This window comes from Rhizobium sp. S163, assembly GCF_030380805.1.
GTDB lineage: Bacteria > Pseudomonadota > Alphaproteobacteria > Rhizobiales > Rhizobiaceae > Rhizobium.
The window spans coordinates 890,880-947,253 of record NZ_JAUDSA010000003.1 but is presented as its reverse complement, the minus strand read 5'-3'; the positions used below and the strand labels follow the sequence as shown (position 1 = coordinate 947,253).

Sequence of the window (56,374 nt, the reverse complement as noted above, 5' to 3'; positions counted from 1 at the left end):
ACAAGATCGACGACGCGGTGCGCTAGATCGCCCAGAAAGCAAGCTCGTTAAAACTCGCGTTGGAAACCGTACAAATACATTCGGCGTCAGCATACCAGCAGATGGCAAGCGGTGTCCCCGTCACAGATGAGAGGTATCGCCTCATTAGGCTGTCACACACGACGATTTATGGCATGTCATGTGCATGAACGAAGCACAGCTTGTTTCCCTCGGGATCACGACAATAGGCAGCGAAAAAGTCATCACGGTATTGCGGACGGACGGCGGGTTCGCCTTCATTCGATCCTCCATGATCAATCGCCGTTTGCCAAGCCGCGACGACGTGCTGCCGCGATGCTGCGGCAAAACTGACTTGTACGCCGTTACCCGCAGTTGCGGTTCGGCCGTCGAACGGACGCCTTAGAGCAAACTGGGGCCATCGTTTTCCGCACCGCTGCCAGATAAAACCGGCCTGGCTATCGGCCGCCTCAACGGGATCACGAGCTAATCCTAAGGTGCCAAGCACTGCATCGTAGAAGGCTACCATAGCTTCAACGTTATTTGCGCCAATCATTACGTGGCTGAACATCTTAAACCTCATCCTGCTGGGGCAGAATCATACACAGGCAAAGCTTTTCCAAGGCAGTAACTCTTCAATCCGGCTCTGCTTGTGGCCGTTCACAATGGCGGTGAGCGTCGCAGTCAAATAGGTCAGCGGATCGGCGGAATTGAGTCTGCAACTCTCAACGAGCGAGGCGATAGCTGCCCAGTTCTCCGCTCCTTCCGATTGAGAGCAATCGGCCTGATTGTCCACTCACTGCCACCCCATGGGCGATGATCACGCGCCAGCGCCCCGAAGTATCCGGTCTTTGTTTTGCGGGAACCGGGACACGGGTTTCGTCCATGAACAGCCTGGTTGAGCGTTTTAGGTCGGCAATCAGTGCATCGAAGACGGGACGCATTCGAACGCCCGACCGACCCAGTCAGCCAGCGTTGATCGGTCGTGATCGATGCCCTGGCGGCTCATGATGGTCGCCACCATGATCCTGACGCGGTTCGACGGAAGGATCATGTCGCCGCCGCGAGAGCGCGGGCGATGGCAGCGATCCGGGCAGCAGACGCACCTTCCTCAAGACGGATGGTGAATGGACCAACGACGATCTCGGCGCGCGGGCGGCCTCAACCGTCGGTTTCTTTGGCGCCGCCGTCTCTGTGAGGACCTCCAAGGTAGTATATCGCGGAGGCCGCTCAGGTCTTGGCCTACAAATTCTATCATCATACAACGCCCTATTGCAGATGGTGCGATTGCCCCAGAGAGTTTCGATTACACCTACATGCCACAGCACGAGACGCTGCCGTATCTATCGTATGAGGAATTTCGGCCCTATCTCCATCAGCATCTGAAAGCACACCTCGCTCACACGTTACCCGGTGAAATGCGTCGACCGCAAGAACGTCTGATCTAGGTGCGGGCTGATTTCGACCGGCTTCCGGCCTGTTTCGCTATCGTGAGATCGCTGTCGGGGATCACGTAGGGACCTCGTTGGCTCTCCGGACGCTCCAGGACATTCTGCGCGGCGTCGGTCATGATCGACCAAAGCTGCTGACCTCTGGTTCTACTAGAAACTGTATCGCTCTTGACAGTTTTCGTATCCATGATCTGTATCCTCCTGAGGGAAAAACCCGACTCGAACATACATTTATTAATGACCTCGCGAAATCCATAATCGCCTTAGGGTCGTTAAGTTCCGCTTAAGGTGTAACTTGAACGCAAGTGCTATCGTTGACAATCCAGAACTGGTGATAGGTCTAGTCGGCCCGATCGGGGTCGACATGGACGCAATCGTCGCTCATCTGAAGAGTGCGCTCGCCGATGTCGACTACCAATCGAGCGTTATCCACATAACTTCTGTGATGGGTGACCTTCTTCCCGATCTCAAGGTTCAGGACGGCAGCTACGGCGAGCGTTACAATTCGCTCATCGAAAACGCTGATCGCGTACGTCGGGAGGTTGGCAACCCCGCTGCGCTTGCATGCTTGGCGATCAGCGAAATCCGTCGCCTCCGCGAGGAACTCCGCGAAGAAGGCCTCGACGCGAAGGACGCGCGCGACCGGCCGCTTCTCAACCGAGCTTTCATACTTCGTCAGTTCAAGCGAGAGGAGGAAATTAGCCTCCTGCGGGCGGTATATGGGCGAAAGTTCATCCAGGTTTCCGTCTTCTCAGACGCGGATGAACGACGCCGCCTGCTGATCAAGAAAATTAAGCAATATCGCACGAGCCTTGTCGAAGATTCCGACGCCGAGAAGACCGCGATCGATCTGATCGAGCGTGACAATAATGAAGTCGGCGAGGACTACGGACAAAGGGTTTCTGACGTCTTCCACCTTGGCGACGTCTTCGTGCCTGGCGGACCGGGTGAGGAGACGAAAGAGGTCGTCGACAGGTTCATCAACGCCTTCTTCGGTCACAACGGATTGTCGCCTACCAAACGAGAATACGGAATGTATGCCGCCGCCGGCGCTTCGCTTCGTTCGCTCGACCTCTCGCGGCAGATCGGAGCCGCAATCTTCTCGCCGCAGGGCGAAGTGATCACCCTCGGATGCAACGAGGTGCCCAAGCCTTTCGGCGGCACGTACTGGTGTGACGATCCCGACATCGATCCACATCGAGACTTCGAGGAGGGCGAGGATGGCAATCATGCCCGGAAACTTCGACTGCTCTACGACCTGGTGGAACGTCTGGGCAAGCTCGACTTCCTCTCCGACAAGCTCAAGTCGGTGGGAAGCACATATGCGCAGGTGGAAACACTCCTGGCAGAGAAGCTCATTTCCGACTCGAGGGTGATGGACATCATCGAGTTCGGCAGGATCATCCACGCCGAGATGTCGGCAATCACGGATGCAGCCCGGAAAGGCAAGTCGTTGCAGGATTCGATCCTGTTCACGACGACTTTCCCGTGCCACATGTGCGCGAAGCACATCGTTTCGTCAGGCGTCAGGAAGGTCGTCTTTCTGGAGCCTTATCCGAAGAGTCATGCCAAGGACTTGCACGAGGATTCGATCACATTCTCCGGCGCCGAGGAGAATGAAAAGGTTTTGTTCGAGCCGTTCATCGGGATTTCGCCTCGGCGATACCGCGACATTTTCGAGAAGAAGAAGCGCAAGGATTCGGCCGGCAGGGCGCAGGATTGGGCGTCGGGAAAGCCCGCTCCGCGTATCGAAGATCGCAGCGCCTCATATATCGCAAATGAAGAGCCTGCGATTTCCCTCGTCGTTAAGGAGATCCTCGCCTTTGGAGAACGGCTGGCCGCTGAACATGCGGCTGCGTCCCCGACTGAAGTCGTCTCCGATACGAGCTCGCATCCTATCCAGACCTAATCGCACCATGCGATCCTCCCGCGTCTCACCCAGAAGTGAGACCGGCAGCCGGAGTTCCGCCACACCGAAGGATGAAGCGTGGGCCGGTCGGCCTGAGGTGAAATTAAAGAGAGTTATCAGGGACGATGAAGGTGCCATCGAGATTGTCAATATTCTGACAGTTGAGTACAGGGCACGTCTTGTCGTCTCGCGTCGGGATGTTTCGCCATTCGGCATACTCGTTGGCGTCGCACAGACGGCTGTTGCGGACGAAGCGATCGTAAAGCGGAAGTCCGCGGGGCGATGTCCAGCGAAAGATGACGGCGCCCTGACTATGGACAGCGGAGCGGGCCTGATCGCATGACATTGCGAGCGGGTTTAGCCGCGAAATTCCAAACGACGGGGTTGCCGCGAGGGTTACGGCGACGGTCAAGGCAAGCGTCTTCATGCGATATTCCTCATGTGCGATCCCACCTAACGTCAACTGGATATCGTGGTTCCGTCTAAATGGAACTCGCTGGCCGGGAGCGCTGTTTAGCGAGAATTAAAAATGTCCGGAGGATAATAACGTGGCCAAACGAGACGAAGACTTCGTATCATGTCGATGTTCGTTACGGCCTGTTACGGTTACGAAGAAGTCCGACAGGACGACCAGGCGTCGCTGCTGACTCTTCGCTCGGCCGCCATCGAGTTTTAACAACGGGCATCGATCCGAAAGATGGGTGGCGCGCGTGAACGCCCCGACGTCCGCTTCGCTTCATTAGCCCACGATCGGCCGAGGTCGGCTGCGACCGTCGGTACGTCCCCAGAGGAATAAGATGACGTTCCAAGAATTTGAACTTCGGACAATCCGTGTCGCTGGCGGCGACATTCGGCTACGCGTCGGAGGCGAGGGGCCGCCTGTTCTCTTACTCCACGGCCACCCCCGCACGCACATGACATGGGGAAAGGTGGCCGACCTGCTGGCGCCGTTCTTCACCGTTGTTTGCCCCGATCTTCCGGGCTTTGGAGAGTCATATGTACCGCCCGACGATCCCAATAGCGTTCACTCGTCCAAGGAAGCAAAGGCGTCAGCTCTGGTCGAAATGATGGGCTTACTGGGCCATGCTGAGTTCTTTCTCGTCGGACACGATCGAGGAAGCCTCACGGCGTTCAGGATGGCAATGAACTATCCCCAGGCGGTTCGCAGATTGATCCTCGTGGACTGTCTGCCGGTGTTGGAGCACCTCGAGCGAGCAGACTGGGAATTTGCCCGAGACTGGTATCACTGGTTTTTCTTTGCGCAGCCCGACAAGCCGGAGCGTGTCATTTCCGCCGACCCGGAAGGTTGGTACGATAAGCTTTCGCCCGATCTCATGGGAGAGGAGGCATATACGGACGTCCTCGCGGCCATTCATCGTCCTGCGACGGTCCACGGTATGATCGAGGACTACCGAGCGGGACTTCGAATCGACCACGTTCATGACAGGGCAGACCGCGACGCCGGCCGCCGGGTCAGTTGCCCGATGTTGTGCCTTTGGTCTCTCCGGGACGATCTGGAGCAGATTTATGGCGATCCGGTAGCCATCTGGAAGAATTGGGCAAGCGACGTCAGCGGCTTCGGCATCGATAGCGGACATCATGTCGCTGAGGAGAACCCTGATGCTCTTGCTAGCGCAATCCTCGACTTCTTAGCCAGGTGAACGACAGGGACCGCCGTATAACGCTCGCATTTTAACCGCAACTGGTCGGTCGCCCTTGCAGGACCCACGTGCGCCCTTATGATCGTCTCTTAAGCACCGCCTTACAACACTTCCGACTTGGAGCTAGCGGGCCGGGCGGATACTATGTGATAGAGTTCGAACACAGCGTTCGGTATCGAATCGCTCTCACCAAAATGGGAACGTGAATTGCTTCAGAGCGCATTTGAAATGAATCGAGACCCTGCCGTCCCTTCAACCGCCGACCCGTTGAACGTTCTCCGCGGCGTATGGGGATACCCGGATTTCCGAGGAATGCAGGGAGAGGTCGTGGCCAATGTGCTGTCGGGACGCGACACCCTTGTCTTGTTTCCTACTGGGAAAGGCAAATCTCTTTGCTTTCAGCTTCCTGCGCTCTGCATGCGCGGTACTGCGGTGGTCGTGTCGCCACTCGTTGCTCTCATGCGAGATCAGGTAGAGGAGCTGAAGGAACTGGGCGTCGCCGCGGGCGCACTGTGGTCGGAGCAGCCTCCCGCCGAAGCGACGGAAGTCAAACGTCGTCTTCGCGCCGGTGAGATGAAGCTGCTGTACGTGACGCCCGAACGTGTCGCGGCCGGTGGGCTACAGTCCATGCTCGGACCGGACGGGCTGTCCTTGATCGCCGTGGACGAAGCGCATTGCATCAGCTTTTGGGGAAATAATTTTCGAAAGGACTATCTCGCACTTGGGCGCCTCAAGGAGATGTACCCCGGTGTTCCGATCGTCGCGCTTACCGCCACGGCGGACCCGCATACGCAGAAGGACATCGTCAAGCTGCTGAACATTGCGGACGCCAAGGTGTATGTCGACAGCTTCGATAGAAAGAACATCAGCTACGAAATACTTCCTCGCAGCAATCCGCGGGCCCAACTGCTGGATTTCCTGAAGAGACACGAAGGCGAAAGCGGTATCGTTTACTGTCTCTCCCGCAAGAAGGTCGAGGAGACGGTCGAGTGGTTGAACGAGAACGGCGTCCGAGCGAAGCACTACCATGCGCGGCTCGATCCCGCGGTCAAGGCGGCCAATCAGGACGCCTTCCGTCTCGAGGAAGGACTTTGTCTGGTCGCCACGGTCGCGTTTGGAATGGGGATCAACAAGCCGAACGTTCGGTACGTCGCACATCTCGATCTGCCGTCATCCATTGAAAGCTACTACCAGGAAACGGGACGCGCCGGTCGTGACGGGCTTCCGTCGGAAGCGTTCATGCTCTTTGGCATGCAGGACATCGTTCAACGAGGGCGGATGATCGACGAAGGCGAGGCCTCGGATCAGGCTAAGAGAATTGAGCGGGCTAAATTGAACGCGCTGGTCGGCATCTGTGAGACGACGGCCTGCCGCCGGCAAGCCATCCTTGGGCACTTCGGCGAACGGCATCCAGGCAACTGCGGAAACTGCGACACATGCACGAAGCCGATCGAGACCTGGGACGGGAGCGACGCTGCGATTAAGGCCCTTGCCGCGATCTACAGGACCGGCGAACGGTTCGGCGTGGGCCATGTCATCGATGTCCTCATCGGGAAAGTGACCGACAAGACGAAAAGGTTCGGTCACGTCGACCTCGCGGTCTTCGGAGCAGGCAAGGAGTTGAACGCTGCAAGCTGGCAGTCGATATACCGTCAGCTTCTCGCTTTGAACCTAATCCGCGTCGAGCACGACCAGTTCGGAGCGATGAAGCTGCAGGAGTCCGCAGCCGGCGTATTCAAGAAGGAAACTTCCGTCACGCTCAGACGTGACCGATCCGTGACGCGGGGCGCAAGACGAACAGCCGACACATCGAACTACTCGTCCCGTTCCGGCCTTTCGGCAGACGATCGAGAAGTTTTCGAGGCACTCCGCCAAGAACGCCTGTCGATTTCGCGAGAGCTGGGCGTCGCGCCTTACGTGATCTTCCCGGACACGACGCTCGTGGCGTTCGCGACCAGGCGCCCTGCGTCGCTTGGCGAGATGCTCGATATATCCGGTGTCGGCCCCACTAAACTTGACCGATACGGCCAGCGCTTCCTCGACGCTCTGGAGGTTGCTCTTCGGTAGGAGGGAAGGTGCCTGATCTTGCTCAGGCTCTTCGTATCTGCTCGAGCGGGCTGCCCTCAAAGAGAACAAAAATTGTACCATACAGGTGCCCGCCTGTTTCGTCGAAAAAAGTGATGCCTGATACCCCAGTGGTGGGAGATAGCTGCCACTCCGCGGTCAGGTACAGGTCGCTATGCTTCAGCAGGTAATCGCACAGATGCATGACCTCGCCACAGGGCCAGAACACGTAATCCCGCATATCCAGCAAAGTCATAGGATCTGGACCTTCCCAGATGCACTGTCCATCTCTGTACGCGATATGATGGACGCGGCGATCGCCGACTTCGGAAATAAACTCGAGCATTTCAGGCACCCCGTTTTTATGCAAACTGCCTGGACGAAGTCCGGACTGTCAACGAACTCGGTCGGGAGCCCCTGATGTTTCCTGTGGACGGTTCCTCAGGCGTCGCTTGCGAGCGTCCAGCCCTTGTCACGAATATGATTGAAACTACGGTCCCTTCTCAAGGCAGAACGGATGAGATCGACAGGGTTCTTCGCGTGAATATAAATCCCCTTCGATTCCATTTTGCGCTTTAGTTCCATCTGCATCACCGGCTTGCCAGCCTCCGCCAAGATCATCTTGGCCGCTTCTCTTATCCGGTCGGACTCGTTCATTGAAGTTACCGCTGTAGACTTGGCGTGCTCGCTCGAAGGGAGTGGGTTGTCGACAAGGGGTTCCCTCATCAGTTCGCCCATTTCGGCTCGGATCACTTCCACCCGCGCCTTAGCCTTTTCAATTTCGGCTTCCTGGTCGGCGCAGTATTGTGCGGCACGGACGCGGAACTTGGACAAGTCCGCCTCCCGTTGAAGGATTTGTTTCTGCAGGGAGAGAAGAAGGGTTTCGAATTGCTCGCCGATTTCGACCAACGATAAAAATCCTTACAATGCTAGTCCGGGGGTGCAGTACCTATTGTTCATGGACGTGAGATCCGATAGGTTGCAGTAGCGAGTCGAGCGGGCCCGTCCTCAAGAAACCAGCCCGCCCGACAAAACGAGAACCTAAGAAAGGCTCACGCCCATGTGTTAGCACCATCCCCCTGAAACCGCTAGTGTTTTTCACCGGTCCGCCGATGCGTAATTGCGTCTTTCGGCTAAATAGCGGATTCGTCTCATCATTCTATCCTAAACGAGCGATCGTTCAATCGAATTGAACCGCGTCCATGCGCCCTGCGGCACACTTGGACACCCGTCGTTCGGCTAGATAAACGAATCAGTTGGACCTGAACCAATTCGAACGCGGCCTCGCCGCGTTTGCAAACCCGATCCCGCTTAAAAGTTTTCATGGTCATTCGGACGCCGTCGCCTCCGATAACGACAACCTGTGACTGTATAGGAAAGAAGATGAGCTCAAAACGAAGACTGCTGACTTTAATGAAACCGGTTTCTCTAGCAGATCCCATTGAGGCGAGGGTGGATCGGCCCCGTCTCGATGTGGCGCCGCCGCCTGGACAGGAGGAACTATCGGCGCCCTCCGCTCCAAGTCGAGGCCGCGAGGACGGCGCCCGTGGGCCGGAGGACGAGTCCCTGACTATGGCGAACGACACGCTAGGGCCCGCCAAGGTGTCGCCACGTGCAAGCGGCTCGACGGGCGCCCAGCCTGCAAAATATGCCCTGGATTCCGCGGACGGTTCATCAGGGACGCCGGCCCGTCTCGTTGTCGACTTCGGAAATTCCAGCATCGTCAAAGGCTTGGCGAAGAAGTTGAAGCGAGAAGTTCGAAGCTGGGGCGACCTCATCTCGCATCACGACGCGCTAACAATCGTCTCTCGTACTTTCGGGCACGACGGCTACGAGGAGCTATATTCCCGCATCGGCCTGGCAGACATGTCTCAGCCAGATGGTCTCGTTGAGCGGGACGTGGCGGAGAAACGTTACCGGCAGTATGCGACCGTACTCGCCGAAAATGACTTTTCCATCGACGAAGCCGAGCACTTGCTGAAGGTAGTGACGTTCGGATCTTGGTGGGATTTCTCGGGTGAACGAAGCCCGCTCAAGATACATGGGGCGCGCATCAGGGTTGCAAATACGAAAATAGAATTCCTTGATCTTGTGACGGTCGAGAGTCTCTTCGGCATCTTCAAAAGGGCGATACATGCGCAAGGACTCGTCATCGAGGAAGGCCGGCGGCACCTCTTCGCAAAAATGTTCGGACACGCCACCTTCAAAGAGCTCTGCGCGGCCGCAGGGCACGGGAATCCTTCAGTTCCGGACTTCTATCTTGCTCCCGAATCCTTGGACGAGCGTGTGCGTGGGTATCTCGAGGTCTTGTCGGACGCAGGCGTCGGTGAACGCGTAGGATTGGCAGTTATACGGGAAGGTTTCGGAGGGTGGCTCGGCATCGATGACAACGAATGGGAATCCTTGAGGTAGCCACGACATGCCGATCAGGTTCAGCTCGGACGCCGGCCGCGCTGGCGTCCGCGGCGCTACGACTCCAGCGGACAGTTTGGAAATTTCGATCAAGTCCAGCATGGACTGAAGCAGTGAGTCCTAGGACGCCGTTTCAGGGCGCCGACGACTTCAGGTAACCAACACACATAGGTGACACAAATGGAAGCTGCGAAAGAACGTTTCGCGGGCGCGAATTCGCTCGCACTTACTGTAGAGGAATTCGAACGAGGGTATCCGAATCTGGCCGAGGCAGTGACGGGATACACATCGTTCCTCAAATCAAAAAACAAACGGGCGAAGTATGCGTTAGCCCCCAGGTTGCTGCTCGGGATGATCGAAGATGACGGCCGCTACGACATGCTCCGTCTCTTTCTTAAGTCGCCGGACGCGTGGTCGGCGAAGAGGAAAGAATTCGAAGACGTCCTACAGCAGGCACTGAAGGCTAATTACGAGCGTTTGCTGGCGTCCGAGCTCTATTCCGAAGCTATCGCTCTGGAGCATGGCAGGAACGCGGTTGCCCTGTTCCGGTGGCTGGGTCTGAACACATCGATCTATCCGGAACTACCGAAGTTCCTACCTCTCAAACCAAAAAACCCAAAGGGGCCGCGGAAAGCCGTGGACGTCGAGCCACCGTTCCCACCGATGAGCGTCGACGAGATCGCATCGATACTTGGTGATCAGTTCCGCGATGATTTTCGCGCTTTCGAGGCAACGGAACTGAGGGGCACAACGAAAATCGTCGGATTTCGCTACCTGATGTCATACATCAGGTTGAATCCTACCAGCTATTCGGACGCCTTGCTTTGTGCGCTTTCCGGAGGCGGCAAGGAACGGTGCGATGCTCCAGCGATCAAGTCCGTTATCGACGAGTGCGAGACGGCTATGAAAAGTTCAGGAGCCTTCGCCGCAGTCACTGTTGCGGGATTGATGCGCAATTGCTCTCACCTCCTGGAACATTTGTCGGAACTCCCCAACCGGAGCTATCCGCATTTCTCGCGGCGCTATAAGAAGTTCACCCACGTTCCCGCAGCCAGCGCGTCTGTGACGGATCTCGGTTTCCCTGAAACCGCAAACCTCACTGGAGCGGCGAGACTCCGCGTCTCGATGAAGGTCATCAGCGACGCCGCAATGGACGTCCTTCAGAAGCATGTGTCGTTCTTCAAAGCTGCCGAACCGCTGCGCTTGGGGATCGCTACCGGCATTCCCGAAGATGTGCGGGCGGCTTGCAGGGCGATCTCGACCGTCGTGAGAGCGGAAATTCTCAGTTTCGAGCGAACCGGGAAGTCCCGGTTTTCGAGGTACGGTGACCACTCGAATTCCATAGCCGTAAACGCGTCTTTGGAGTTGATGGCAGAGCCGGAGACATGGCGAAGGGCCGGCCTCGGCGAACTCGTTCCTGACGTCGTGTCGCTCGAGTTCCAGCAAATCGTCACTCTCGTGCATTGCTGCATCGGCGCTACTAATCCCCCGCTCATGGCAGCTAAGATAGTGTTCTGCTGTGACACCGGTTGGAACCGCCAACCGATCGAGGACATTCTGCCTGAGGTGTATCAGTTTCGTCTGATGGACGAGGTTGGCATAGCGTGCGCTTCCTTCGTGGAAGTGTTCAAGAATCGCGCTGGACACTTGGTTCAAACCCTGTTGGAGCATTCCGAACTCAGCGGGATAAGAGCGGCTGATGCTGTCGCTGCTTGGGAGGAAGCTGAACGGGCAGAGAGCTGGGGGGATTGCGATCAGCGTTCGATGGTCGGGTACACGAGCCCCGCCTATGTAGCCCTGGAGCTGATACGTCCATTGGTGGAGCCTCTTGATGGCTATACCAAGAACCGCCGCGTTCATGAGCGGTTCTTCAAAAGCATTTCTTTGGCCGGCGGCGTCTCGCTCAACACGCGCGATATAGCGACGACATTTGCAAGCGGGCCGCTCGCAACCCCAGGCCTGACGTTCAAACTGATCCGTAAGTCCTACCTTCAGATGATGTTCAGAGTGGTGGACACGGTCGAATCCTTGCGAACGGACGCCAATCACGCCGGCACCGGCGGGCTTCTTCCCGTCTACCTGAACTCACCCGACATTATACGCGAACTCGAGCAAAGCACACGGTTCTTCCAGAATGCCATCCAGTCTCTGATCGTGGCCGAAGTCGGCAAACCGCTTGAGTTCCTGATGGCACCTGAAGAACACACCTGGTTCTACAACCTCGCGCGCGTGTCAGGGGTGGCGAGCGCTGTCGGCTACGGTGTTTCCACGCCTGTCGCTGGACCACCTGCCTTCCGCTTCACGCCATCGGACGAGCAACTCCGGTCACTTGTTGCGATCAGCAAGTCGCTGGATTTCGAGGAAAAGACTGCTGACCCGCGCCGCTGGTCGCTCATAGGCGTACCCCTGAGGGGATTCACAAAGGCTATTTTCGCGAAGCTGAAATCCGCAGGAATGAGCCGTCTCCTTAATCGCATCACCGAAAAGTTCGACGACGATCTGCGTCAAGGATTCGTCGCTCTCACCCCCCTCAATCTCTCAGGAGCAATCAAATGATGAAGCTTTCGACATACAAGGCGCGTCTGGGCGCCAGATCCATCCCGGCAGCCGTCGTCGCCACTCGCCCATCCACTCCTATTGGTAAGCGACCGACTACGGGATGGTCGCGCGGAAAGAACCGTGACCTGGCGCACAACTGCTGGATTATCGCCACCGCGGACCCTGCCAAGAAGCGGAAAGAGGTCGAGCATCTCGTTTCGTTCGACGCGGCCGTTGATTTTCCGGGTGTCCTTCTCTCGCACAACTCGCTGAATGCTGACCGCTTGACCAAAAAGATCCTTGTATTGACGTCTCTGTCCATCGGCGTGCGGGGAAACGGGGGACTGGACGCGACCTATGTCGCGCAGATGGCCCGGAAATTCGACTGGGCGCTGCGTTATCGCATCGCGGAAGGCTATAAGTCATTCGCAGATCTCCCCGAGGACTTCGCTTCGGACTTTTCCAAGCGTCTCACAAAAGGGGGAATCTTGGCGCTCGTCCCCATCGAGGAAAGGCTCGACCTGGTGCTGGGTGCACGCACAAGCTCGGACGCTTTGGTCATCAACCACAGCTTCGCCTCGCAGCTCGGCGTCACCGTCGCAGCTATTGCACGGTCACCGTCGTTCCAGTTAGCGCTGCTGGATGCTGACCCTTCGGCCGGCCTGGATGCCGGCGCTTTGGACGAGGACGAGAACGACAACGTTCGCGGTGATGATCCGACTTCGAAGATGCAGGGCACGCAAAACATTCTGTCAGATACGAACGGCAGGCGCAATCTGCACAGTTACCTCGAAATCCTCGAATACCTCTTCAGGCTCTCGGAGCGTGACCTAGAACATGATCGGATGGAGCAGAACCCGTTTGAGTCGATGTCTTTGGACGCGATCCTGAACCGCGATCGCAAGGAGGGCGGTAGGACCGATACGCTTCTTCCAGAGGACATGATGAGGGCTATGACCGCGGCAGCGAGGTACGTAGCAAGCTACTCCAAGTACATTCTGGCTACGTTTCACGACTCTCGTCATCGGGACTCGCTCGGAACTCCAGCTAACGAGATGAGGAGTGCCAGCAAGCTTATGCCCAAGGGCGGGTTTATCATCTGGCCGATCTGGAACATGGGCGCAGCCAGGCGAGAACCACTGCCCCCTAAAACGATCCTCCTAGACGAGGCCGTTCGGCATCTATTCGCAGCTTGCGCCATTCTAATCGCCGGTTTTGCGGCGCGCCGGGACATTGGTGTTCGAAGCGCCCACTTCGGCTGCCTCACCGAGGGCGAAAACGGCCTCATGACGATGAAAATATATATCGGCAAAACGGACCAAGACCGCGTAGATATCCCGGTACCATCGATCCTCAAGACCGTCGTAACCACACTCGAAGAGCTTTCTGCCGACACCCGCCAGGCGACTGGAAAAGAATGGCTGTTCGAGGTCGCATTCGATCCCAAGAAGCCCGAGCGGCTGAATTCGTCGCGATTCCATCAGACCATTGATCAGTTCATGGAATTCATGGGGGTGGCCCCGCCTGAGGGCCGTGACCGGTGGGATCTCAGCATTCATATGCTACGGCGCGGGTACGGGATTTGGTACTACTATGGATTGACTGGCGGCCATCCCGACGCGCTTTCGCTCATGTATCGGCATAACGACCCAAACATGACACGGATCTACTTCACCATGATCTTGCCGGGTGAAATCAACCGGTTGAAGACTGAGCTCGAGGTGCGCTTGCGAAGTTCCGTCTCAAACAGGACTGAGGAAGACCAAGCCTGGGTCGATAGCGCCTATAAGCGGCTATCTTACCTTAAAGAGCATCAGAAGGCTTTCGACGAGCCGCGCTGCGAGATGTTCGTAAAAAAAATGCTGGGACTGTGGCGAGGAACGGAGAGCGTTATCGGGGCAGGGGGCAAGGCTCTGTTCAGTGATGTACAGGCGATAGCCGAACGCGCGATGGGAACCGTCCGGATCGGTTCGAGAGCCAACGACCCGAGCGCGCTCGAGACCCCTTTGCTAGAGCGGTTGATCCAGTACGCAAAGAGCCACTTTCTGGAGCCGGTGATCGGCACGAATATGTGGTGCGCTGCCGATCCACACGACGAGGAACACCGGGCCGATGCCGAGTGCCTGAAGCTGAAGGCGAAGGGCAAGGCGCCTTGGAAGAAGGACGGCATACCTGAAGCACTTATGCCTGACTACGACTTCGCCTGCAATCGGGTTTGCATCGGTTGCCGTTTCGGTGCTGCTTTCCAGGAAGGCCAACTTGCACTGCGCAGCGAGGTAAATCAGCGTCGTCACGCTGTAACTCATGCAGCAACCACGGCTCTTGAGCACGACGGAGCGGACCTGCTCGCAGAACTGGAGGCCGATATCGCTGCCGCGGGCCCTGCACAACGGGGAGGCGGGCTGTGAGCGACGACGAAATCTGGGACCGCGAAATGACGATGGACGAGTTCAAGAGGCTCGACCCTGCTCTGCAGAAAAAGCGCATCGACACGTCGCTCCGTCGAAAAGTCACCGAGGTGCATCGGTGGTCGCGCAGTGGCGTTCCGACCGGGATCGACTGGCGCAAGAAAGGAGGGAGCCGAAGCAAGCTTCGCCAATGGCACGACGCGAAGAAGAAGCTGTGGAGTTGGAGTGACGACGCTCCTGATAACCCCAGGAGCATCCGCAACAAGGCGGTGATGGCCAAGTGGATTGAGGCCCGCAAGCTCCTCGCAGCCGGAAGAACGGCCAAGCCTGCGGAAGAGAAGGACATGTGGAAGGACAGGGCTTTGGCGCTCGAACTTCAGAACACCAATCTTATTGCGGTGAAGGCTTCTCTTGAAGACAGACTTCGCCGCGCTGAAGCCAGGATCGATGCCAGCAAGAAAAGGAGGGCAAGCTCGTGAGCAACGTTTGCCGCAATTTGTTCGCGGGACAAACCGCAAAGGGCCCCGAGTGGTCGAAGGGCGATCTCGGCAATCCTTCGGATAACAGTCTCGGAACGTACGATGCCTGGACCATTGTTCCGATACTTCTCTTTCAAGGCGAGGCCACAACTGGACGACGTGCGGACCCGCTCCGGACGGGGCGAGGCCATGTCGAAGCCAGGGTTCAGACCGACGTGCAGAGGAAGACGGATCCATGATCTACATCCCGAACGACTTTATCATGGATCGAACGCCAGCAGGCTTCACGTGGCGGGACGATGACATGTCGGGAATCCCCCGTATACGATATATGGATGGCTCGATCTTTGAGCCGTTCCTCCGGTATTTCGCTTATGGTTGGCTAAACAAGCTTTTCAAGGCGAAGTCCTCGATGGGACCGGACGCGTATTCCCTGCGAGAATGGCTCTGCCATACTACGAATCTCGGCCTCGATTGGGTTTCGGCCGGTACCGACGACGTAATGAGGTCGTTTCGTAGTACATTTGCTGAGAGGGTAGAAGAAGGCGAACTGGCAGCGGCTCAGGTCGAACTTAAGCTCGATCACATTTTCAGCTTCTATCAGCGAATCAGGAAAGCAATGCCCTTCAATGGCGAGGAGCCGATGCTCCAGTTCGTGGGGCATCCTGATAGCCTCGCTCCGATAACAACCCGTCGCGTTGGTGGACATGCCCGTTGGAGCGGCTGGAACAAGATCGATCGGAAAGCCCCCAATCGTCCGACGCCGGACGAGGACCAGGTCGAACGAATCCTTGAACATCTCAGGGCGGCGGCAATGGAGCCCCTGGACGGAACTTGGAAGCAGGCGCTCCAAGTCTACGCAGCGGAAAGAAACTGGCTCGTGGCGTGCTGCGAAGCCCGCGCCGGACTTCGCGCCAAAGAGACGGCAAGTCTCTCACTGCAAAAAATCGCGGATGCGTTGGCGAACTTGAAGATTGTCAACATTTCGACCGGTAGGTGGCGGTCGAGCCTTCAGTCAAACCCTCTGAATGATGCGGTCGACGACCCGCAACTCCAATCAGAGATTCGTACAGGGCTAGAGAGGCACGCCGCCCGCGGCTACACGACGATCAACGTGGCCGTCCGGACAAAAGCGAAGCCCGAAAGATCCGTCGAGTTTCCGATCGACCTCTTAATAGATCTTCTCGAAATTGGGGTATGGAGGGTCCGCAAGGCATTGTTCGAGCGCTGGACGGCAGACGGCAAGATTGACCTGGACCACGATGCGGTCTTCCTCTCTTCCACGAGAGATGGGGCTCGGCTCTCCACAAAAAGTATCGCCGACATCGTCAAAGATGCGTTCAATGGTCTCGACATTGCGGGTAGCGGCCACAGGCTTCGCGCGTATTATTTTACTGAGATGGCTTGGCTTCTGTGGACGCAGGAGCTTGCGACGGCAGGCTACCGAAGCGATGTCGCGATCACTAACACCGTACTCAACCGCCTGGCGGATCTAGCCGGGCACAAAAGTCCAGGAACGATGGAGCGATACTATCTCGACAGGGCGAAGCTTCGGCAAAAACTCAAACGAAACAAGCCGACGCTCGACGCCCGCAAAGACATGATGCACGCGCTCATCGGCGTGAGTTGGAATTTACGCGAGGACACGTGTCGGCGTCTCCAACGGGTCATATACGCATTCGATGACTGTGAAGATTCACGGTTCTTCACAGTCATCGACGCGGCGATCGACAAGTACGTCGATCTAAAGGCAAGACCGCAACCTGAACGATCGTCCCACCTCCGATTGATCACCAGCGGGGAAGATCCTTAAGGGGGGTCAAAATCGGAGGTATTGATTCCGGTATAAGCCTCTGATATGAATGGGCTATCCGTAAAATGTCAGAGGCTGTTACGCCAAAAACATGCCGTTTCTCAGTGGGGCCATGATTTCCGGCCCGAATATCGCGAACTCGGAAAGCTCGGCGAGCTTTATCCCGGCGTTCCCCGCATCGCGCTGACGGCAACGGCCGATCCGCATACGCGTGACGATATCGCGGCGCGCCTGGGCCTCAATGGCGCGAAGATCTTCACCACCAGCTTCGACCGGCCGAATATCAGCTACGAAATCGTCGAGCGCGACCAGCCGCGCCAGCAGCTTCTGCGGTTTCTGGCTGGCCACAAGGGCAATAGCGGCATCGTCTACTGCCTGTCGCGCGCCAAGGTCGAGGATACGGCCGAGTGGCTGAACGGCCAGGGTATCCGGGCGCTCGCCTATCACGCCGGCATGGATCGCGCGGTGCGCGACGCCAACCAGGATGCCTTCCTGAAGGAAGAGGATCTCTGCCTCGTCGCGACAGTCGCCTTCGGCATGGGGATCGACAAGCCGAACGTGCGCTATGTCGCGCATCTCGACCTGCCGGGGTCTGTCGAAGCCTACTACCAGGAGACCGGCCGTGCCGGGCGCGACGGTCTTCCGTCCGACGTGTGGATGGCCTACGGCATGGCTGACGTGATCCAGCGCGGGCGGATGATCGACGAAGGCGGTGCCGCCGACGAGATCAAGCGCGTGGAACGCTCCAAGCTTAACGCGCTGCTTGCCATCTGCGAGACGGCATCGTGCCGGCGGCAGGCGATCCTGTCGCATTTCGGCGAGAGCCACGCCGGCAATTGCGGCGGCTGCGACACCTGCCTGAAGCCGGTCGAGACCTGGGATGGGACGGATGCGGCGATCAAGGCGCTGGCGGCGATATATCGCACGGGCGAGCGCTTCGGCACGGGCCATGTCGTCGATGTCCTGATCGGCAATGTCAACGAAAAGACCGAGCGCTTCGGCCACACCGAAATGCCGGTTTTCGGCGCCGGCAAGGATATCGCCACGCGCACCTGGCAATCCGTGTTCCGCCAGCTCTTGGCGATGGGCCTCGTGCGCGTCGACCACGGCGCTTTCGGCGCGCTGAAGCTGGAGGAGGGCGCGCGCGCCGTCTTCAAGCGCGAGCGCGAGGTATTCTTCCGCAAGGACCGCCCGGCCTCCGAACGGCGGCCGAAGAGGGCGGCGCAAGCCGAGCGGCGCTCGGTTCTCTCAGGCTCCGACGATGCGCTGTTCGAGGCGCTGCGCGCCGAGCGCACCGCGATCGCCCGCTCGCTGAGCGTCCCACCCTATGTCGTCTTCCCCGACACGACGCTGATCGCCTTTGCCACCGAACGGCCACGCACGCACAAGGAACTGCTCGGCATTTCCGGCGTCGGGCAGTCGAAGCTGGAGCGATATGGGGATGCGTTTCTGGAGGTGATTTTGGGGTTTGATGGGTGATCTGGTGACGGACTGGCTTTGGTCTCGCCAAGACAAACGGATGCCGATGTGCTAGTGCGATTGCATCGGGAAGTCTCAAAGAAGGGCCACCAATGACCTCGCAGTTCCTCTCCCATTTGCGCACCGAGCTTGCCGGCCTGAAGGAGGCCGGGCTTTACAAGGCGGAGCGTGTCATCACCTCGAAACAGGCGGGCGAGATCGCGATTTCATCCGGCGAGCGGGTGCTGAATTTCTGCGCCAACAATTATCTCGGCCTTGCCGACAACGCGGAGCTGGCGGAGGCCGGCAAGAAAGCGCTTGATCGCTATGGTTATGGCATGGCGTCGGTGCGTTTCATCTGCGGGACGCAGGAAGAGCACAAGGAGCTCGAGGCCAGGATTTCGTCGTTTCTCGGGATGGAGGACACGATCCTTTATTCCTCCTGCTTCGATGCCAATGGCGGCTTGTTCGAGACGCTGCTCGGCGAAGAGGACGCGATCATCTCGGATGCGCTGAACCATGCCTCGATCATCGACGGCGTACGTCTCTCCAAGGCCAAGCGTTTCCGCTACGCCAATAACGACATGGCGGCGCTCGAGGAGGAGTTGAAGAAGGCCGAGGGTAGCCGGTTCAAGCTGATCGCCACCGATGGCGTGTTTTCGATGGATGGGATCATCGCCAATCTCCAGGGTGTCTGCGATCTTGCCGAAAAGTATGGCGCGATGGTCATGGTCGATGACAGCCATGCTGTCGGGTTCGTCGGCAAGCATGGGCGCGGTTCGGCGGAGCATTGCGGCGTCGAGGGGCGGGTCGATATCATCACCGGTACGCTCGGCAAGGCGCTGGGCGGCGCCTCGGGCGGCTATACGTCGGCGAAGGCGGAGGTGGTGGAATGGCTGCGGCAGCGGTCGCGGCCCTATCTGTTTTCCAATACGCTGGCGCCTGTCATCGCGGCTGCGTCGTTGAAGGTGTTCGACCTGATCGATCATGGTGATGCGCTACGGGCGCGGTTGTCGGCCAATGCGGATCTGTTTCGTTCGGAGATGACGAAGCTCGGCTTCACGCTTGCCGGCGAGGGGCATCCGATCATTCCTGTCATGCTGGGGGATGCGAAGCTGGCGCAGGATATGGCGGCGCTGATGTTGAAGAAAGGCGTTTACGTCATCGGCTTCTCCTTCCCCGTGGTTCCCAAGGGGCAGGCGCGTATTCGCACGCAGATGTCGGCGGCGCATTCGGTCGAGGATGTCGAGCGGGCGATTGAGGCATTTGCCGAGGCTGGGCGGGAGTTGGGTGTCATTTGAGGCTGCGGGTGCTCCTCTTCTCCCCGTCGGGGAGAAGATGTCCGCAGGACAGATGAGGGGGCGAGCGGAGCGAGGCCCTGAGCGAAGGCGAAGGGCGAGAAACTGGTTAAGGTGTGCCGTGTGGCTCCCCTCATCCGCCCTTACGGGCACCTTCTCTCCAGTGGGAAGAAGGGGGAACGCGGCAATTGGGAGGAATTGAATGTCGAACATGATGAAGGCGCTGGTGAAGTCGAAGGCCGAGGTTGGGCTGTGGATGGAGCAGGTGCCGGTGCCCGAGGTCGGGCCGAACGATGTGCTGATCAAGGTCAAGAAGTCGGCGATCTGCGGCACCGATGTGCATATCTGGAATTGGGACCAGTGGGCGCAGAAGACCATTCCGGTGCCGATGGTCGTCGGGCATGAGTTCTGCGGCGTGATCGCCGAGGTGGGCTCGGCGGTCACCAAGTATCATGTCGGCGAGCGGGTGTCGGGCGAGGGGCATATTGTCTGCGGCAAGTGCCGCAACTGCCGCGCCGGGCGCGGGCATCTCTGCCGCAATACGCTGGGCGTCGGCGTCAATCGTCCGGGCTCCTTCGGAGAGTTCGTCTGCATCCCGGAAGCCAATGTCGTGCCGATCCCCGATGATATTCCCGACGAGATCGCGGCGATCTTTGATCCGTTCGGCAATGCGGTGCATACGGCGCTCTCCTTTGATCTCGTCGGGGAGGACGTGCTGGTCACCGGTGCCGGTCCGATCGGCATCATGGGGGCGCTGGTCGCCAAGCGGTCGGGGGCGCGCAAGGTGGTGATCACCGATATCAACCCGCACCGGCTCGATCTCGCCCGCAAGCTCGGCATCGATCATGTCGTCGATGCGTCGAAACAGAACCTCTCCGACGTGATGACCTCGATCGGCATGACCGAGGGCTTCGATGTCGGGCTGGAGATGTCGGGGGCCGCACCTGCATTTCGCGACATGATCGACAAGATGAACAATGGCGGCAAGATCGCCATTCTCGGCATTGCGCCCGCCGGTTTCGAGATCGACTGGAACAAGGTGATCTTCAAGATGCTCAATCTGAAGGGCATCTACGGCCGCGAGATGTTCGAGACCTGGTACAAGATGATAGCCTTCGTGCAGGGCGGGCTGGACCTTGCGCCTGTGATTACCCACCGCATCGGCATCGACGATTTCCGCGAGGGCTTCGAGGCGATGCGGTCGGGCAACTCCGGCAAGGTGGTGATGGACTGGTAATGGGAGGAGAACGACATGAACTATGAAGGAAGCTGCCACTGCGGCCAGATCGCTTTCGATGTCGAGGGCGATTTTAAGTCGGCGATCGATTGCAACTGTTCGCTCTGCCGGCGCCGCGGTGGGTTGCTCGCTTTCGTGCCGCGCGACCAGTTCAGCCTGAAGACGCCGCGCGAGGCATTGTCGACCTACACATTCAACACCCATGTGATCCAGCATCATTTCTGCAGCAATTGCGGCGTCGGGCCTTTCAGCGAGGGCAAGATGCCTGACGGGACGGAGATGGCCTGCATCAATCTGCGTTGCGTGCCCGCCGTCGATCTCGCGACAATCGAAATTCAGCCTTGGGACGGCAAGTCGCATTAGTCTGTGGGTTGGCTGGAGCCTCGGCGTGACCGCAGGTCGCGGCGGGGCGGTGTGCGGGATATGTGCGACAACTGGTCGTTTCAGAAGAATGCGGCACGCTCTTGTCTTCCCGTGGTGACATCCTATCTATGCTTGGCAACCGCTTTGGCGGCTTGTGGCCTGTGGATAAGGCCTTTTCCAAGTTTTCTCGCGCTTTTTTGCTGGAAAAGCTTGACGAGAACTAAAATTGTGGGAATCACCGTTCGACTTGAATAGCGGTGAACTGGGTCAAGGGCAGATCGCACAACCATGGCCGGACATTTGGTGACATATGAACTCTGTCGTCCGGCGCCGGCAATCGTGGTTAATCAGGCATTAAATGTCATCCCGTTATTTGGGATCAGGTGATTCGAGACGGCCGTTTGCGGCGCGCCGGCTTTGATAGGGCCGTTTTACCGCAGCGAGTTTGAATAGCGTCAGGAAGGCGACGATATACATGGCAACGAAGGTCAAAGAGAACGAAGAAGCGGAAGTCGAACGCGACGGCGGTACCGACGGCCCTCTTCTCGATCTTTCCGATGACGCGGTCAAGAAAATGATCAAGGCCGCCAAGAAGCGCGGCTATGTGACGATGGACGAGCTCAATGCCGTTCTCCCGTCCGAGGAAGTGACATCCGAACAGATCGAAGACACGATGTCGATGCTGTCGGATATGGGCATCAACGTCATCGAAGATGAAGAAGCCGAAGAAGCCGGCGGCAACGACGGCGGCGACGACGATTCCAGCTCCGACGACGAAAGCGAAGGCGGCGAGCTTGCTCCCTCCGGCGGTACCGCACTTGCGACCGCCAAGAAGAAAGAGCCGACCGACCGCACCGACGACCCCGTGCGCATGTATCTGCGCGAAATGGGTTCGGTGGAGCTTCTGTCGCGCGAAGGCGAAATCGCCATTGCAAAGCGCATCGAGGCCGGCCGCGAAACGATGATCGGTGGTCTCTGTGAGAGCCCGCTGACGTTCCAGGCGATCATCATCTGGCGCGACGAACTCAACGAAGGCACGACGCTGCTGCGCGAGATCATCGATCTCGAAACGACCTATTCCGGTCCCGAGGCGAAGGCTGCTCCGCAGTTCCAGAGCCCCGAGAAGATCGAGGCCGACCGCAAGGCTGCCGAAGAGAAGGAAAAGACCCGCCGCACCCGTTCGGGCGACGACGACATCACCAATGTCGGCGGCGAGGGCCTGCCTCCGGAAGAGGAAGAAGAAGACGAGGACGAATCCAACCTGTCGCTGGCCGCCATGGAAGCGGAACTGCGCCCACAGGTCATGGAAACGCTCGACATCATCGCCGAGACCTACAAGAAGCTGCGCAAGCTGCAGGACCAGCAGGTCGAACAGCGTCTCGCCGCAACCGGCACGCTGTCTTCCGCTCAGGAGCGCCGCTACAAGGAGCTCAAGGATGAGCTCATCAAGGCCGTGAAGTCTCTGTCGCTGAACCAGAACCGCGTCGACGCCCTCGTCGAGCAGCTCTACGACATCTCCAAGCGACTGATGCAGAACGAAGGCCGCCTGCTGCGTCTGGCCGAATCCTACGGCGTCAAGCGCGACTCGTTCCTGGAACAGTACCAGGGCGCCGAGCTCGATCCGAACTGGATGAAGTCGATCGCCAATCTGGCCGCGCGCGGTTGGAAGGAATTCGCCAAGGGCGAAAACACCACGATCCGCGACATCCGCCAGGAGATCCAGAACCTTGCAACGGAAACCGGCATCTCGATCGCCGAATTCCGCCGCATTGTGTCCATGGTGCAGAAGGGCGAGCGCGAAGCGCGTATCGCCAAGAAGGAAATGGTCGAAGCGAACCTTCGCCTCGTCATCTCCATCGCCAAGAAGTACACGAACCGCGGCCTGCAGTTCCTCGACCTCATTCAGGAAGGCAACATCGGCCTGATGAAGGCGGTCGATAAGTTCGAATACCGCCGTGGTTACAAGTTCTCGACCTATGCGACGTGGTGGATTCGTCAGGCGATCACCCGTTCGATCGCCGACCAGGCCCGCACGATCCGTATTCCGGTGCATATGATCGAAACGATCAACAAGATCGTTCGTACCTCGCGCCAGATGCTGCACGAAATCGGCCGCGAGCCGACGCCGGAAGAGCTGGCCGAGAAGCTCGCCATGCCGCTCGAAAAGGTCCGCAAGGTCCTGAAGATCGCCAAGGAGCCGATTTCGCTCGAAACGCCTGTCGGTGACGAAGAAGATTCGCACCTCGGCGATTTCATCGAGGACAAGAATGCGCTTCTGCCGATCGATGCGGCCATCCAGGCGAACCTGCGCGAAACGACGACGCGTGTTCTGGCATCGCTCACGCCGCGCGAAGAGCGCGTGCTGCGCATGCGCTTCGGCATCGGCATGAACACCGACCATACGCTCGAAGAAGTCGGCCAGCAGTTCTCGGTTACCCGCGAACGTATCCGTCAGATCGAAGCGAAGGCGCTGCGCAAGCTGAAGCATCCGAGCCGCTCCAGGAAGCTCCGCTCGTTCCTCGACAGCTAAGTCGCGGAGATATGTCATTCGAAAAGCCGGGCCTTGTGTCCGGCTTTTCTCGTTTCCGACGGGGTTTGGCTGGGGATTACGTGCCCTGGCGTTCACGCCCTTGTCAGGTGTGCGTGTTTTTTGCCTTTAAGGCTTGATGATGCCTTCTTAAAAGGCCACATCGACAACTTGTCGTTCAGCATTGCGTGGGTATGGCCAAGGCAACGGAAAAGCAATTGGGGTTGTTCGGCTGGGGCGTCATCGCCTCGGTGCTGCTTCATATTGTCGTCGTTGCCGGCTTCCTGATCAAGCTGCCGCAGCCGACGCCGCCTCCTCAGGAGGAGACGGTCAATGTCGAGATGGTGCCGCCACCGGAAGAGAAAAAGCCCGAAGAGAAGAAGCCGGAAGAGCAGGCTGCACTGAAGGTGCCGGAAGAGCCGAAGCCCGAGGAGAAGAAACCCGAGCAGCCGGCTGCGGCCGAAAAGCCAGCCGACGAACAGAAGCCGGAAGAAAAGAAGGCCGAGCAGAAGCCACCGGAGCCAAAGCAGGAAGAGGCCAAGGCCGAACCACCACCGCCGCCACCAAAGCCGCCGGAGGAGAAGCCGCCGGAAGCGCCCAAACCGCCTGAAGAAAAGCCGCCCGAGCCGCCGCCACCTGAAAAACCTCCGGAAGAAAAGCCGCCCGAGGAGAAAAAGGCCGAGGAGCCACCGAAGCCAGATCCGGCCGAACAGGAAAAGGCCGACCAGCAGCCGAAGGGGCCCGACGGCAAGCCGCAGCCGATCCAGCCGTTGCGCCCCGTCTTCGAATTTGGCGACAAGGCGAGCGGCCCAAGGAAGGCCGAGGATGGCGATGCTTCCACCGAGGCAGGCAAGCCTGCGGGCGCGCCCGATTCGGAAAAGCCGACTGATGATCCCGCATCGGCCGGAAAGCCCAATGCCGACGACAAGCCGCCGGCCAAGCCGATGCCTGACGATATCAACCTGCCGCAGGTCGATGTCGCCGATGCGCATCAGGAAAACAACGGACCGGCCGCCGAGGCCACCGGTGTGGTGACCACCGAAATCACGCAGGCCGAGCCAAAGGAGATCGCCAAGGCGGATCCCGCCGCCAGTGCCGCTCCGGCGGCCGATCCGCTGACCAAGGTGAAGAAGCTTTATTCGCAGAACGATACGGGCGGCGACGTGGCGCGGACGGCGATCGACGGCATGCCGCGCGGCATGCGTGTTGCCGAGCTCTGCACGACGGAATTGCGCGAGCAGCTTAGGCACTCGCCGCAGGGGTTCCGGCCGGAGCTCTTGCCGTCCTACCGCCTGCAGCAGGGCAATGTACTGGAGATCAAACGCGGCGCCTTCCGTGCCAGTGCGCGCTGGTACGATATGAGCTTCCGCTGCGAGGTCGATACCGACGGAACCAAGGTGCTAAATTTCGCCTATGACGTGGGCGCCGCAATCCCGAAGTCGCAGTGGCGCAGCCGCGGGTTCCCCGATTTCTGATGGATGGCTGCGGGCGCCGTTGTGGCACCCGCAGGCCTGATCGAGAGCTACTTGCTGCTGCCCGCAATCAGTGACGGCAGTTCGGCGAAGAGGGCGTCGCGGGCGCGAACGCCTGCCGTGCCCTCGGTCTTCTTGTCATCCTGAATGAGGCGGGCGAAGACCACGGTCTGGTCACCCTTCGTTGCCCAGCCGACGAACCAGCCCCATGGGTGCTCTTCGTCGAATGTGTAGTCTGGCAGTCTCGGATAGGCCATGCCGGTCTTGCCCTGCACCGACCAGCCATCCGGCAGCTCGGTCTTCTCGACGACCTTCAACGTCATATCCGTCGCATGGGCGCTGACGGGAAGCTGCCGGTTCACCAGCTTGCGCAGGAAGGCCACCTGTTCCAGCGGCGATATCTTCAGCGACGAGGCGATCCATGCCCGGTCGAGGCCATTGTTCTTGCCCTTGTCGCCGGAGAAATCGGCATTGCCGTAGTTCAGCTTCGTCGCGTAGTCGTGCAGCGTCTTTTCGCCGAGCGCGTGGGTGATGCGCTGCGAGAACAGACGACCGAGTATTTCAGCCAGCGGACGGCATCCGTCGGCTTCTTCCAGTTCTCGCCGCCCCAGTCGGGATCGCCCTTGCGAAAGTTCAGGGCCGGGGTGTGCTCGTCCTTCAGGAAGCCGCTGTCATAGCCGATGATGCTGAGCGCCACCTTGAAGGTCGAGGCCGGCGTGACGCGGCCTTCGCAATCGCCCTCCTGGACAATCGTGCGGCCGGTCTTGGCGTCGGCCACGACAGTACAAATAGTCTTGGCTTGCGCGGTCGTGCTGATCGCGGCGATCGCTGCGGCGGCAAGGAGGGTGGAGCGGAGATGCATGGAATGGCCCTTTCCTGGTGGCTTTCACAGGATAGCTACCAGTCGTTTGACCCCGCGACAAAGGACCAATACTAGATGAAGCCATTAGAAAAATTGGGGCTTCATCATGGTTCGGCCATATCTTCCGCTGAACGCCTTCCGGGCTTTCGAAGCGTCTGCGCGGCATCTGAGCTTCACCAAGGCGGCGATCGAGCTCAACGTCACGCAGGCGGCCGTCAGCCATCAGGTGATCGCTCTTGAGGCGCAGCTCGGGGTAACGCTGTTTCGGCGGCTGCCGCGCGGGCTGATGATCACGGCTGAGGGCGACAGCCTGCTGCCGGTGCTGCGCGACAGCTTCGACCGCATGGCAGGCGCTGTCGAGCGGTTGCGCGACGGGCATGTGCGCGAGGTGCTGACGGTCGGCGCGGTCGGGACTTTCGCCGTCGGCTGGCTGTTGCCGCGCTTGCCGTCTTTTCAGGAGCGCTATCCCTATGTCGACCTCAGGCTTTCCACCAACAACAACCGGGTGGATTTGGCGGCCGAAGGGCTCGATCTCGCCATCCGCTTCGGCGGTGGGGCGTGGCATGCGACGGAGGCGACGCGGCTCTTCGAGGCGCCACTGTCGGTGCTCTGCAGGCCCGATCTCGCGGAAGCGCTGAAACGGCCCGAAGACCTTGTGGGCAAGGTGCTCCTGCGCTCCTATCGGCCGGACGAGTGGACGCGGTGGTTCGAGGCTGCCGGCGTTTCGCATCCGGGGCTGATTCAGAAGAGCATCGTCTTCGACGCCTCGCTGGCGATGATGGAGGCGATCCAGCAGGGGATCGGCGTCGGGCTTGCGCCGCCGAAGATGTTCGAGCGCTATTTGGCGTCCGGCCTTGTGGCGCAGCCGTTCTCCATCATTGTGTCGATGGGCAGCTACTGGCTGACGCGGCTGCACTCGCGCCCTGTGACGCCCGCGATGGCGGCGTTCTCGCAGTGGATCACGTCGATGATTGCACAAAGTGATGAGGCAGGATGTTAGGGAAATAACAGAAGTTTTGCTGAACGGTCTGGAAGCGTTTTCGAAATGCGCTAAGTTGGGTGTGTCGAAGTGAAACGGAATCGTTAATCGTTCTCCGCTCCAGTCCGACACAAGCATGACCGCCTAGCTTTGTCCCATCGCCGGATGTTAGCGGCACAAGAGGGGACAATGACATGTCGAACGAAATCGAGCGCTTTTTCGAACAGCAGGACGAAGCCACCAAGGTGGCGATCATCGAAAGCCGTGGCGACGAGTTGACCGACATGCTGGTATCCGCGCTCGAAGACGCGCTTTCCATCCTCCACGGCGAAATGCAGCCCGAAACATTGCACTAATCGTTGACGCCTCGATCGAGGCGGGCACAACTGCCTGAGGCCTGGCTTGGCGCATCCCGTTGCATTGGACAGCTTCATTGCGGGCTATTCCTGGGATCGCGATCCCGTGGGGCGGTCGCCGTCCGAGGTGTTTCGCCTGGAGCGCGCAGATGCGCCCGCGCTCTATCTGAAGCGCGAGGCGCGGAGCGCCTATGGCGAGTTGGCGGGTGAGGCGGCGCGCTTGCGGTGGCTTTCCGGCCAGGGGATGCCGTGCCCCGATATCATCGCCTCCACCACCGATGATGACTATGATTGGCTGCTGATGAGCGCCTTGCCGGGCCGCGATCTCGCTTCGGATTCGGCTGTTGATGCCGAGGCGAGGGTGGTCATGCTGGCCTCGGCGTTGCGCGCGCTGCACTCCCTCGACATCGCCTCATGCCCCTTCGATCACCGCTGGTCGAAACGGCTTGCCGTTGCCGAGCGGCGTATGCGGGCCGGGCTGGTCGATGAAGAGGATTTCGACGAGGCGCGGCTTGGGCGCAGCGCCGCCGATCTCTATACGGAGCTTTGCCAGATGCCTGCAGGCGAAGAGGATCTGGTCGTCACCCATGGTGACGCCTGCCTGCCGAACTTCGTTGCATCAGGTGATGCCTTCACCGGCTATATCGATTGCGGCCGGCTTGGCGTTGCCGATCGCTACCAGGATATCGCGCTCGCCTGCCGCAGCATCGCCGCGAATTTCGGTGAGGCGTTCCTCGAGTTGTTTTGCCAGAACTACGGCATCGCTTCGCTGGATGCTGATAAATTGCTGCGATATCAGATGCTTGACGAGTTCTTCTGACGGGTTGATTCAGGGCCGATGAAGGCGCCGGCGCGGTTCGATCACCGCAAGTTTACGCCGATTTTGCTGCAAATGAGCGCGGTGCTCCCCATATCGATGTCATGAACATCCAAGGAGCCGCCAATGTCCGCCCAGCCGATGAAGATCCCCGGTCCGGATCATCCGATTAAGATTACGCCCAATCCTAAGCGTGTGATGGTCAAATGGAATGGCCGCGTGATTGCCGATAGCCACAAGGCATTTACGTTGAAAGAGGCGAGCTATCCCGCCGTCTTATATATCCCTCGCAGTGACGTGGATATGCCGTTGCTGACCCACAGCACGCACAAGAGCTTTTGCCCCTACAAGGGCGAGGCGTCCTATTACAGCATCGCGTCGGACGGCGAGCGTTCGGAAAACGCTATCTGGAGCTATGAAGATCCCTCGGATGCCGTCAGCGAGATCAAAGGCTATGTCGCCTTCTACCCTGATCGCGTCGATTCCATCGAGGAACTGACGATCTAGGGGAGGCGAGACGCCGACGGCTTAGGAGACGTGGGTTCGGCGATCGGTCGCTGCAAACCTGTCTCTGAAAAATCAAGGATCGGTCCGGCAGGGAAACCGGACCAATCCCCGTAACTGATCGGAGGTCAATCGGATCAGAAAAGGCAAACTTGTGAAAGGTGCCCCGGCCTAGACCGGGGCGCCGATAGTCAGATTAGAAAGCGCGCTGCAGGCGGAAGAAGCCCTTGGTTACGCTGTCTTCGTGGTCAACGTCGGTGTAGTCGACGGTAGCCTTGGCGTAGAGGTTGTCTACGATCTGGTAGTCAACGGTTACGCCGACCTTCCAAGCGTCGTTAGACGAGAAGTCGGTGTTCGTTGCGTTGTGGCCGTAGTTGCCGAAGTACTGAGCCATCGGGGTGATGGTCCACTTGTCGGTAACCTTTGCTGCGTATTCAGCAGCAACGGTCCACTCGGACTCGTCGTAGTAGCTGTTGATGCCGGTTGCATAAACAGCAGCCAGGCCGAGCGTGCCAGGTCCGATGTCAGCGAAGAGCATGCCACGGATGGCGCCTTCTTCGTTTTCCTTGTCGTAGGAACCGATGAGCTGGTAGGATACTACGCCAGCCTTGCCGCCGATTGCAGCAGCTACGCCGAAGTTGTTGCTGCCGCTGCGGCTGGCCGGGTCGCCGAACCGATCAACAGCACCCTTTTCAGCGCCGTCTTCCAGTTCGTCGATCGAAATGCCAGCGTAGAAGTCGCCGGATTCGTACTGGTAACGAATGGAGTTGTGCAGGGTCTGGTAGCTGGACAGAACGTCCGGCTCGCCGCTCAAATCGTCATCCCACCAGCTGTAGAACAGACCAGCGCGCAGGCCAGCGATGTCGATGTAAGCAGAGTCCAGGGTGGAGCTCGTCGAGGAGTTGTCGCCGTTGTTACGGAGAACGATAACGCCGGTGAGCGGGCCGTACTCGGTGTCGCTCTTGGCAGTGAACTGAACCTGGGCGCGCGTACGAGCGTTCCAGTCAGACGAACCCTTCTGGTTCGGGCCGCCGTATACTTCAAAACGCAGGTAACCGCCGACCTTGAGGCAGGTTTCGGTGCCCGGGATGTAGAAGTAGCCGGTGCCGTAAGCGTCGCAGACGCGAACGTATTCTACTGCTTCAGGCTCAGCTGCGACGATGGCGTCGGCAGCGAAGACGGGGGACGCGGCGGCAGCGAGAGCTGCTGCGGACGTCAGCATAACCATCCGAATGTTCATTTGAAATCCATTTCCTTCTAGAAGAGACCGTCGCCACACACTGGGAGGTGATAGGCAACCGTTCCGGTAAACAGCCTTTCGGCACGCGGATCAGCGAACCGCTGCATCTCTTCTCTCATTACTCATTAAATCTATCAATTCGGATGGTCAGGAAATCGTTGTTTATGAAACTTGTTATGTCTGAATTGTGATTAATTTGCCACAATATCAAATACTTAGGCATATAGACGCAGTGCCCCGGCGGCTGCGGAGCAACATGATATCAAAGCCATTTCGGGTGCCGTGGAGCACGATGCGGTCGCCAAGCAGACACATTGGCGTCAATGTCGGCGAGATAATGTGGCGCTGCAGCAAATTGAAGAGGGTTCGCTGGAACGCTATGTTCCAAATTTGGAACGAAACTATTCAGGCGGCGGTTGGCATCCTTGAACAAGGGGCGTATGCGACTTGCTGAGGGTCGCACTTTAGCATCCCTTTGTAAAAGGAATCCCTAATGCCGGCGACCGAAACCATCTTCCCGGATATGAACGATTTTGCTTATTTTGCAGCGGTTGTGCGCTATGGCGGCTTCTCCGCGGCGGGGCGCGTACTGGGTTTGCCGAAGTCGAAACTCAGCCGGCACATCAACGCGCTGGAAGATCGGCTGGGGGTCCGTTTGATCGAAAGAACGGTGCACCGGTTCCGTGTGACCGAAATTGGTCAATCACTATATGTTTACTGCGAGAACATGATCCGTGAAGCGGAACGCGCCACCAAGGCTGTTGCCGATGTCAACGGTGAACCGCAGGGGACGATCAGGCTTAGCGTTCCAACGGGGCTGCTCGAGGGATCGCTCGGTGCGATCTTTCCCGAGTTTCTGCTGCTTCATCCAAAGATCCAGTTGCAGATTCTCGCCACCGACCAGCGGGTCGACATCATCAACGACCGACTCGATCTCGCCATCAGGGCGCAATTGACCGAAGAGACCGACGCCGAACTGACGATGCGCGTCTTGAGCAAGGTCGACCTCATCCTTGTCGCCAACAAGGATATGGCGGCGCGGCTGCCAAAGGGGGAGGGCATAGAATCGCTTGAAGGTGTGCCGACCGTTTCGTTTACAAGCGGCATGGCCGAGTGGCGCGAGGTCGACGTCTGGGACTTCACCGGCCCCGATGGTGCGCTGCACAGGCACGAGCATCGACCGCGCATGAGCTGTCGCAGCGTGCCTGCCGTTTTGGAAGCCATCCATGCTGGCGTGGGCGTCGGGCTTCTTCCCGATATCGTTTGCGCCGAAGGGCTGCGGCACGGAACGCTGGTGCGCCTGCTGCCTGACTATCAGATGTCCCAGGCCACCATCTATCTGGTGTTCACGGCATCGCGCGGCTTGCCGACGGCAGTGCGCACGCTTGTCGATTTTCTCGTCGAACGCTTCCGAACGTTCAACGTTGCCGCCGAGGGTGATCGCGCGGGTACAGCGTAAGTCTGTCTTTCTCGGCGTGCCGGACATCTTGTCCAGCAGACATGGCGCCTATCTTGAAAGAGGTGTCGGTTCGAGCGCGCCTCGTTCGTCCTTGAAGCGATGCCAACGTTCAAGGGAGAGAGACCATGTCCTATGTCGACGGTTTTATCGTTGCCGTGCCGAAGAAGAATATCGAGGCCTACAAGGCGCTCTCGGCCAAGGCCGGCGCTGTCTGGAAGTCACATGGCGCGAAGGATTATGTCGAATGCGTCGCGGACGACGTGCCCTATGGCGAGTTGACGTCGTTTCCGCGTGCGGTTCAGGCAACCGATGACGAAGTCGTGGTGTTCTCGTGGATCACTTACGATTCGCGCGAGCAGCGCGATGAGATCAATGCGAAGGTCATGGCGGATCCTGAACTGCAAGTCACCGGATGCCTTGATATCTTCGATGGCAAGCGGATGATCTATGGCGGCTTCGTTCCGCTGCTTTGGCTTTGACGCGAACCGATCACCGGCATTGACATGTCGGCGGGTGCGCGCGACCTCTGGGTGAAGTCTCATCGTCCGGAGGTGCACCCCCATGCCACAAAAGATTCTCAGCCTGCAGACCCGCGGGCAGGGCCTTTATGAGTTTACCGATCAGATCGCTGCCTTCGTGCGCGCCGCCAATATCGAATCCGGACTGCTTACCGTCTTCGTGCGGCACACATCCTGCTCGCTGCTGATCCAGGAGAATGCCGACCCGGATGTGCGCACCGATCTCAACGGGTTCTTTCGCCGCCTCGTGCCGCCATCGTCCGATCCGTCGATGCGCTGGATCGTCCACACGATGGAGGGGCCGGATGACATGCCCGCCCATATCAAGGCGGCGCTGACGCAGGTCTCGATCGGGATTCCCGTCATGGACGGGCGGCTTGTTCTCGGCACCTGGCAGGGGATCTATCTGTTCGAACATCGCGAAACTCCGCACCGGCGCGAAGTCGTGCTGCATCTCGGCAACTGAACCAAATGTGAACGGCCGGTTCGAACATCGTTCATTTTCAGGCGTTTATCGTTTGTCCAATCCCGCAAGGGAGACCATCGATAACAAATGAAAGCATGAACATGACCCATTTTATCGCCAAAGCTTCGTTCGCCGCCATCCTTGCCATTGCGTCCATCCCCGCGACGTTCTCGGTTGCGTCAGCCGCCAGCCCCGAGCGTGCGTCGGTCATCGACATTCAGTACCATCGCCCCGCTCCGCCGCGTGCATGCTCGCCGATCCGGGCTGTCGAGAAGGCGCGTTATGCCGGTCTGCGCAATGCGCGCGTCACCGATATCACGCCGCGCCGGGTCGTCGTTTCCGGTCGGGGCTATCGCGGCCATTGGGACCGCATGTTCTTCGCGAACGTTCGCGGTTGCCCCGAAATTCGTCGCTGATCCGCCGCTAATCGGCTTGAGCCACAATAGGAACTGCACCGCCTTGGCCGCGCCATTTTCAGCCTGCTTTGTGCGAATCGCATAACAATGCGTTTATCCGGGAGGGCCGTTCTTGTGACGGGCCAAGAGAATCGAAAAAGGAGCGCGGTCGCGACCGCGTGATATGGAGATTTCGATGATGCAGTTTCTGACCAAGGCGGGGATTGCCCTGGTACTGGGCGCCGGCACGCTTGCCGGCGCTACGGTCCCGGCCTCCGCTCAGGTGGACATCTATATAGACGGCGGTCGTCCGCCACCGCCTCCAGGCTACGGGCGCCCACCACCGCCCCCAGGTTATGGCCGTCCGCCGCCGCCGCCGGTTTATGGCCGCCCACCGCCGCCACCCCCGTATGGCGGCCGGCCGCGTGGTTGCGATCCGCGTCTGGCTGAAGACAAGGCGATGGATTACGGCTTCCGCCGTGCCCGTGTGGTCGATATCACGCCGCGCCGGGTCATCGTGCAGGGCTTCACGCGTCGTGGACCCGACGAGATCACCTTCGGCAACGTTCGCGGTTGCCCGGTCCTGCGCTGACAGGCCGGTTCCAATAGTTTGAAATGAAACCACCCCTGCCTGCGTGGAGACGCGGACAGGGGTGGTTTCGTTCTGGGGTGATGTTTCTGCTGCCGCCGCGGCGGTCAGGCCTTGGGCGCGTTCGCGGCTTCGCCGGCGGCCGAGGTCGCAAGCGGCGCCTGGCTGTCGGAGGAGACGACGGATGTCGGCAGCGGCGTGCCGCGCTTGCGTTCGCGCGCCAGCGTCAGGAGGCCGGAGCAGATGATCAGCAAGATACCGCCGGCCATCGGCAGATCGACTGAGTCGTCGAAAATCAGGTAGCCGAAGGCGATCGCCCACAGCATCTGGCTGTATTGCGGCGGTGCCACGAGGTTGGCGGGCGCGATACGCGCGGCGGTCATCAACAGCACGTTGCCGGCGGCGCCGAGCAGGCCGTAGCTTGCGATGAACAGCCACTGCCGTGGTGTCGGCATGACGAACTGCGAGGCCATCAGGATGCCGCTGACGATGATGGTGCCGAGCAGGGCGGCGCCGTAAAGCGACAGGCGCTTTTCGGCCGGACCCATTTTTCTCAGAACAACGATCGAGATCGCCGCCGTCAGGCCGCCGATTGCCGCGGCAAGATGGCCGACCGAGAGTTCGCGGAAGCCGGGACGCAGCACCACCAGAACGCCGAGGAAGCCGACGATAACGGCGGCCCAACGCTGCCAGCGAACGTCTTCCTTGAGGAAAATGACGGACAGGATCGTCACGAAGGAGGGTAGCAGGAAGAGCAGGCAGAAGGCTTCCGCCATGGGCAGCAGCGTGAAGGTGATGATCGAGGCGATCGCGCCGATCGCGCCGCAGACGAAGCGTACGAGCCAGAGCGCGCGGTTGGTCGAGCGAACGACATCCAGCCAGGAGTCTTCCTTGGCCTTGATGAAGGGCAGGGCGGCGGTGCCGAACAGGGCGCCTATGAAGGCGATCTCGTAGGACGGGATGCTGCCGTGGAGGATCTTGATCGAAGCGTCGCTGAACGCGAATACGGCATAGGCGGCAAACGCGATGAGAACGCCGCGCGCAGGCGAATGGGGAGCAGTCATGGGAGCAGAATCAGCTTGCAGAGAGAGTGGGGCGCCGGAGCATCTTTACCGGCCACGGGCGGTATAGTTCAGAATGCTGCCCTGCACAATTGCCGAGAAAGCCGCTTCGCCTTTAAAGCAAGCGGTGTGATGGCGGCGCCACGCCGCACCAGACGTGGCGGCGATCCGCCACCACGTTTCGTCAATGGAACCTGCTCAGTTGGTGCCGCGTCGGAGCGCCGGCCCATAGTCGCGGTAGATGCTGAGGCAATCGGTGTAGCTCAGCGATTCGTTGGCGCCGTAGATCACATGCGCGCTCGATGCATTGGTCGACGCTTCCTCGGACACGAAGAGGATGGCTTCGCCGAGCGATTTGCCTGTTATCGGCGCGTCGGTGCCATCGTCGAGCGTTATTCCTTTTATGACTGCGGCAATCTCGCGGTGGCTGAAAACTGCCTGTCTGTCTTCCGGTGTCATTGCCTTTACCTCGAACTGAAAATGGATGGTTCTATCGGTGCCGGCCGAAAACTGCGCCGACGGTCGCGCGATGCCATCGCCTTGCGGGTTCGATGGCAGGCAGACGTGCGCTAGCACGGCCTTTTCGCGTCTGTATTCGTCGACCGAATGTCGCCGGCGGCCGCCAGCGTCGGATATCCGATCGACATATTATGGACATATGGCCCGATCGCCGCCGGACAAGATCGCTTCTTTCAATCCCCTGTGAATTTAAAAGGAGCCGGCGTGAATTCGCTCAGTGATTGCGGGCGAAGGCTGTCCGGCTGCGAATTGGCAAGTGACGGGCGGATCGCTATATCAGGCCTCAACAAGTGCAACGCACTGCTGGAAGGTGAACGGACATGTTTCAAACGGCGAAGATCGATCAGGCCGACAAGAAGGAATTCTATCGCGAGCTCGCGCAGCAGCTGACCGGGTTGCTTCACGGCGAGCGCGATGTGATCGCCAACGCGGCCAATACCTCGGCGCTGATGTTCGAGATGATGCCGGAGCTCAACTGGGCGGGTTTCTATTTCCTGAAATCGAAGGACGAGCTGGTGCTCGGTCCGTTCCAGGGGCGCACCGCCTGCGTGAGGATCGCCGTCGGGCGCGGCGTCTGCGGGACCGCTGTCGCAAAGGGCCAATCGATCCTCGTCGAGGACGTTCATGCCTTTCCCGGCCATATCGCCTGCGACGCTGCCTCGCGCTCTGAGCTGGTCGTGCCGCTCAGCCACAATGGCGAGATCCTCGGCGTCATCGATCTCGACAGCCCGATCCCTTCGCGCTTCGATGCGGATGATCAGGCGGGGATCGAGGCGTTGGCCGAGATTTTCGTCAAGGCCAGTTACTGACGTCAATTCCATTCAGTGAACGAGAAGAGGCTGCGCCCGGACAGAGCGCAGCCTCTTTTGTTTATCCTGTCACTCAGGACTTCTTCTTCTTGGCCTCATCGTCGATCAGCTCGTACCACATGGCGTTGAGGACGGCGAAGGCGGCCGCGAGCGGCAGGCCAAGGATCCATGCGAAATACCACATCCTATTTCTCCTTCAGTATGCGTGACCGCTTTTGTCGGTGATCTGCTTTTCGTCGACCTTGCCCCAGAGCACTTTGTAGACCCAGGCTGTGTAGGCCAGGATGATCGGGAGGAAGATCGAGGTGACGACGAGCATGATGAACAGCGTCAGGTGGCTCGACGATGCATCCCAGACCGTCAGGCTCGACTTCGGATCGAGCGAGGAGGGCAGGATGAAGGGAAACATCGAGACGCCAACGGTCGAGATGATGCCGAAGATCGACAGCTTGCTGAAGAGCAGCGTACCGACCTCCAGCCTGGCGCGGATGGCGATCAGGGTGGCGAGGGCACCGGCGAAGCCGGCGACCGGGGCAATCATCATCCAGGGATAGGTACCGTAGTTGGCGAGCCACGAGCCCTCATGCGCCGCTGTCTTCAGAAGCGGGTTCGAGGGGCCGTCGGTGACGATGGCGCTCGAGATTGTGTAGCCGTTGACACCAAGCGCCAGGAAGACGCCGCCTAGCGCGAAGAGCACGATGACGAGGATGGCGGCGATGCTGCCATAGGTGCGCGCACGCTCCGCCACAGGACCGCTCGACTTCAGTACCAGCCAGGCGGCGCCGTGCATGCTGAGCATCGCGACGGAGAGCAGGCCACAGAGCAGGGCATAGGGGTTGAGCAGGCCGATGAAGGTGCCCTCGTAGAAGATGCGCATGTCGGCCGGATCGAAGCGGAAGGGTACGCCCTGCAGCACGTTGCCGACGGCGACGCCGAAGATCAGCGACGGAACGAAGCCGCCAATGAAAAGCGCGAGATCCCAATTGCCACGCCAGCGGGCGCTCTCACGCTTTGAGCGGTATTTGAAGGCGACCGGCCGCAGGATGAGCGCAAGCAGGATGGCGAACATCGCGAGATAGAAGCCGGAGAACGAGACCGCGTAGAGCGGCGGCCAGGCGGCGAAGACGGCGCCGCCGCCGAGGATCAGCCAGACCTGGTTTCCTTCCCAGACGGGGCCGATCGTGTTGATTGCGACGCGCCGCTCCGTATCCGTTTTGGCGACGAAGGGGAGCAGCATGCCGACGCCGAGATCGAAGCCATCGGTGACGGCGAAGCCGATGAGGAGGACGCCGAGGAGCAGCCACCAGATGAGGCGCAGGGTTTCATAGTCGATAAGTTCGTGCAGGATCATGATCAATCACTCCGCGGCAGGAACGAGGGTTTCGGAAATCAGCTCGGCTTCCGGTTCGTTGTCCGGTTCCGGGCCTTTCTTGATGGCCTTCACCATCAGCGTCATCTCGATGATGATCAGCACCGTGTAGAGCGCCGCGAAGCCGAGGATGGTCAGCAGTACGGTGCTGGCGCCGAGACTGGAGACGGCGGCGGCCGTCGGCAGCACGCCTTCGATGATCCAGGGCTGGCGTCCGACCTCGGCAACCACCCAGCCGAACTCGATGGCGACGAAGGGCAGCGGGATCGCCAGGACGGCGACGCGCAGCAGCCAGGGATGCGCGTCGAGGCGGCGGCGGGCCGAGAGCCAGAAGAAGGTCGCCGTCAAGAGGATGAAGAACACGCCGAGCCCGACCATGATGCGGAACGACCAGAATAGGGTCGGTACATGCGGGATGGTGTCGCGGGCGGCCTGGTCGATCTGCTGATCGGTCGCGGTGCGGGGATCGTCGACATAGCGCTTCAGGAGCAGGGCGTAGCCGAGCTGGTGGCCGAGATCCTCGAATGCGCTCTTGGTTTCCGCCGTGATCTTTTCAGGCGAGCCGGCGGCGCGGATCTGCATCAGCGCGTCATAGGCCTTGATGCCTTCGCGGATGCGGGTCTTTGCGTGTTCCTCGAGTTCGTTGATCCCGGGGATGACGGTATCCAGCGAGCGGGTGCCGATCAGGCCCATGACCCAGGGGATATGGACGGCGAAGTGGGTCTCGCGCGCCTGTTGATCAGGAAAGCCGATGGCGGTGAAGGGGGCCGGTGCCGGCTCCGTTTCCCACATGGCTTCGATGGCGGCGAGCTTCATCTTCTGGTTTTCGGTTGCGAGATAGCCGCTTTCGTCACCGAGCACGACGACCGAGAGCGCGGAAGCCAGGCCGAAGGAGGCGGCGACCGTCATCGAGCGCTTGGCAATCTCGATGTGCCGGCCCTTCAGCAGATACCAGGCCGAGACGCCGAGCACGAAGATGGAGGCACAGACGTAGCCGGCCGATACCGTGTGGACGAACTTCGCCTGGGCGACCGGGTTGAAGACCACGTCGAAGAAGCTGGTCACTTCCATGCGCATGGTCTGCGGGTTGAGCGCCGATCCCACCGGGTTCTGCATCCAGCCGTTGGCAACGAGAATCCAGAGCGCGGAGAAGTTCGATCCCAGCGCCACGCACCATGTCGCCACGAGGTGACCGACCTTGGACAGCTTGTCCCAGCCGAAGAAGAACAGGCCGACGAAGGTGGCTTCGAGGAAGAAGGCCATCAGCCCTTCGATCGCCAGGGGCGCGCCGAAGATGTCGCCGACATAGTAGCTGTAGTAGCTCCAGTTCATGCCGAACTGGAATTCCATGACGATGCCGGTGGCGACGCCGATGGCGAAGTTGATGCCGAAGAGGACGCCCCAGAACTTCGTCATCTGCCGCCAGATCTGGCGGCCGGTCATGACGTAGACGGTCTCCATGATGGCGAGCAGCACGGCGAGGCCGAGTGTCAGCGGTACGAACAGGAAGTGATAGAGCGCTGTCAGCGCGAATTGAAAACGCGATAAGTCGACAATGTCTAGTTCCATAGTCTTTCTCCCACGCCCCATGGGGGTACGAAGATTTTCCGCCGGGCCGGATTGCCTGGCGGTCATGCACGCGCTCAGTCCGGTCTCAGCCGATTCAGAGCTTCTTCGAACGCCGTCTCTCCGCGGCGCGAACTGCTGGCGATGCGGCCGCCATCGAGCGTGGCGATAACATCTGCGATCTCCGCCTCACGGCGGATATGGGTGGCGATAACCAGCGAGCGACTGTTCGCCCTCTCGGACAGGCGGTCCATGACATCGAGTGCTGTAGCGCGGTCGAGACCTTCCGTCGGCTCGTCGAGCAACCAGAGCGGGGTATCGCGCAGGAAGAGGCGAGCGAGTGCCAGCCGCCGCGACTGGCCACCCGAGAGGCCCATGCCGCCTTCGCCGAGACGGGTGTCGAGGCCATCGGGCAGGGCGGCGATATCGGTCAGTAGACCGGCGGCGGCGAGTGCGGACTTCAGGTCGCTTTCGGTGGCGTTGGGACAGGCCAGGCGGAGATTGCCGGCGACTGTGTCCTGGAAGAGTTCGGTGCGCTGGGTCAGAAGGGTTGCTGTGTCGTTGGCGACGGTACCCTCGAGCGGTTCGATCTCGCCGGCGAGCAGGGCCAGTAGCGTCGACTTGCCGACACCGCTGGCGCCGATGAGTGCGAGTTTTTCGCTCGGTCTTAGGGCGAGGTTGATGTCGGCGAGAACAGGTGTTGCGGCTGCATCATAGGCGGCGCTGACACCGGTGAGTTGGACCGGCAGTCCGGCGGTGGGGGCGGCGTGCTGACGCGTGGCTGTGTCGTCGGCCAGGCGTGGGCCGATGCGCTTTGCCGCCAGCAGCGTGCGTCCGAGTTCCAGCGCACCCCGACGCAGCGCGCCGAAGGGCTCGACGGCGGCGAAGGCGATCAGGATGCCGAGGGCTGCGACCGGTGCGGTGATCGTGCCGGCACCGGCCAGCGCCGCGACGGCGAGCAGCGCACCGGTGAGCAGGAGTGTCGAGGCGATGCCGAAGCCGAACGTCACGGTGCTTTCGATGCGGTTCAGGCTGTTGTCGGCATCTTCGGCATAGCGGTCGGCGGCGGCTACGGCTGCTGTTTGCGCTTCAATCCTGCCGGCCATCAAGAGGTCCGACTGACCGGAGACGAGGTCGATGGTGCGGGCGCGCAGTGCCTCGATGCCATAGGCGCGGCGCCGGGCATGGGCGGCGGCGAAGCGGCCGGCGCAAAGGGGGATGCCGAGGCCGGCGACGATGAGGAGCAGTGCCGTCGAGAGGCCGAACAGGGGATGCATCAGGCCAAGCGCGATGCCCGTGGCGATGGCGGTGAGGATTGCGACGCCTGCGGGCACAAGCACGCGGAGATAGAGAGAATCGAGCGCATCGATATCGCCGCTCAGGCGAAACAGCAGGCGGGCGGGGCGTCTTGCGAGATCACGGGCAGCGCCGGCCTGCGCCCAACCGCGAAACAGGCGTTCGCGGAGCGCGGCGAGCACGGCGAGCGTCGCATCGTGCGTCGTCAACCGTTCGCCATAGCGCGAGGCGGTGCGGCCGATCGCCATCAGGCGGATGCCTGCCGAGGGGGCGAAGACATCGAAGGTGATGGCGGCTGCCACTGAGGTGCCGGCGATCGCCGTTGCGGTGATGAACCAGCCGGAGAGGCCGAGCAGGGCGATGCCGGCGGCAGCCGTCGCAGCCGACATGACGGCGCCCATCAGCAGGCCACGTTTCTTCTCCCTGACGAAGAGCTTGAGTATGGGCTTGAGGTCGGTCAGCGACGCGCTCATTCGGCGGCCTCCCGTGCGGCTTCCGGATTGAGATGGATCGTCTTGCCCATGCGGGCGGCGAGGCGGGGATCGTGCGTGGCGACGAGCAGGGTCTTGCCCTTGGCAAGCGCAAGCAGGGTCTCGGTGATGTCATCCGCCGTTGCGCTGTCGAGATGGGCGGTCGGTTCGTCGGCGAGGACGATCAGCGTCTCGGGGTTCACGGCGGCGCGGGCGATGGCGAGCCGCAGCGCCTCGCCACCCGACAGGCCGGCTCCGCCGTCGCCGAGCGGACGTTTGCGGTAGACGCTTGCGAGTCGTCCGAGACGGGCGGCGTTGAGTGCGGCGGCTGCCTGTTGCGTGGAGACCTGCGGGCGACCGAGCGTGACGTTGCGGGTAATGCTGCCTGCGAAGATATGCGGCTTCTGGCCGATCCAGGCGATCCGCGTCCGCGACGATTGACCGGCCGGTTGCCCGCCGATCTCGACGCGGCCGCTTTCACAGGGCGCAAGGCTGGCGGCGAGTGCCAGCAAGGTCGACTTGCCTGAGCCGCTTGGGCCCAGCAGCGCGACGTGTTCGCCGGCGCGGATATGGAGATCGAAGCTCTCGATGGCTGAGGTATCGCTGCCGGGGTAGCGGAAGGCGACGGCGTGGAAGAGGATGTCGGCGGCCAGGGGGCCTTGAGCGGCTTCTCCCTGCGGCAGGAGCATGCCGTCTTCGCTCAGCGCATCGAGCGCCTTCATCGCGGCTTCGCCCGAGGCGCGGTCGTGCCAGACGGCCGAGAGTTCGCGCAGCGGCTCGAAAAAGGCGGGTGCAAGCAGCAGCACGAAGAGGCCTGATGTGAGGTTCAGTCCGCCAGTCCAGGCACCGAAACGGATTTCGCCGAGCAGCGAGAACCCGACATAGACGGCGACCATGGCGACGCCGAGCGCGGCGAAGAGCTCGAGAACCGCCGACGACAGGAAGGCGATGCACAGCACGGCCATTGTGTGGGTCTTCAGGTCCTCGGCATCGGCGCGAAGCCGCGTTGCCGTGGCATCGACAGCATCAAGCGCGCGGATGGTGGCAAGGCCGCGCAGGCGATCGAGCAGGAAGCCATTGAGGCCGCCGGTCGCGGCCAGCTGCTTTTCGCTGGCGGCCTGCGCGCGCCAGCCGATCAGTGCCATGAAGACAGGGATGAGGGGCATGGCGAAGAGCAGCACGAGCGCCGCGATCCACGAGATCGGGAAGACGCAGGCGAGGATGACCAGTGGCACGGCGCTGGCCTTGAAGCGGGCCGGCTGGAAGCGTGCGAGATAGGGGACGATGAGCTCGGCCTGTTCGCCGACGACGCTGGCGGCTTCTCCCGAGGTGTGGCGGGTGCTGTCGACCGGCGACCGGCGCGCAAGGGCCTCGACGGCGCGGGCGCGCCTCAGGGTGAGTTCGGCGCGGGCGGCGCGAAAGGCGAGGCGGCCTCCTGCCGCTTCGAGACAGCTTTTCGCGATGCCGAGGAAGCCGATGACGATCGCCGGCCAGATGACGGCCTCGACCCCGCCGCCATTGGCGATGCGGCCGACCGCGATCGAGAGGAGGCCGGCCTGCGGGATCCAGAGGAGGGCGGCGAGTGTCTGGACCAGTGCCGCGTTGCGCAGGCCAGACGGCTGGCGGGCGCGCTTGCGCCGTCCGTCGCGGGCCTTATCTTGCTTGGCATCGAGAAAGGCACTGGTCATGGCGCTAACTCTTGTTCGCAGGATTGGGACGGCGGCCACGGCCGAGCGAGATGACCCGGTCCTTGGCCTCAAGCAGCTTCGTCACTTTCGCGCCTAGCGAGAGTAGCGTTGCAAGTCTTTCGGTTTCAAGTTGTTTCACATCGTCATACCAATGTGTCAGCTGTTCAATCAGCGCATGCATTTCGCTCATGCGTTCCTGCGCATGGCGCTCGGCCTCGCTGGCCGGCCTTTGCATCAGGATTTCGCGCAGCACCGAGAGCGTCGGATCGACCTCGCGCTTCTTGCGCTCTTCGGCGAGCGTGCGCAGGATCAGCCAGACATCGTCGGGCGTGGTGAAGAAGTCGCGGCGGTCGTCCGGCCGGTGCCTGAGCAGCACGAGGTTCCAGGTCTGCAGCTCGCGCAGGCTCATCGAGACGTTCGAGCGCGAGATGCCGAGCGCGTCTGCGATCTCCTCGGCGCAGAGCGGCTGAGGGGAGACGTAGAGCAGCGCGTAGATCTGGCTCACCGTCCTGTTGATGCCCCAGCGCGAGCCCATCTCACCGAAGTGCAGGACGAAGGATTGGACGAGCGGCGCAAGGTTCATGGTCCGGTTTCCGTTATGACTGTGATTTCAGAAATTTCTGAAATCACAGCTCGCAGTACATGGCTGACAATCGGCAGGCTGGGGATGCTGCGATTGGTGCCGGATTTGACGATAGCCAGCTTTTCGCCCGGGTTTATTGATTCAGATCAAATGGCCGAGGAATGTTTGGCCTTACCCTGCGCGAGGTAGCGATCGAACTTGGCGGCGATGGTGCGCACGAAGGGGCGGCCTTCGTCGGTGATCACGAACCTGTCGCCATCGAAAGAGACGAAGCCATCCTCGTTGAAGCTCGCATGCAGGGCGTCGTCGCAGGCGTTGTCGGCGGCCTTGCCGAAGCGGGCGCGCAACTCGGTGACCGAGAAGGCGTATTGGCACATCAGCTCCTCGATCGCCTGCGCGCTGGCGCGGTCGGCATCCGAGAGCGCGAAGCCCCGGGCAACGGGAAGGCGGCCTTCCGAGATCGCCCGGCAATATTGTCCTGTTGCGACGATGTTCTGGACATAGCCCTGCGGCAGCTTGCCGATCGAGGAGGCGCCGAGGCCGATCAGCGTGTCGGCGCCATCGGTCGTGTAGCCCTGGAAGTTGCGCCGGAGTTCGCCGTCACGCAGCTGGCGGGCCATGCTGTCGTCGGGCTTTGCGAAGTGGTCGATGCCGACGGCATCATAGCCTGCCGCAAGGATGGCGCTAGCGCCCGCCGCGGCCATTGCGAAGCGGTCGGCGGGACCGGCAAGGGTCGCGGTATCGATCACCGACTGGTGCTTCTTGACCCAGGGAACGTGGGCGTAGCCGAACATGGCGATGCGATCGGGCTGCATCGACAGCGACAGGTCGATCGTGCGCAGCAACATGTCGCGATCCTGATGCGGCAGGCCGTAGACGATGTCGAGATTGATCGAGCCGATGCCGAGCTCGCGCAAGGTTCGCACGACCAGTGCCGTCTGCTCGAAGTTCTGCGGTCGGTTGATTGCGGTCTGGACGATCGGCTCGAAATCCTGCACGCCGACGCTTGCCCGCGTCATGCCGAAATCGCGCCATGCCTTCAGCTTCTCCTCATCGACATGCGTCGGGTCGATCTCGACGCTGATCTCGCAATCGGGGCCGATGTCGAAATGGGCGTCGAGCGTGGCGCGCAGACGGACGAGGTCGGCGGGGCTGACGATCGTCGGCGAACCGCCGCCGAAATGGATGGCTGCGACCTTTCGCCGTAGCGGGAGATATGTCGCAACGAGCGCGATCTCGCTATTCAAGGCTTCCAGGTAGGTCGCGATGGGGTCGTAGCGGCGCACCTGCTTGGTATGGCAACCGCAGTAGAAACAGAGCCGGTCGCAGAACGGAATATGCACGTAAAGCGATAGTGCGCCTTGTGAATTTGCTTCGAGCCACTGCCGGTAATCCATCTCGCCAACGCCCTCGTGGAAGTGCGGCGCGGTCGGATAGCTGGTGTAGCGGGGTACGGGGGCAGAGTAGCGGGCAATGAGATCGGCGTTCATGAGCGTGTCCTTTCGAGGACGGGAATAAAGGGGGTTTTCGATGAATGCCTTGATCTCGATCAAGAAAACGCTGTTCTCTGACGACAGCCTTGGCTATGCTTCCGGCGGAGCTGGTTGCATGCGAAAAGATATACATAATTCTAATATTCCAATACGTTGCGTAAGCTGCGAGGTCCGCCACAAGGGTATGTGCGGCGCGCTGACGGGCGACGAACTTCTGTCTCTGTCTGCCCATACGCGGCTGGTGACGCATCACGCCGGCGAGGAGCTGGCAGGCGAAAAGATGCCCGTCGAGGCCTACGCGACGGTCATCAGCGGCGTTGTGAAATTGACGAAGACTCTGGAGGATGGGCGCCAGCAGATCGTCGGGCTGCAGTTCGCTCCCGACTTCCTCGGCAGGTTGCATGCCAACGAAAACGGTGTCTCGGCCGAGGCCGCATCCGATGTGCACCTGTGCCGTGTTCCGAAGGCTGCCATGGAGCGGCTGGTCAAGAGCACGCCGGCACTCGCTGAAAGGCTGATGGAACAAACGATGCGCGAGCTCGACGAGGCGCGCGACTGGATGGTGACGCTGGGGCGCAAGACGGCGGCGGAGAAGGTGGCGAGCTTCCTGTTTCTGATCGCGACGCATCTGGATCCCGAGGCGACCGGCGAGAATCGCCGTTTCGACCTGCCGCTGTCGCGCGCCGATATCGCCGATTTTCTCGGGCTGACGATCGAGACGGTGTCGCGGCAAATGTCGAAACTCAAGGCCGATGGCGTCATTTCCATCGTCGCGAACCGGCATATCGAGGTGGCCAAGCTCTCCAAGCTGAAGGCCTGCTGCGGCACCTGATGGCGCGCTTCGGCGCGCCCTGTGAATGCGTGTTGCCGAGCCGGGTGTTTTGTGCAGGAGTGATGGTTTCCATCATCGATTTGAGAGCCTCCATGCCCGCCGCTGAAGCCAATCTCCTCGTCTCCCGCCTGTCTCCGCCGCCCATCCCCTCGGTGCTCGCATGGGCACGCGAGTACAAGGGAGCCAATGGGCCGCTGGTCGATCTCTCGCAGGCGGTGCCAGGCTATCCTGCGCATCCCGAGATGCTGCGGCTGCTGGGTGAGGCGGCGTCGTCGCCCGCGACAACAGGCTATGGGCCGATCGAGGGCGAGGGCGTGTTGCGCGAGGCTTATGCCCGGCAGATGTCCGAGGTCTATGGCGCGCCGGTCGCTGCCCGCAACGTCCAGATCACTGCCGGCTGCAACCAGGCCTTCATGGCGGCGGCCATTGCGCTTGCTGGCGCCGGAGACAGCGTGGCGCTGACCAATCCCTTCTATTTCAACCAGGAAACGACGCTGTCGATGCTTGGCATCAACAGGGTGTTGGTCGAATGCGATGCCGATAACGGCTTCCTGCCCGACATCGCTTCGGCCGAGAAGGCGCTGGCCTAGGGCGCCAAGGTGCTGGCGATCGTGACGCCGAACAATCCGACGGGCGCGATCTATCCGCCGGAGCTGTTGCGCGCACTGTTCGATCTCTGCCGCAGCCATGGGGCGTGGCTGATTGTCGACGAGACCTACCGCGACTTCCTGCCGGAGGGTTATGGCGCCCCGCACCCGCTGCTCAGCATCCCCGGCTGGGAGGAGACGCTGATCCTGCTTTACAGCTTCTCCAAATCCTTCTGCATTCCCGGCCACCGGCTGGGCGCGATCACCGCCGGTGAGGGTGTCGTCGCCGAGATCGTCAAGGTGATGGACAACATGCAGATCTGCGCGCCGAGGGCTGCCCAGGTGGCGGTTGCCAAGGCGATGACCGTTCTGGCCGGCTGGCGGGCCGCGAACCGGCTGGAGATTGCCCGGCGGGCCGATGCGCTGCGGGCGGTGATGGCTGAGTTGCCCGGCTGGGAGATCGGTGCGATTGGCGCGTACTTCGCGTTTATCCGGCATCCGTTCGCGGATTTGAGTTCGTCTGCGGTTGCCGAGAGGCTGGCCAAGGAGGCTGGCGTGGTTTGTCTGCCGGGGAGCTATTTCGGGGTGGAGCAGGAGCGGTATCTGCGGTTGGCGTTTGCCAATGCGGATGCGGAGTCGATCGGGCGGTTGGTGGAGCGGTTGCGCTAAGGTTGCTTTGGATGGGGCGCCTGAGATCGAACGTCGTGCCGTGGGATACCCCCCTCTGTCCTGCCGGACATCTCCCCCACAAGGGGGGAGATCGACTCGGAGCCTGCTCTCAGCCAAACAATGAGAGTGGAGCGAGCGGTTACACTCAGCCAATCTCCCCACCTGTGGGGGAGATGCCCGGCAGGGCAGAGGGGGGTATCCCGCGGCAAAACCTCTCTTTAGGCACCTCGCAGCCGTATGCTATGCTCCAGCACATGACGCGTCATCACAGAGGTCCCCCATGCCCCGATTTCTTGCCGTCTACACCATGAAACACGAGGATTTCGCGGCCTTTCGGCGTCTGTCCAAAGCCGAACAAGACGCCATTGATGCCGAAGGTGTGCCGCAGTGGATGGCCTGGGAGGAGCGGAATGCTGCGGCTATTCTCGATCGCGGCGGCATGGTGGGGAAGACAATGCGGGTTAGCAAGGACGGGATTGCGGAGGCTTCCAATGCGCTTTGCGGTTATCTTATCGTCGAGGCGGAGAATGCCGAGGCCGCGGCACGGCTGTTCCTCGATCATCCGCATATCACGGTATTTCCCGGCGATGGCGTGGATATCATGCCGTTGGTGACATGATGCCGTTGCAGGTGTTTATCTAGGCGATCTTCGCCCGATCATCCAGAGCGTCACGCGGCGCCGGCATCTTGTTGATCGCGCCGCGGGTTCGATTGCGGCCGGCGCTCTTGGCTTCGTAGAGCAGCTTGTCGGCCCGTTCATAAAGGGTCGCGAAATCCTCGTCGCCGACGATATCCGTAAGGCCCATGCTTGCCGTCACCGGGCGTTTGAGGCCGGGCACCGTGCGGGCGACGATGGCGGGAATGGCCTGGCGCCGGAGTTCGGCCTGGGTGTCGGCGTCGTCGCCGCGCAGGAGAAGTACGAATTCCTCGCCGCCGAGGCGATAGGCGCGGACGCTCGTGCCGGGCTGGAGCGCATTGGCCACCGCCTTCAGCACCTCGTCGCCGACGCTGTGGCCGTTGATGTCGTTGATCGCCTTGAAATGATCGATGTCGATAACAGCAAGGGCCGCGAAGCCTTCGGTTCGCAGCTGCTCGAATTGCAGCTCGATCGCACGCCGGTTCAGCAATCCCGTCAGCGGGTCCGTTTCGGACAAGCGTTCAAGCAGCTCGGCGTCATTGCGGGCGCCGTCGCGCTCGCGCTTCATGGTGACGAAGCGCTCGGCCACGCCAAGCGTCGTGAACACGACCTCGCACATGCAGCCGATGTAGAAGAGCAGTGTGGCGTCGGTGCTGTGCAGCCAGGGCACGACACCTGTCACGAGACGGATCAGGCCGACCACGACCATCGGCGCGTAGCCGAACGCTTGAAATCGCGCGGCGCGGCTTCCGCGGCGCAGCGCATCGATCATCGACAGGATGAAGATGGCAAGCACCGGCGCGAAGGCGGCGGTATAGGCGCTCGACTGGATGGGGCGGGCGACGAAGGGGAAGGCGGCGTGAAAGACGCTCAGCGCTATTGCCCATGCCGCGCAATAGGGGAGCACGCGGCGCAGCAGCGGATGCATGAGACCAGGCTCGACGAAGCTATAGGTGAACATCGCTCCCGACGCGATGGTCATCCCGAAGATCACCGTCGTCATCCAGCTCAGGGTCATGGCCGGCGGATCGAAGAGCATGACCGCCAAGCCCGATGTTACCATGATGGTCATCAGCAGCGAGAATGTCAGCGCCGAGTGCCAGAGAACGAAGGGTTCGCGCAGCGCCCGGTAGAAGGCTGCATTGAAGATCAGGGGCATGACGAGCATGCCGGCAAGGCCTGCCAGCACAAGCATCAAGCGCATGTCGCCGATGCCGCCGGCTGCGTCCGTCGGTGCGAGATAGGCACGCTCCAGCGTCATCCGGTGGCTTGGCAGGTCGATCGCGGCGATGATCTGTCGGGTCTCGCTGGTCACATCGGGCAGGGGTGCCTTGAAGTAGCCGCCGGCCATGGAGCTTTGGAGGGCTGCGGCGGGGATGGTGTCCTGGCGGAGCGTGCCATCGCGATCAATGGCAAGCAGATGCACCGCCTGAAGTGCCGCTCGCCTGGAGAGCAGATAGTTGGGAAGGGTGACGTCGGCGTTGATATCGAAGCGAAGAAGCACGCGTTCGGCATCGATGGAGTGGGCTTGATCGCCGCAGGACCATCGATCCTGGTTCCTGGCGATCGCGACCACGTCTTCCGACAGGCTGGCGGATGCCCAGCAGGAACTGCGAATCTCCGCCGAATCCGCCGGCGCAGCCGATGCGGCGCTGAATTGCAGCAGCATCACCAGGAACAGAACGGCCGCCGGAAGGCTATTTCGAAATCCACTCGAAGTCATGGCTCTAGGCTAGGGCGGAAAGCTTTTGATGCCGTTAATCGGGGCAGGTGAAAGTCTGCCGTTGGGTTGGTTTAGCAGGCGCTTGCGTTGTCAGGCAGGGAGCGCGGTCGGTCAATCACCCTAGCCAACAAATGGCCTCGCCCGGATCGCCAAGCAATGTCACAATCCTGTTCGATTTGATGTTTAGAGCGCAGGAATCGGCACAGAGGATCGTCGGATGGCAGAAGAAAAGTCGCTTGAGTTCGCGGGCGGGATCGTGGATTTCGATGCCGGGCATGGCGAGGCCGCCACCGTCGAGATGAAGGACTACAGCGACAGTCTGGAGCGGGCCAAGGCGAAGTCCGTGCGTCTTGTCGATGCGATCACCGGCGCTGCGCTCAAGAAGAAAGACGCCATCCACTTCGACGATCTGCGCCCTGCGCTGGCCGAGTTCATGCGGCAGAAGCATCCGGGGCTGCACTCGGACGATTATATCAATCGCAAGGTGGTCGACGATTATCGCGGCCAGTATATCGCCGAATTGTTGCGCGACGAACGCGGCGAGCTTTCCAACCTTGAGGACGAGGTCGTTGAGAGCCTTCGCAGTCACGATACGCTGGCCGAAAACATCGAAGAGGACTACGAGGAGCATCGCTCGATCGGCGACCGCGTGGCCGACGTCGTCGCCACCTTCGGCGGCAGCTGGACCTTCATCATCTCCTTCTGCCTGTTCCTGGCCGTCTGGATGGGCATCAATCTGCTGATGGGCGAGCGGCAGGCCTTCGACGCCTATCCCTTCATATTGCTCAACCTCATCCTCTCAACCATCGCCGCCCTGCAGGCGCCGATCATCATGATGAGCCAGCGGCGCCAGGAATCGAAGGATCGTCTGCGCGCGCTCAACGACTACAAGGTCAACCTCAAGGCCGAACTGGAAATCCGCCACCTGCACGAAAAGGTCGATCATCTGCTGAACCGGCAGTGGGAGCGACTGACCGAAATCCAGCAGATCCAGATCGAGATGATGCTGGAACAGGCCAAGGCCGCCAACCGCGCGCTGAAGCTCAGCAAGGCGCAGAAGACCAAGACCAGTGCCTTGAAAAACCTCTTCAGCGCCGCGCCGAAGACGGACGAGACGGACGGCTAAATCGCGGTGCTGCCGGCGGCGTTGTCATTGTACAAATGACTGAGAAGAGTCTATAAGATTCCGCTAGATAGATGCTCCTGACGGTTCAACATCAGGTAGCGTTTTTGATGCCGATAACGGCAAATTGTGGGAGGAATAGACGATGAAAACGGTTCTCATTGCAGCAGCCTTGATCCTGTCGGCCGCGACGGCGCATGCCGCCGATACATGCGCCTCTAAGGCAGTCGACAAGAACGGCAAGCCGCTGGCCGGAGCTGCGCTGACGTCGTCGATGAACAAGTGCCAGAAGGATGCAGCCGCCGCTTGCGACATGTCCGCCAAGGACAAGAACGGCAAGGCGCTCGCTGGTGCCGCGAAGACCGCCTACACCAAGAAATGCGTGAGCGATGCCGTCGGCGGCTGACGCTGTCTGACACAAGCACGACCACTATCGGCCGATAGCCTTTCTGCTGCCAACCGCTCAGCCATATCAGGCTATTGGGCGACGTTTTCTAACGCCGTTCCGATCGCTGAAAGATATGGGCTGCGGATATGCGGGTTGTCCGGATCGTCGGGCCGACCAAGGCGCTGATGTTTTCGATCAGCGCCTCGGCTACGTCTGGCTGCTTTTTCGGAGGCAGAGCCAGAAAGGGCGAGAGGCTGCGATGAAGGGCAACGAAGCGCTCGACGCTGTAGTCGTCAGCGATCTCGACATGGCAGAAAAGCCTCTCGGTAAATGCTGCCTTCTGTAGCGGTTCGGAAAGTCCCCAAAACACCTGGGCGATCTCGTCTCGGGACTGCCTTTCGATCGGCTGAGGATAGCCGGAGCGCTGGAATGCCTCGTCCATGGCATCGGCCTGATGCGCGCCGGGCAGGGGTTCCTTGTTCCAGAGCAGGACGACAAATCCGTTCGGCGCGAGCAATTCCTCGATGCGCTGGACACCGCGCTTCTGATCGATCCAGTGAAACGAGGATGCCGCCAGAATGATATCGAACGGGGCGCAGAGATCGGCCTGTTCGAGCGTGCTGGTCTGGAAGGTGATATCCGGGAAAGGGGCCAGAACGTCACGGGCAATAGTGACGAAGTCGGCGTTCGGTTCGACACAGGTAAATCTGCCGCCCAAGGCGGCAAAGTCCTGCGTGGCGGTGCCGGGGCCGCTGCCGATTTCGAGGACACGGCTGTCTCGCCGCCATTCCGCGGCCGCTGCCGACGCAGCTATCAGGGCGGTTGGATAGCGGGGACGCCCCTCGACATAAAATCTCGCGCCGTTGGAGTACCAACGCGCCTTTTCGTCGTCGGTCTTTTCATCGTAGATCGCCAAGTTTGGTCCTCCGCGTTGGGGATGCGGACAAAGTAGTTCAGGGCTTAGTTTTGGCCATGGTTAGTGCATCGGCTTCGGGGCGGTAGACGCCGTCGGAAGTGGGCCGCTCTACGCCTATCGACACCGCGCGTGTACAGAACAATAGGCTCATCGTTGGAGGCTACGAGCCTATTAGCTGCGTGTCGCTCCAGTGAAGGGAGCGACCGTCGGCGGCCCGGACCTCAAGCCGAGCGACTGGTGCGCGTTCTTCTCGGTCCACCAGCGACGAACGAGCCTCCCCGTTGGTGAACAGATAGTCTTCACCCCATTGGCGCAGTGCAACGATCACCGGGAACAGACCGCGCCCTTTCTCTGTGAGGATGTATTCGCGGTAGGCGGTACCATCCGAGGCGGGCGCGGTCTCGAAAATTCCGCGCTTTGTCAGGTCGCGCAATCGGGTCGACAATACCCCCTTGCTTATGCCGAGCCCGTTCTGGAACTCGCCAAAACGACGCTTGCCATCGAATGCGTCGCGAATGATCAGAAGCGACCACCAGTCGCCTATGGCATCAAGAGAGCGCGCAACAGGGCAACCGGCATTCCACAGGCTAACCCGTTTCACCATAGGTACGGACCTCTGATTTCAAATCTGGTTCTATCTTAGAACTAGATTTGACATGAGCCAAGTGGTTTCAACGTCAGACCGAGTTGAGATCACGAGGAGCTGCTGATGAGCGAAAATACCGGAGATGCCGCGAATAGGGGGGTGGCCCGAGGGTTGTCGAGAGCGCAGACGCTGTTGGTCGCGGCAGCAGCAGGCATGAGCGTGGCCAATATCTATTACGCCCAACCCCTGCTTGATCTCATGGCGAACGACCTCGGCATTTCGCCCTCCAGCATTGGCCTTGTCGTTACGCTGACGCAGGTCGGATACGGATTGGGCTTGATCTTTATCGTGCCGATCGGCGATCTCATCGACCGCCGAAAGCTTATCATCGTCCAGGGATTGCTCTCGGCTATCGCTCTTGTCGTCGTCGCGACGGCTGGAGCGAAAGCGATGCTGCTTGCCGGTATGGGGGTGGTCGGATTGTTGGCGGTTCTCGTCCAGATACTCGTTGCACATGCCGCAGCGTTGGCGACGCCAACTCAGCGCGGCGGCGTGGTCGGCACGGTCACCAGCGGTGTCGTCACGGGCATCCTCGCCGCGCGATCCGTTGCCGGCACGATTGCCGACTATGGCGGGTGGCGGACGGTCTATCTGACCTCCGCGCTGCTCATGATCGCGATGGTCGGTATCCTCGTGAAAGCGCTGCCACGGCAAGAGGTGGAACGGCATCCGGAAACGTATCTCGACGCTCTCCTTTCGGTTCCGCACACGTTTGTGAGTGAGCCGGCCCTGCTGTTTCGTGGCGTACTCGCGCTCCTGATCTTCGCATCCTTCAGCACATTCTGGACCGCGTTGGTGCTTCCGCTCAGCGCTCCGCCGTTTTCCTATTCCCATACCTTGATAGGTCTTTTTGGATTGGTTGGACTGGCAGGGGCGATTGGAGCGACATGCGCCGGAAGACTTGCCGATAGAGGCTACGGTCGATGGACGACCGGGATTTCTCTGGTATTCCTGCTGGCATCCTGGGCGCTGATTGCGTTCCTCCCACACTCCATTTTGCTGTTATTGATGGGCGTGTTCCTGCTCGACCTGGCGGTGCAGGCTGTCCACGTGAGCAATCTCAGCGTCGTCGTGAGCCTGCATCCGCAAAAGAGTGGTCGCCTGATTGGCGGCTACATGGTCTTCTACTCGGTGGGCAGCGCTGTCGGTGCAATCACCGCCACCGCAATCTACGCGCGGTACGGCTGGCCGGGAATTTGCGTCTTGGGAGGGGCTTTCAGTGCCGTTGCGCTCTTGGTTTGGATTGTCAGCCGTTTTTCAACGAGCGCAGATCGGACGAACCGCTTGGCTGAGTGCACCCGCGGATGACCGTTTCGGACGCAACCGATCCTTCCGCATGCGAACCACCCAAATAGCAAGGCCCGCTTTCGCGGGCCCTGCATCCTCAATCTACCCTTACACCACCACCGTCAGCGGCGGGATGCGCTTGTCGGGGGCGATGTCCTGCTCTTGCGCTGCCAGGAGGTTGAGCTCGCGGCGTTCGCGTTCGGAGACGATCGCGAGGTCGATGACCTTCTGCAGGTTGGCGGCGTGGCGGAAGGTGGGGTCGTCCTGTTTGCCGGTGCGCACGGCTTCGGCGAAGCGCTGGTAGTTGGTCAAGACCGGCGGCACCTCGATGTCGCGCCAGGTGGCGCTTTCGATGTCGTCGCCGAAGCAGCCGCGGAGATCCGAGCCATCAGGCCGGTGGGTGACCTCGAGGCTGCCCTTTTCGCCATAGATGCGCAGCTTCAGCTCGTTGAGGTGGCCGGTCGCCCAGCGCGTGGCGTGGATGACGCCGAGCGCGCCGTTGGTGAAATCGACAGACATGGTGAAGCTGTCGTTGGCATCCAGCAGATACTCGCCGATCTGGCCGCCCGGCGCCTTGTTGAAGGTCTTGAGGCGGGCGAAGACGTGGTCGATATCGGTCGCCGCACCATAGGCCGCGAAGTCGAGGATGTGGATGCCGACGTCGCCGAGCACGCCGTTGGAGCCGTGGCCGGTGGACAGGCGCCACAGCCAGCGCGATTCCGTGCGCCAGTCGCCCCAGGCGCGGGAAACGAGCCAGCTCTGGAGGTAGGAGGCCTCGACGTGCCTGATGGTGCCGAGTTCGCCGGCCAAGACCATCTCGCGAGCACGCTGCAGGGGCGCGACGTTGCGGTAGGTGAGGTTGACCATGTTGATGACGCCGGCGGCTTCCGCCGCTTCCGTCATCTCCAGGGCGTGGTCGTAGTGCTCGGCCAGCGGCTTTTCGCAGAAGACGTGCTTGCCGGCCGCGATCAGCGCCAGGCTGGTCGCGTAGTGGATGCGGTCAGGCGTGACGTTGGTGGCGCTGTCGAATTCGCCCCACTCGATCGCCTCTTCCAACGTGCGGAAGCGCTTTTCGATGTGGAAGTGATCGGCGAATTCGGTCAACCGTGCGAGATCGGTATCGACGGCGCCGACAACCTCGACGCCATCGATCGCCAGAAAATTGGCGACCTGGTTTTTGGCCATGACGCCCGTGCCAAGAACGAGTAGACGCATTGCTGTTCTCCTCAGCGGTAACCGGCTTCGCCGGCCTGGTGCAGTCTCGGGCCGCGTTCGGTGATCGGCTCCAGCGCCTTCTCGACCGGGACATTCGGAGCATCGGTGATGCTCTTCAGGTCGCCCTCAGGATTATAAGCCCATTTGACGCCGTTGATCAGCACCTTCTGGACGTTGGCGTCGTGGTAGGTCGGATAGGTCTCGTGGCCCGGGCGGAAGTAGAAGATGTTGCCGGCACCGCGGCGCCAGGTGAGGCCGGAGCGGAAGACTTCGCCGCCTTGGAACCAGGAGATGAAGACGGTTTCAAGCGGCTCCGGAACGGAGAACTGCTCGCCGTACATCTCTTCGTTCTCCAGCACGAAGTTCTCGCCGATGCCGGCTGCGATCGGGTGGCGCTGGTTGATCGTCCACAGGCGCTCGCGCTCGCCGGCCTCGCGCCACTTCAGCGCGCAGGGCGTGCCCATCAGGCGCTTGAAGATCTTCGAGAAGTGTCCGGAATGCAGGACGAGCAGGCCCATGCCTTCCCAGACGCGCTTGGCGACGCGCTCGACGACGACGTCGGAGACGGCGCCGTGGTCCTTGTGGCCCCACCAGGTCAGAACGTCGGTTTCGGCAAGCCGGGCTTCCGTGAGGCCGTGTTCCGGTTCCTGCAGCGTGGCGGTCGTGGCGCTGATCGCTGGATCGGTGTTCAGCGCGTTGGCGATCGTTGTGTGCATGCCATCGGGATAGATGCCGCGGACGATCTCGTTGGTGTTTTCATGGATGTTTTCACCCCATACGATGGTGCGAATAGCCAAAGTCATGCTCCTTCATGTGCGTGGTGGATCGAAACCGTTGGGAAGCGGCTGGGATCCGGTTGTTTGGGTTGGTTTCAGGCGGCGCCCTTTAAGGGGATCCTTTCGAGCGCGCGTCCGGATGGATCGAAACGGTGGATGGCGCCGGCGACAGGCGAGACGCCGAGATTGTCACCGGGCTGGTGGCGCGAAACGCCGGTTTCGCGAACGACCAGCGGTTCCGGCGTGCCGATGTCGAGATAGACGAAGCTGTCGGAACCGAGGATTTCGGAGTGGATCACCGTGCCCTTCCAGGCGGGCTCGCGATTGGTGATCTCGATGTGTTCGGCGCGCACGCCGATGGTGTGGGCGTTGTAGGGGCTTGCGTGTTCGCCAGTGAGGAAGTTCATCTTCGGCGAGCCGATGAAGCCGGCGACGAAGATGGAATTCGGGGTCTCGTAGAGCTCCAGTGGCGTGCCGATCTGCTCGACGACGCCATCGCGCAGCACGCAGATGCGGTCGGCGAGCGTCATTGCCTCGACCTGGTCGTGGGTGACGTAGATCATCGTCGTGTCGTGCATGCTGCGGTGAAGCTTGGCGATCTCAAGCCGTGTGGCGACGCGAAGGGCGGCGTCGAGGTTCGACAGCGGCTCGTCGAAGAGGAAGACCTTGGGATCGCGGACGATGGCACGGCCGATCGCGACGCGCTGGCGCTGGCCGCCGGAGAGCTGGCGGGGCAGGCGCTCCAGATAGGGCGAGAGCTGCAGCATGCCGGCCGCCTGTTCGACGCGGGCCTTGCACTCTTCCTTGGTGCGGCCCGACAGTTTCATGCCGAAGGCCATGTTGTCGAAGACGGTCATGTGCGGATAGAGCGCGTAGGACTGGAAGACCATGGCGATGCCGCGCTTGGAGGGCGAGAGCTGATTGACCGCCTGGCCATCGAAGGAGAGCGTGCCCTCCGAGATGTCCTCCAGCCCGGAAATCAGCCGCAGAAGCGTGGACTTGCCGCAGCCGGACGGGCCGACGAAAACCATGAACTCACCCTTGCGGATATCCATGGTGACGCCCTTGATGACTTCGAGAGCGCCGAAGCTCTTTCTGATATTGTCGAGTCTAATCTGTGCCATATCGTGCTTTCTTCAACCTTTGACGCCGCCGGCGGTGAGGCCGGAAATGATCCGGCGCTGGAATATGAGCACCAGGACAACGACAGGGACCGTGACGATGACGGATGCCGCCATGATGTTGCCCCACGGAATCTCGAACTGGCTCCCGCCCGACAACAGGGCGATGGCGACCGGCACGGTTCGCTGCGCGTCCGAAGACGTAAAGGTTAGGGCGAAAAGGAATTCGTTCCAGGCCGTAATGAAGGCGAGCAGCCCGGTCGTGACCAAAGCCGGCCACATCAGCGGCATGAAAACCTGGGTAATGATCACCCACGGAGAGGCCCCA

Annotated in this window: 53 protein-coding genes and 3 pseudogenes (1 of these 56 running past the window's edge); 30 read left to right on the top strand and 26 right to left on the bottom strand. The window is 60.6% G+C overall.

The window, feature by feature from the left end; all coding sequences use genetic code 11:
* Window positions 1-166 precede the first annotated feature (166 nt).
* From QTL96_RS04885 to QTL96_RS04875, 3 genes and pseudogenes are all read right to left on the bottom strand, one after another.
* Window positions 167-568, bottom strand: coding sequence for a VOC family protein (locus QTL96_RS04885; RefSeq protein ID WP_289726886.1), 402 nt, complete (start codon window positions 566-568; stop codon window positions 167-169).
* 27 nt (window positions 569-595) lie between these two features.
* A pseudogene (locus tag QTL96_RS04880) lies at window positions 596-1,015 on the bottom strand (transposase domain-containing protein); the annotation flags it as partial.
* Between the two features lie 426 nt (window positions 1,016-1,441).
* On the bottom strand, window positions 1,442-1,636 hold the full coding sequence (locus QTL96_RS04875) for a hypothetical protein (RefSeq protein ID WP_289726885.1): 195 nt from the start codon (window positions 1,634-1,636) through the stop codon (window positions 1,442-1,444).
* Window positions 1,637-1,779: 143 nt separating this feature from the next.
* Between QTL96_RS04875 and QTL96_RS04870 the strand changes: the two genes are divergently transcribed.
* Entirely contained in the window at window positions 1,780-3,357 is a 1,578-nt protein-coding gene (locus QTL96_RS04870) for an anti-phage dCTP deaminase (protein WP_289727175.1), read from the top strand.
* On the opposite strand, the gene QTL96_RS04865 is transcribed toward QTL96_RS04870, so the two are convergent.
* Both QTL96_RS04865 and QTL96_RS04860 read right to left on the bottom strand, forming a co-directional pair.
* Window positions 3,354-3,461, bottom strand: coding sequence for a DUF6527 family protein (locus QTL96_RS04865; RefSeq protein WP_289727174.1), 108 nt, complete (start codon window positions 3,459-3,461; stop codon window positions 3,354-3,356). The two genes, QTL96_RS04870 and QTL96_RS04865, sit on opposite strands and share 4 nt — an antisense overlap.
* Complete coding sequence (locus tag QTL96_RS04860; protein WP_289726884.1) at window positions 3,461-3,784, bottom strand: hypothetical protein; 324 nt, start codon at window positions 3,782-3,784, stop codon at window positions 3,461-3,463. The genes QTL96_RS04865 and QTL96_RS04860 overlap by 1 nt, the downstream gene beginning before the upstream one ends.
* A gap of 370 nt (window positions 3,785-4,154) precedes the next feature.
* Between QTL96_RS04860 and QTL96_RS04855 the strand changes: the two genes are divergently transcribed.
* Window positions 4,155-5,018 (top strand): alpha/beta hydrolase, encoded by an 864-nt coding sequence (locus QTL96_RS04855; RefSeq protein WP_289726883.1) that lies wholly within the window; start codon window positions 4,155-4,157, stop codon window positions 5,016-5,018.
* Window positions 5,019-5,246: 228 nt separating this feature from the next.
* Window positions 5,247-7,085: a DNA helicase RecQ gene (gene recQ / locus QTL96_RS04850; protein ID WP_289727173.1), complete on the top strand. Its 1,839-nt coding sequence runs from the start codon at window positions 5,247-5,249 to the stop codon at window positions 7,083-7,085.
* 22 nt (window positions 7,086-7,107) lie between these two features.
* Here the strand turns inward: recQ and QTL96_RS04845 are convergent, their stop codons facing one another.
* Window positions 7,108-7,428, bottom strand: a complete 321-nt coding sequence (locus QTL96_RS04845) for a hypothetical protein (RefSeq protein WP_289726882.1) — start codon at window positions 7,426-7,428, stop codon at window positions 7,108-7,110.
* A gap of 95 nt (window positions 7,429-7,523) precedes the next feature.
* Window positions 7,524-7,991 carry a hypothetical protein gene (locus QTL96_RS04840; protein WP_111562192.1) on the bottom strand — a complete coding sequence of 156 codons (468 nt, stop codon included), beginning with the start codon at window positions 7,989-7,991 and terminating at the stop codon, window positions 7,524-7,526.
* 663 nt (window positions 7,992-8,654) lie between these two features.
* Between QTL96_RS04840 and QTL96_RS04835 the strand changes: the two genes are divergently transcribed.
* The 11 genes and pseudogenes from QTL96_RS04835 (at window position 8,655) to QTL96_RS04785 (ending at window position 25,090) form a co-directional block, all read left to right on the top strand.
* On the top strand, window positions 8,655-9,494 hold the full coding sequence (locus QTL96_RS04835; RefSeq protein ID WP_289726881.1) for a hypothetical protein: 840 nt from the start codon (window positions 8,655-8,657) through the stop codon (window positions 9,492-9,494).
* A 180-nt stretch (window positions 9,495-9,674) separates the two neighbouring features.
* Window positions 9,675-12,050, top strand: coding sequence for a hypothetical protein (locus QTL96_RS04830; RefSeq protein WP_289726880.1), 2,376 nt, complete (start codon window positions 9,675-9,677; stop codon window positions 12,048-12,050).
* Window positions 12,047-14,440 carry a hypothetical protein gene (locus tag QTL96_RS04825; RefSeq protein ID WP_289726879.1) on the top strand — a complete coding sequence of 798 codons (2,394 nt, stop codon included), beginning with the start codon at window positions 12,047-12,049 and terminating at the stop codon, window positions 14,438-14,440. The genes QTL96_RS04830 and QTL96_RS04825 overlap by 4 nt, the downstream gene beginning before the upstream one ends.
* Entirely contained in the window at window positions 14,437-14,919 is a 483-nt protein-coding gene (locus QTL96_RS04820) for a hypothetical protein (protein WP_289726878.1), read from the top strand. Before QTL96_RS04825 ends, QTL96_RS04820 begins: the two co-directional genes overlap by 4 nt.
* A 235-nt stretch (window positions 14,920-15,154) precedes the next feature.
* Complete coding sequence (locus QTL96_RS04815; protein ID WP_289726877.1) at window positions 15,155-16,732, top strand: hypothetical protein; 1,578 nt, start codon at window positions 15,155-15,157, stop codon at window positions 16,730-16,732.
* A 96-nt stretch (window positions 16,733-16,828) separates the two neighbouring features.
* Window positions 16,829-18,211, top strand: a pseudogene (locus tag QTL96_RS04810) (RecQ family ATP-dependent DNA helicase); the annotation flags it as partial.
* Between the two features lie 92 nt (window positions 18,212-18,303).
* The gene (locus QTL96_RS04805) at window positions 18,304-19,491 is read left to right on the top strand and encodes a glycine C-acetyltransferase (protein ID WP_289726876.1); all 1,188 of its coding nucleotides are present in this window, start codon (window positions 18,304-18,306) and stop codon (window positions 19,489-19,491) included.
* A 199-nt stretch (window positions 19,492-19,690) separates the two neighbouring features.
* On the top strand, window positions 19,691-20,725 hold the full coding sequence (gene tdh, locus QTL96_RS04800) for an L-threonine 3-dehydrogenase (protein WP_289726875.1): 1,035 nt from the start codon (window positions 19,691-19,693) through the stop codon (window positions 20,723-20,725).
* Between the two features lie 15 nt (window positions 20,726-20,740).
* Window positions 20,741-21,088: a GFA family protein gene (locus tag QTL96_RS04795; RefSeq protein ID WP_289726874.1), complete on the top strand. Its 348-nt coding sequence runs from the start codon at window positions 20,741-20,743 to the stop codon at window positions 21,086-21,088.
* A 475-nt stretch (window positions 21,089-21,563) separates the two neighbouring features.
* Entirely contained in the window at window positions 21,564-23,618 is a 2,055-nt protein-coding gene (rpoD, locus tag QTL96_RS04790) for an RNA polymerase sigma factor RpoD (protein WP_018897453.1), read from the top strand.
* Between the two features lie 191 nt (window positions 23,619-23,809).
* Entirely contained in the window at window positions 23,810-25,090 is a 1,281-nt protein-coding gene (locus tag QTL96_RS04785) for a DUF930 domain-containing protein (RefSeq protein WP_289726873.1), read from the top strand.
* A 47-nt stretch (window positions 25,091-25,137) separates the two neighbouring features.
* On the opposite strand, the gene QTL96_RS04780 is transcribed toward QTL96_RS04785, so the two are convergent.
* Complete coding sequence (locus QTL96_RS04780) at window positions 25,138-25,572, bottom strand: penicillin-binding transpeptidase domain-containing protein (RefSeq protein ID WP_289727172.1); 435 nt, start codon at window positions 25,570-25,572, stop codon at window positions 25,138-25,140.
* The gene (locus QTL96_RS04775; RefSeq protein ID WP_289726872.1) at window positions 25,569-25,949 is read right to left on the bottom strand and encodes a penicillin-binding transpeptidase domain-containing protein; all 381 of its coding nucleotides are present in this window, start codon (window positions 25,947-25,949) and stop codon (window positions 25,569-25,571) included. The genes QTL96_RS04780 and QTL96_RS04775 overlap by 4 nt, the downstream gene beginning before the upstream one ends.
* Window positions 25,950-26,055: 106 nt before the next feature.
* Between QTL96_RS04775 and QTL96_RS04770 the strand changes: the two genes are divergently transcribed.
* The 4 genes from QTL96_RS04770 (at window position 26,056) to QTL96_RS04755 (ending at window position 28,608) form a co-directional block, all read left to right on the top strand.
* On the top strand, window positions 26,056-26,949 hold the full coding sequence (locus QTL96_RS04770) for a LysR family transcriptional regulator (protein ID WP_289726871.1): 894 nt from the start codon (window positions 26,056-26,058) through the stop codon (window positions 26,947-26,949).
* A 173-nt stretch (window positions 26,950-27,122) separates the two neighbouring features.
* On the top strand, window positions 27,123-27,284 hold the full coding sequence (locus tag QTL96_RS04765) for a hypothetical protein (protein WP_018897457.1): 162 nt from the start codon (window positions 27,123-27,125) through the stop codon (window positions 27,282-27,284).
* A 46-nt stretch (window positions 27,285-27,330) separates the two neighbouring features.
* Window positions 27,331-28,104: an APH(3') family aminoglycoside O-phosphotransferase gene (locus QTL96_RS04760; RefSeq protein WP_289726870.1), complete on the top strand. Its 774-nt coding sequence runs from the start codon at window positions 27,331-27,333 to the stop codon at window positions 28,102-28,104.
* A 123-nt stretch (window positions 28,105-28,227) separates the two neighbouring features.
* Window positions 28,228-28,608: a DUF427 domain-containing protein gene (locus QTL96_RS04755; protein WP_289726869.1), complete on the top strand. Its 381-nt coding sequence runs from the start codon at window positions 28,228-28,230 to the stop codon at window positions 28,606-28,608.
* 193 nt (window positions 28,609-28,801) lie between these two features.
* On the opposite strand, the gene QTL96_RS04750 is transcribed toward QTL96_RS04755, so the two are convergent.
* Window positions 28,802-29,845, bottom strand: a complete 1,044-nt coding sequence (locus QTL96_RS04750) for a porin (RefSeq protein WP_289726868.1) — start codon at window positions 29,843-29,845, stop codon at window positions 28,802-28,804.
* Between the two features lie 493 nt (window positions 29,846-30,338).
* Between QTL96_RS04750 and QTL96_RS04745 the strand changes: the two genes are divergently transcribed.
* From QTL96_RS04745 to QTL96_RS04725, 5 genes are all read left to right on the top strand, one after another.
* Entirely contained in the window at window positions 30,339-31,304 is a 966-nt protein-coding gene (locus tag QTL96_RS04745; RefSeq protein ID WP_112944368.1) for a LysR substrate-binding domain-containing protein, read from the top strand.
* A 125-nt stretch (window positions 31,305-31,429) separates the two neighbouring features.
* Complete coding sequence (locus QTL96_RS04740; RefSeq protein WP_289726867.1) at window positions 31,430-31,783, top strand: DUF1428 family protein; 354 nt, start codon at window positions 31,430-31,432, stop codon at window positions 31,781-31,783.
* An 82-nt stretch (window positions 31,784-31,865) separates the two neighbouring features.
* A complete protein-coding gene (locus QTL96_RS04735) occupies window positions 31,866-32,288 on the top strand; it encodes a secondary thiamine-phosphate synthase enzyme YjbQ (protein ID WP_289726866.1) in 423 nt (140 codons plus the stop codon).
* A gap of 101 nt (window positions 32,289-32,389) precedes the next feature.
* Window positions 32,390-32,704 carry a hypothetical protein gene (locus QTL96_RS04730; protein WP_113197391.1) on the top strand — a complete coding sequence of 105 codons (315 nt, stop codon included), beginning with the start codon at window positions 32,390-32,392 and terminating at the stop codon, window positions 32,702-32,704.
* Window positions 32,705-32,879: 175 nt separating this feature from the next.
* Window positions 32,880-33,275: a hypothetical protein gene (locus tag QTL96_RS04725; protein ID WP_113010478.1), complete on the top strand. Its 396-nt coding sequence runs from the start codon at window positions 32,880-32,882 to the stop codon at window positions 33,273-33,275.
* 104 nt (window positions 33,276-33,379) lie between these two features.
* On the opposite strand, the gene QTL96_RS04720 is transcribed toward QTL96_RS04725, so the two are convergent.
* Both QTL96_RS04720 and QTL96_RS04715 read right to left on the bottom strand, forming a co-directional pair.
* Entirely contained in the window at window positions 33,380-34,336 is a 957-nt protein-coding gene (locus QTL96_RS04720; protein ID WP_289726865.1) for a DMT family transporter, read from the bottom strand.
* A 195-nt stretch (window positions 34,337-34,531) separates the two neighbouring features.
* A complete protein-coding gene (locus QTL96_RS04715; protein WP_289726864.1) occupies window positions 34,532-34,909 on the bottom strand; it encodes a hypothetical protein in 378 nt (125 codons plus the stop codon).
* Between the two features lie 263 nt (window positions 34,910-35,172).
* Between QTL96_RS04715 and QTL96_RS04710 the strand changes: the two genes are divergently transcribed.
* Window positions 35,173-35,661, top strand: a complete 489-nt coding sequence (locus QTL96_RS04710; protein WP_289726863.1) for a GAF domain-containing protein — start codon at window positions 35,173-35,175, stop codon at window positions 35,659-35,661.
* 73 nt (window positions 35,662-35,734) lie between these two features.
* On the opposite strand, the gene cydX is transcribed toward QTL96_RS04710, so the two are convergent.
* The 7 genes from cydX to hemN all read right to left on the bottom strand — a co-directional run bounded on the left by cydX (window position 35,735) and on the right by hemN (window position 44,123).
* Window positions 35,735-35,845: a cytochrome bd-I oxidase subunit CydX gene (gene cydX / locus QTL96_RS04705; protein WP_018897469.1), complete on the bottom strand. Its 111-nt coding sequence runs from the start codon at window positions 35,843-35,845 to the stop codon at window positions 35,735-35,737.
* A 12-nt stretch (window positions 35,846-35,857) separates the two neighbouring features.
* Window positions 35,858-37,012 carry a cytochrome d ubiquinol oxidase subunit II gene (cydB, locus tag QTL96_RS04700; protein ID WP_289726862.1) on the bottom strand — a complete coding sequence of 385 codons (1,155 nt, stop codon included), beginning with the start codon at window positions 37,010-37,012 and terminating at the stop codon, window positions 35,858-35,860.
* Between the two features lie 6 nt (window positions 37,013-37,018).
* Window positions 37,019-38,599 (bottom strand): cytochrome ubiquinol oxidase subunit I, encoded by a 1,581-nt coding sequence (locus tag QTL96_RS04695; RefSeq protein ID WP_289726861.1) that lies wholly within the window; start codon window positions 38,597-38,599, stop codon window positions 37,019-37,021.
* 74 nt (window positions 38,600-38,673) lie between these two features.
* Window positions 38,674-40,365 (bottom strand): thiol reductant ABC exporter subunit CydC, encoded by a 1,692-nt coding sequence (gene cydC / locus QTL96_RS04690; protein ID WP_289726860.1) that lies wholly within the window; start codon window positions 40,363-40,365, stop codon window positions 38,674-38,676.
* Window positions 40,362-42,050 (bottom strand): thiol reductant ABC exporter subunit CydD, encoded by a 1,689-nt coding sequence (cydD, locus tag QTL96_RS04685; protein WP_289726859.1) that lies wholly within the window; start codon window positions 42,048-42,050, stop codon window positions 40,362-40,364. Before cydD ends, cydC begins: the two co-directional genes overlap by 4 nt.
* 4 nt (window positions 42,051-42,054) lie before the next feature.
* Window positions 42,055-42,633, bottom strand: coding sequence for a GbsR/MarR family transcriptional regulator (locus QTL96_RS04680; protein WP_047506429.1), 579 nt, complete (start codon window positions 42,631-42,633; stop codon window positions 42,055-42,057).
* Window positions 42,634-42,779: 146 nt separating this feature from the next.
* A complete protein-coding gene (gene hemN, locus QTL96_RS04675; RefSeq protein WP_289726858.1) occupies window positions 42,780-44,123 on the bottom strand; it encodes an oxygen-independent coproporphyrinogen III oxidase in 1,344 nt (447 codons plus the stop codon).
* 187 nt (window positions 44,124-44,310) lie between these two features.
* On the opposite strand from hemN, the gene QTL96_RS04670 reads away from it, so the two are divergent.
* From QTL96_RS04670 to QTL96_RS04660, 3 genes and pseudogenes are all read left to right on the top strand, one after another.
* Window positions 44,311-44,958 carry a Crp/Fnr family transcriptional regulator gene (locus QTL96_RS04670; RefSeq protein WP_112944359.1) on the top strand — a complete coding sequence of 216 codons (648 nt, stop codon included), beginning with the start codon at window positions 44,311-44,313 and terminating at the stop codon, window positions 44,956-44,958.
* A gap of 92 nt (window positions 44,959-45,050) precedes the next feature.
* A pseudogene (locus QTL96_RS04665) lies at window positions 45,051-46,214 on the top strand (aminotransferase).
* A 280-nt stretch (window positions 46,215-46,494) separates the two neighbouring features.
* Window positions 46,495-46,833 (top strand): hypothetical protein, encoded by a 339-nt coding sequence (locus QTL96_RS04660; RefSeq protein WP_289726857.1) that lies wholly within the window; start codon window positions 46,495-46,497, stop codon window positions 46,831-46,833.
* 19 nt (window positions 46,834-46,852) lie between these two features.
* Here the strand turns inward: QTL96_RS04660 and QTL96_RS04655 are convergent, their stop codons facing one another.
* Window positions 46,853-48,574 (bottom strand): diguanylate cyclase, encoded by a 1,722-nt coding sequence (locus QTL96_RS04655; RefSeq protein ID WP_289726856.1) that lies wholly within the window; start codon window positions 48,572-48,574, stop codon window positions 46,853-46,855.
* Window positions 48,575-48,791: 217 nt separating this feature from the next.
* Here QTL96_RS04655 and QTL96_RS04650 point away from each other — a divergent pair, with 217 nt between their 5' ends.
* Window positions 48,792-49,700, top strand: coding sequence for a DUF1003 domain-containing protein (locus QTL96_RS04650; RefSeq protein WP_112944355.1), 909 nt, complete (start codon window positions 48,792-48,794; stop codon window positions 49,698-49,700).
* A 142-nt stretch (window positions 49,701-49,842) separates the two neighbouring features.
* Window positions 49,843-50,103, top strand: a complete 261-nt coding sequence (locus QTL96_RS04645; RefSeq protein ID WP_018897481.1) for a hypothetical protein — start codon at window positions 49,843-49,845, stop codon at window positions 50,101-50,103.
* Window positions 50,104-50,191: 88 nt separating this feature from the next.
* On the opposite strand, the gene QTL96_RS04640 is transcribed toward QTL96_RS04645, so the two are convergent.
* A complete protein-coding gene (locus QTL96_RS04640; RefSeq protein ID WP_289726855.1) occupies window positions 50,192-51,001 on the bottom strand; it encodes a class I SAM-dependent methyltransferase in 810 nt (269 codons plus the stop codon).
* Window positions 51,002-51,161: 160 nt separating this feature from the next.
* Window positions 51,162-51,605, bottom strand: coding sequence for a helix-turn-helix domain-containing protein (locus QTL96_RS04635; RefSeq protein ID WP_289726854.1), 444 nt, complete (start codon window positions 51,603-51,605; stop codon window positions 51,162-51,164).
* Between the two features lie 105 nt (window positions 51,606-51,710).
* Here QTL96_RS04635 and QTL96_RS04630 point away from each other — a divergent pair, with 105 nt between their 5' ends.
* Window positions 51,711-52,955 (top strand): MFS transporter, encoded by a 1,245-nt coding sequence (locus tag QTL96_RS04630; protein ID WP_289726853.1) that lies wholly within the window; start codon window positions 51,711-51,713, stop codon window positions 52,953-52,955.
* 87 nt (window positions 52,956-53,042) lie between these two features.
* Here the strand turns inward: QTL96_RS04630 and QTL96_RS04625 are convergent, their stop codons facing one another.
* The 4 genes from QTL96_RS04625 to QTL96_RS04610 all read right to left on the bottom strand — a co-directional run.
* Complete coding sequence (locus QTL96_RS04625) at window positions 53,043-54,149, bottom strand: Gfo/Idh/MocA family oxidoreductase (RefSeq protein WP_289726852.1); 1,107 nt, start codon at window positions 54,147-54,149, stop codon at window positions 53,043-53,045.
* An 11-nt stretch (window positions 54,150-54,160) separates the two neighbouring features.
* Window positions 54,161-54,946 carry a ThuA domain-containing protein gene (locus QTL96_RS04620; protein ID WP_112822199.1) on the bottom strand — a complete coding sequence of 262 codons (786 nt, stop codon included), beginning with the start codon at window positions 54,944-54,946 and terminating at the stop codon, window positions 54,161-54,163.
* A 74-nt stretch (window positions 54,947-55,020) separates the two neighbouring features.
* The gene (locus tag QTL96_RS04615) at window positions 55,021-56,049 is read right to left on the bottom strand and encodes an ATP-binding cassette domain-containing protein (protein WP_289726851.1); all 1,029 of its coding nucleotides are present in this window, start codon (window positions 56,047-56,049) and stop codon (window positions 55,021-55,023) included.
* Window positions 56,050-56,061: 12 nt separating this feature from the next.
* Window positions 56,062-56,374 carry the 3' portion of a carbohydrate ABC transporter permease gene (locus QTL96_RS04610; protein ID WP_289726850.1) on the bottom strand. The gene runs 518 nt beyond the window's last position, so the window shows 313 of its 831 coding nt (coding positions 519-831); the start codon falls outside the window, past its right edge; the stop codon is at window positions 56,062-56,064.

Bases quoted from the DNA above. Each gene is read 5' to 3' on its own strand.
- QTL96_RS04885 (WP_289726886.1), bottom strand. From the start codon at position 568: ATGTTCAGCCACGTAATGATTGGCGCAAATAACGTTGAAGCTATGGTA.
- QTL96_RS04875 (WP_289726885.1), bottom strand. From the start codon at position 1,636: ATGGATACGAAAACTGTCAAGAGCGATACAGTTTCTAGTAGAACCAGA.
- QTL96_RS04860 (WP_289726884.1), bottom strand. From the start codon at position 3,784: ATGAAGACGCTTGCCTTGACCGTCGCCGTAACCCTCGCGGCAACCCCG.
- QTL96_RS04855 (WP_289726883.1), top strand. From the start codon at position 4,155: ATGACGTTCCAAGAATTTGAACTTCGGACAATCCGTGTCGCTGGCGGC.
- recQ (WP_289727173.1), top strand. From the start codon at position 5,247: ATGAATCGAGACCCTGCCGTCCCTTCAACCGCCGACCCGTTGAACGTT.
- QTL96_RS04845 (WP_289726882.1), bottom strand. From the start codon at position 7,428: ATGCTCGAGTTTATTTCCGAAGTCGGCGATCGCCGCGTCCATCATATC.
- QTL96_RS04835 (WP_289726881.1), top strand. From the start codon at position 8,655: ATGGCGAACGACACGCTAGGGCCCGCCAAGGTGTCGCCACGTGCAAGC.
- QTL96_RS04830 (WP_289726880.1), top strand. From the start codon at position 9,675: ATGGAAGCTGCGAAAGAACGTTTCGCGGGCGCGAATTCGCTCGCACTT.
- QTL96_RS04825 (WP_289726879.1), top strand. From the start codon at position 12,047: ATGATGAAGCTTTCGACATACAAGGCGCGTCTGGGCGCCAGATCCATC.
- QTL96_RS04815 (WP_289726877.1), top strand. From the start codon at position 15,155: ATGATCTACATCCCGAACGACTTTATCATGGATCGAACGCCAGCAGGC.
- QTL96_RS04805 (WP_289726876.1), top strand. From the start codon at position 18,304: ATGACCTCGCAGTTCCTCTCCCATTTGCGCACCGAGCTTGCCGGCCTG.
- tdh (WP_289726875.1), top strand. From the start codon at position 19,691: ATGTCGAACATGATGAAGGCGCTGGTGAAGTCGAAGGCCGAGGTTGGG.
- QTL96_RS04795 (WP_289726874.1), top strand. From the start codon at position 20,741: ATGAACTATGAAGGAAGCTGCCACTGCGGCCAGATCGCTTTCGATGTC.
- rpoD (WP_018897453.1), top strand. From the start codon at position 21,564: ATGGCAACGAAGGTCAAAGAGAACGAAGAAGCGGAAGTCGAACGCGAC.
- QTL96_RS04785 (WP_289726873.1), top strand. From the start codon at position 23,810: ATGGCCAAGGCAACGGAAAAGCAATTGGGGTTGTTCGGCTGGGGCGTC.
- QTL96_RS04775 (WP_289726872.1), bottom strand. From the start codon at position 25,949: ATGCATCTCCGCTCCACCCTCCTTGCCGCCGCAGCGATCGCCGCGATC.
- QTL96_RS04770 (WP_289726871.1), top strand. From the start codon at position 26,056: ATGGTTCGGCCATATCTTCCGCTGAACGCCTTCCGGGCTTTCGAAGCG.
- QTL96_RS04765 (WP_018897457.1), top strand. From the start codon at position 27,123: ATGTCGAACGAAATCGAGCGCTTTTTCGAACAGCAGGACGAAGCCACC.
- QTL96_RS04755 (WP_289726869.1), top strand. From the start codon at position 28,228: ATGTCCGCCCAGCCGATGAAGATCCCCGGTCCGGATCATCCGATTAAG.
- QTL96_RS04750 (WP_289726868.1), bottom strand. From the start codon at position 29,845: ATGAACATTCGGATGGTTATGCTGACGTCCGCAGCAGCTCTCGCTGCC.
- QTL96_RS04745 (WP_112944368.1), top strand. From the start codon at position 30,339: ATGCCGGCGACCGAAACCATCTTCCCGGATATGAACGATTTTGCTTAT.
- QTL96_RS04740 (WP_289726867.1), top strand. From the start codon at position 31,430: ATGTCCTATGTCGACGGTTTTATCGTTGCCGTGCCGAAGAAGAATATC.
- QTL96_RS04735 (WP_289726866.1), top strand. From the start codon at position 31,866: ATGCCACAAAAGATTCTCAGCCTGCAGACCCGCGGGCAGGGCCTTTAT.
- QTL96_RS04730 (WP_113197391.1), top strand. From the start codon at position 32,390: ATGACCCATTTTATCGCCAAAGCTTCGTTCGCCGCCATCCTTGCCATT.
- QTL96_RS04725 (WP_113010478.1), top strand. From the start codon at position 32,880: ATGATGCAGTTTCTGACCAAGGCGGGGATTGCCCTGGTACTGGGCGCC.
- QTL96_RS04720 (WP_289726865.1), bottom strand. From the start codon at position 34,336: ATGACTGCTCCCCATTCGCCTGCGCGCGGCGTTCTCATCGCGTTTGCC.
- QTL96_RS04710 (WP_289726863.1), top strand. From the start codon at position 35,173: ATGTTTCAAACGGCGAAGATCGATCAGGCCGACAAGAAGGAATTCTAT.
- cydX (WP_018897469.1), bottom strand. From the start codon at position 35,845: ATGTGGTATTTCGCATGGATCCTTGGCCTGCCGCTCGCGGCCGCCTTC.
- cydB (WP_289726862.1), bottom strand. From the start codon at position 37,012: ATGATCCTGCACGAACTTATCGACTATGAAACCCTGCGCCTCATCTGG.
- QTL96_RS04695 (WP_289726861.1), bottom strand. From the start codon at position 38,599: ATGGAACTAGACATTGTCGACTTATCGCGTTTTCAATTCGCGCTGACA.
- cydC (WP_289726860.1), bottom strand. From the start codon at position 40,365: ATGAGCGCGTCGCTGACCGACCTCAAGCCCATACTCAAGCTCTTCGTC.
- cydD (WP_289726859.1), bottom strand. From the start codon at position 42,050: ATGACCAGTGCCTTTCTCGATGCCAAGCAAGATAAGGCCCGCGACGGA.
- QTL96_RS04680 (WP_047506429.1), bottom strand. From the start codon at position 42,633: ATGAACCTTGCGCCGCTCGTCCAATCCTTCGTCCTGCACTTCGGTGAG.
- hemN (WP_289726858.1), bottom strand. From the start codon at position 44,123: ATGAACGCCGATCTCATTGCCCGCTACTCTGCCCCCGTACCCCGCTAC.
- QTL96_RS04670 (WP_112944359.1), top strand. From the start codon at position 44,311: ATGTGCGGCGCGCTGACGGGCGACGAACTTCTGTCTCTGTCTGCCCAT.
- QTL96_RS04660 (WP_289726857.1), top strand. From the start codon at position 46,495: ATGCCCCGATTTCTTGCCGTCTACACCATGAAACACGAGGATTTCGCG.
- QTL96_RS04655 (WP_289726856.1), bottom strand. From the start codon at position 48,574: ATGACTTCGAGTGGATTTCGAAATAGCCTTCCGGCGGCCGTTCTGTTC.
- QTL96_RS04650 (WP_112944355.1), top strand. From the start codon at position 48,792: ATGGCAGAAGAAAAGTCGCTTGAGTTCGCGGGCGGGATCGTGGATTTC.
- QTL96_RS04645 (WP_018897481.1), top strand. From the start codon at position 49,843: ATGAAAACGGTTCTCATTGCAGCAGCCTTGATCCTGTCGGCCGCGACG.
- QTL96_RS04635 (WP_289726854.1), bottom strand. From the start codon at position 51,605: ATGGTGAAACGGGTTAGCCTGTGGAATGCCGGTTGCCCTGTTGCGCGC.
- QTL96_RS04630 (WP_289726853.1), top strand. From the start codon at position 51,711: ATGAGCGAAAATACCGGAGATGCCGCGAATAGGGGGGTGGCCCGAGGG.
- QTL96_RS04625 (WP_289726852.1), bottom strand. From the start codon at position 54,149: ATGCGTCTACTCGTTCTTGGCACGGGCGTCATGGCCAAAAACCAGGTC.
- QTL96_RS04615 (WP_289726851.1), bottom strand. From the start codon at position 56,049: ATGGCACAGATTAGACTCGACAATATCAGAAAGAGCTTCGGCGCTCTC.